General features: G+C 47.4%; 47 protein-coding genes and 4 tRNA genes. 26 read left to right on the plus strand and 25 right to left on the minus strand.

Annotation, left to right across the window (positions count from 1 at the left end; translation table 11 throughout):
• Positions 1-755 precede the first annotated feature (755 nt).
• Both TW77_RS07285 and TW77_RS07290 read left to right on the plus strand, forming a co-directional pair.
• A complete protein-coding gene (locus TW77_RS07285; RefSeq protein ID WP_046004319.1) occupies positions 756-1,151 on the plus strand; it encodes a cupin domain-containing protein in 396 nt (131 codons plus the stop codon).
• 541 nt (positions 1,152-1,692) lie between these two features.
• Positions 1,693-1,938, plus strand: a complete 246-nt coding sequence (locus TW77_RS07290) for a hypothetical protein (protein ID WP_046004320.1) — start codon at positions 1,693-1,695, stop codon at positions 1,936-1,938.
• Between the two features lie 212 nt (positions 1,939-2,150).
• Here TW77_RS07290 and TW77_RS07295 read toward each other — a convergent pair whose 3' ends face one another.
• Positions 2,151-3,122, minus strand: coding sequence for a hypothetical protein (locus TW77_RS07295; RefSeq protein WP_046004563.1), 972 nt, complete (start codon positions 3,120-3,122; stop codon positions 2,151-2,153).
• Between the two features lie 203 nt (positions 3,123-3,325).
• Between TW77_RS07295 and TW77_RS07300 the strand changes: the two genes are divergently transcribed.
• Positions 3,326-3,835 carry a DUF6622 family protein gene (locus tag TW77_RS07300; RefSeq protein WP_046004321.1) on the plus strand — a complete coding sequence of 170 codons (510 nt, stop codon included), beginning with the start codon at positions 3,326-3,328 and terminating at the stop codon, positions 3,833-3,835.
• Between the two features lie 401 nt (positions 3,836-4,236).
• Here the strand turns inward: TW77_RS07300 and TW77_RS07305 are convergent, their stop codons facing one another.
• Positions 4,237-4,416, minus strand: a complete 180-nt coding sequence (locus TW77_RS07305; protein WP_046004322.1) for a hypothetical protein — start codon at positions 4,414-4,416, stop codon at positions 4,237-4,239.
• 505 nt (positions 4,417-4,921) lie between these two features.
• On the opposite strand from TW77_RS07305, the gene TW77_RS07310 reads away from it, so the two are divergent.
• The 3 genes from TW77_RS07310 (at position 4,922) to TW77_RS07320 (ending at position 6,317) form a co-directional block, all read left to right on the plus strand.
• Entirely contained in the window at positions 4,922-5,329 is a 408-nt protein-coding gene (locus tag TW77_RS07310; RefSeq protein WP_046004323.1) for a hypothetical protein, read from the plus strand.
• Positions 5,330-5,428: 99 nt separating this feature from the next.
• Positions 5,429-5,767 carry a hypothetical protein gene (locus TW77_RS07315; RefSeq protein WP_046004324.1) on the plus strand — a complete coding sequence of 113 codons (339 nt, stop codon included), beginning with the start codon at positions 5,429-5,431 and terminating at the stop codon, positions 5,765-5,767.
• 106 nt (positions 5,768-5,873) lie between these two features.
• Positions 5,874-6,317 carry a GNAT family N-acetyltransferase gene (locus TW77_RS07320; RefSeq protein WP_046004325.1) on the plus strand — a complete coding sequence of 148 codons (444 nt, stop codon included), beginning with the start codon at positions 5,874-5,876 and terminating at the stop codon, positions 6,315-6,317.
• Between the two features lie 42 nt (positions 6,318-6,359).
• Here TW77_RS07320 and TW77_RS07325 read toward each other — a convergent pair whose 3' ends face one another.
• Both TW77_RS07325 and TW77_RS07330 read right to left on the minus strand, forming a co-directional pair.
• Positions 6,360-10,502, minus strand: coding sequence for a hybrid sensor histidine kinase/response regulator (locus tag TW77_RS07325; RefSeq protein WP_082078868.1), 4,143 nt, complete (start codon positions 10,500-10,502; stop codon positions 6,360-6,362).
• Between the two features lie 236 nt (positions 10,503-10,738).
• The gene (locus TW77_RS07330; RefSeq protein WP_046004326.1) at positions 10,739-12,442 is read right to left on the minus strand and encodes an AMP-binding protein; all 1,704 of its coding nucleotides are present in this window, start codon (positions 12,440-12,442) and stop codon (positions 10,739-10,741) included.
• A 210-nt stretch (positions 12,443-12,652) separates the two neighbouring features.
• Here TW77_RS07330 and TW77_RS07335 point away from each other — a divergent pair, with 210 nt between their 5' ends.
• Positions 12,653-12,868 (plus strand): hypothetical protein, encoded by a 216-nt coding sequence (locus tag TW77_RS07335; protein ID WP_046004327.1) that lies wholly within the window; start codon positions 12,653-12,655, stop codon positions 12,866-12,868.
• Between the two features lie 70 nt (positions 12,869-12,938).
• Here TW77_RS07335 and TW77_RS07340 read toward each other — a convergent pair whose 3' ends face one another.
• Together TW77_RS07340 and TW77_RS07345 are read right to left on the minus strand one after the other, a co-directional pair.
• Positions 12,939-16,112: an efflux RND transporter permease subunit gene (locus TW77_RS07340; protein WP_046004328.1), complete on the minus strand. Its 3,174-nt coding sequence runs from the start codon at positions 16,110-16,112 to the stop codon at positions 12,939-12,941.
• A 4-nt stretch (positions 16,113-16,116) separates the two neighbouring features.
• The gene (locus TW77_RS07345) at positions 16,117-17,292 is read right to left on the minus strand and encodes an efflux RND transporter periplasmic adaptor subunit (RefSeq protein WP_046004329.1); all 1,176 of its coding nucleotides are present in this window, start codon (positions 17,290-17,292) and stop codon (positions 16,117-16,119) included.
• Between the two features lie 460 nt (positions 17,293-17,752).
• Between TW77_RS07345 and TW77_RS07350 the strand changes: the two genes are divergently transcribed.
• Entirely contained in the window at positions 17,753-18,355 is a 603-nt protein-coding gene (locus TW77_RS07350) for a TetR/AcrR family transcriptional regulator (protein WP_046004330.1), read from the plus strand.
• Between the two features lie 458 nt (positions 18,356-18,813).
• Here the strand turns inward: TW77_RS07350 and TW77_RS07355 are convergent, their stop codons facing one another.
• From TW77_RS07355 to TW77_RS07365, 3 genes are all read right to left on the minus strand, one after another.
• Entirely contained in the window at positions 18,814-20,658 is a 1,845-nt protein-coding gene (locus tag TW77_RS07355) for an ABC transporter ATP-binding protein (protein WP_046004331.1), read from the minus strand.
• 211 nt (positions 20,659-20,869) lie between these two features.
• A complete protein-coding gene (locus TW77_RS07360) occupies positions 20,870-21,331 on the minus strand; it encodes a DUF3010 family protein (RefSeq protein ID WP_046004332.1) in 462 nt (153 codons plus the stop codon).
• Positions 21,332-21,406: 75 nt separating this feature from the next.
• Complete coding sequence (locus TW77_RS07365) at positions 21,407-22,411, minus strand: endonuclease/exonuclease/phosphatase family protein (RefSeq protein ID WP_046004333.1); 1,005 nt, start codon at positions 22,409-22,411, stop codon at positions 21,407-21,409.
• 235 nt (positions 22,412-22,646) lie between these two features.
• Here TW77_RS07365 and thrS point away from each other — a divergent pair, with 235 nt between their 5' ends.
• The 4 genes from thrS to rplT all read left to right on the plus strand — a co-directional run bounded on the left by thrS (position 22,647) and on the right by rplT (position 25,971).
• The gene (gene thrS / locus TW77_RS07370; protein WP_046004334.1) at positions 22,647-24,557 is read left to right on the plus strand and encodes a threonine--tRNA ligase; all 1,911 of its coding nucleotides are present in this window, start codon (positions 22,647-22,649) and stop codon (positions 24,555-24,557) included.
• 70 nt (positions 24,558-24,627) lie between these two features.
• The gene (gene infC / locus TW77_RS07375) at positions 24,628-25,191 is read left to right on the plus strand and encodes a translation initiation factor IF-3 (RefSeq protein WP_082078869.1); all 564 of its coding nucleotides are present in this window, start codon (positions 24,628-24,630) and stop codon (positions 25,189-25,191) included.
• Positions 25,192-25,395: 204 nt separating this feature from the next.
• Positions 25,396-25,596 carry a 50S ribosomal protein L35 gene (gene rpmI / locus TW77_RS07380; protein ID WP_010387195.1) on the plus strand — a complete coding sequence of 67 codons (201 nt, stop codon included), beginning with the start codon at positions 25,396-25,398 and terminating at the stop codon, positions 25,594-25,596.
• Between the two features lie 15 nt (positions 25,597-25,611).
• Positions 25,612-25,971, plus strand: a complete 360-nt coding sequence (gene rplT / locus TW77_RS07385) for a 50S ribosomal protein L20 (RefSeq protein ID WP_010387194.1) — start codon at positions 25,612-25,614, stop codon at positions 25,969-25,971.
• Positions 25,972-26,214: 243 nt separating this feature from the next.
• Here the strand turns inward: rplT and TW77_RS07390 are convergent, their stop codons facing one another.
• Positions 26,215-27,045, minus strand: a complete 831-nt coding sequence (locus TW77_RS07390) for an SDR family oxidoreductase (protein ID WP_046004335.1) — start codon at positions 27,043-27,045, stop codon at positions 26,215-26,217.
• Between the two features lie 141 nt (positions 27,046-27,186).
• Between TW77_RS07390 and TW77_RS07395 the strand changes: the two genes are divergently transcribed.
• The 4 genes from TW77_RS07395 (at position 27,187) to TW77_RS07410 (ending at position 31,801) form a co-directional block, all read left to right on the plus strand.
• A complete protein-coding gene (locus TW77_RS07395; protein WP_046004336.1) occupies positions 27,187-28,977 on the plus strand; it encodes a M14 family metallopeptidase in 1,791 nt (596 codons plus the stop codon).
• Positions 28,978-29,619 (plus strand): MBL fold metallo-hydrolase, encoded by a 642-nt coding sequence (locus tag TW77_RS07400; RefSeq protein ID WP_046004337.1) that lies wholly within the window; start codon positions 28,978-28,980, stop codon positions 29,617-29,619.
• Positions 29,620-29,673: 54 nt separating this feature from the next.
• Positions 29,674-30,132: an Lrp/AsnC family transcriptional regulator gene (locus TW77_RS07405; protein WP_046004338.1), complete on the plus strand. Its 459-nt coding sequence runs from the start codon at positions 29,674-29,676 to the stop codon at positions 30,130-30,132.
• Between the two features lie 112 nt (positions 30,133-30,244).
• Positions 30,245-31,801: a SulP family inorganic anion transporter gene (locus TW77_RS07410; protein WP_046004339.1), complete on the plus strand. Its 1,557-nt coding sequence runs from the start codon at positions 30,245-30,247 to the stop codon at positions 31,799-31,801.
• Between the two features lie 104 nt (positions 31,802-31,905).
• Here the strand turns inward: TW77_RS07410 and TW77_RS07415 are convergent, their stop codons facing one another.
• From TW77_RS07415 to TW77_RS07455, 9 genes are all read right to left on the minus strand, one after another.
• On the minus strand, positions 31,906-32,460 hold the full coding sequence (locus TW77_RS07415) for a GNAT family N-acetyltransferase (RefSeq protein ID WP_046004340.1): 555 nt from the start codon (positions 32,458-32,460) through the stop codon (positions 31,906-31,908).
• Positions 32,461-32,582: 122 nt separating this feature from the next.
• Complete coding sequence (locus TW77_RS07420) at positions 32,583-34,799, minus strand: ATP-binding protein (protein ID WP_046004341.1); 2,217 nt, start codon at positions 34,797-34,799, stop codon at positions 32,583-32,585.
• Positions 34,771-35,973, minus strand: a complete 1,203-nt coding sequence (locus tag TW77_RS07425) for a sugar ABC transporter substrate-binding protein (RefSeq protein ID WP_046004342.1) — start codon at positions 35,971-35,973, stop codon at positions 34,771-34,773. The genes TW77_RS07420 and TW77_RS07425 overlap by 29 nt, the downstream gene beginning before the upstream one ends.
• A gap of 351 nt (positions 35,974-36,324) precedes the next feature.
• A tRNA-OTHER gene (locus TW77_RS07430) sits at positions 36,325-36,410 on the minus strand.
• Between the two features lie 33 nt (positions 36,411-36,443).
• Positions 36,444-36,520 (minus strand) — tRNA-Val (locus TW77_RS07435).
• Between the two features lie 33 nt (positions 36,521-36,553).
• Positions 36,554-36,630: transfer RNA gene (locus tag TW77_RS07440), tRNA-Val, on the minus strand.
• A 33-nt stretch (positions 36,631-36,663) separates the two neighbouring features.
• Positions 36,664-36,740, minus strand: a tRNA-Val gene (locus TW77_RS07445).
• A 126-nt stretch (positions 36,741-36,866) separates the two neighbouring features.
• On the minus strand, positions 36,867-37,853 hold the full coding sequence (locus TW77_RS07450) for a DUF3080 family protein (protein WP_046004343.1): 987 nt from the start codon (positions 37,851-37,853) through the stop codon (positions 36,867-36,869).
• Positions 37,825-39,180 (minus strand): MATE family efflux transporter, encoded by a 1,356-nt coding sequence (locus TW77_RS07455; protein WP_046004344.1) that lies wholly within the window; start codon positions 39,178-39,180, stop codon positions 37,825-37,827. Before TW77_RS07455 ends, TW77_RS07450 begins: the two co-directional genes overlap by 29 nt.
• Before the next feature lie 138 nt (positions 39,181-39,318).
• On the opposite strand from TW77_RS07455, the gene TW77_RS07460 reads away from it, so the two are divergent.
• Positions 39,319-39,960 (plus strand): riboflavin synthase, encoded by a 642-nt coding sequence (locus TW77_RS07460; protein ID WP_046004566.1) that lies wholly within the window; start codon positions 39,319-39,321, stop codon positions 39,958-39,960.
• 21 nt (positions 39,961-39,981) lie between these two features.
• Here TW77_RS07460 and TW77_RS07465 read toward each other — a convergent pair whose 3' ends face one another.
• Positions 39,982-40,185 carry a CPXCG motif-containing cysteine-rich protein gene (locus TW77_RS07465; RefSeq protein WP_046004345.1) on the minus strand — a complete coding sequence of 68 codons (204 nt, stop codon included), beginning with the start codon at positions 40,183-40,185 and terminating at the stop codon, positions 39,982-39,984.
• 78 nt (positions 40,186-40,263) lie between these two features.
• Positions 40,264-41,118 (minus strand): fructosamine kinase family protein, encoded by an 855-nt coding sequence (locus tag TW77_RS07470; protein WP_046004346.1) that lies wholly within the window; start codon positions 41,116-41,118, stop codon positions 40,264-40,266.
• A gap of 134 nt (positions 41,119-41,252) precedes the next feature.
• Between TW77_RS07470 and TW77_RS07475 the strand changes: the two genes are divergently transcribed.
• On the plus strand, positions 41,253-41,945 hold the full coding sequence (locus TW77_RS07475; protein ID WP_046004347.1) for a hypothetical protein: 693 nt from the start codon (positions 41,253-41,255) through the stop codon (positions 41,943-41,945).
• A 76-nt stretch (positions 41,946-42,021) separates the two neighbouring features.
• Here the strand turns inward: TW77_RS07475 and TW77_RS07480 are convergent, their stop codons facing one another.
• Positions 42,022-42,381: a DUF3718 domain-containing protein gene (locus TW77_RS07480; RefSeq protein WP_046004348.1), complete on the minus strand. Its 360-nt coding sequence runs from the start codon at positions 42,379-42,381 to the stop codon at positions 42,022-42,024.
• 591 nt (positions 42,382-42,972) lie between these two features.
• Here TW77_RS07480 and TW77_RS07485 point away from each other — a divergent pair.
• From TW77_RS07485 to TW77_RS07500, 4 genes are all read left to right on the plus strand, one after another.
• Positions 42,973-44,355 (plus strand): amidohydrolase, encoded by a 1,383-nt coding sequence (locus TW77_RS07485; protein WP_046004349.1) that lies wholly within the window; start codon positions 42,973-42,975, stop codon positions 44,353-44,355.
• A gap of 10 nt (positions 44,356-44,365) precedes the next feature.
• Positions 44,366-45,610, plus strand: coding sequence for an amidohydrolase family protein (locus tag TW77_RS07490; RefSeq protein ID WP_046004350.1), 1,245 nt, complete (start codon positions 44,366-44,368; stop codon positions 45,608-45,610).
• Between the two features lie 163 nt (positions 45,611-45,773).
• Positions 45,774-46,844, plus strand: coding sequence for a sensor histidine kinase (locus TW77_RS07495; RefSeq protein ID WP_046004351.1), 1,071 nt, complete (start codon positions 45,774-45,776; stop codon positions 46,842-46,844).
• Positions 46,845-46,848: 4 nt separating this feature from the next.
• Entirely contained in the window at positions 46,849-47,673 is an 825-nt protein-coding gene (locus tag TW77_RS07500; RefSeq protein ID WP_046004352.1) for a LytR/AlgR family response regulator transcription factor, read from the plus strand.
• Positions 47,674-47,742: 69 nt separating this feature from the next.
• Here the strand turns inward: TW77_RS07500 and pyk are convergent, their stop codons facing one another.
• Positions 47,743-49,176: a pyruvate kinase gene (gene pyk, locus TW77_RS07505; protein ID WP_046004353.1), complete on the minus strand. Its 1,434-nt coding sequence runs from the start codon at positions 49,174-49,176 to the stop codon at positions 47,743-47,745.
• Positions 49,177-49,493: 317 nt separating this feature from the next.
• On the opposite strand from pyk, the gene gndA reads away from it, so the two are divergent.
• Positions 49,494-50,867, plus strand: a complete 1,374-nt coding sequence (gene gndA / locus TW77_RS07515; RefSeq protein ID WP_046004355.1) for an NADP-dependent phosphogluconate dehydrogenase — start codon at positions 49,494-49,496, stop codon at positions 50,865-50,867.
• A gap of 63 nt (positions 50,868-50,930) precedes the next feature.
• Here gndA and ansA read toward each other — a convergent pair whose 3' ends face one another.
• Both ansA and sppA read right to left on the minus strand, forming a co-directional pair.
• Positions 50,931-51,941, minus strand: coding sequence for an asparaginase (gene ansA / locus TW77_RS07520; RefSeq protein WP_046004356.1), 1,011 nt, complete (start codon positions 51,939-51,941; stop codon positions 50,931-50,933).
• An 85-nt stretch (positions 51,942-52,026) separates the two neighbouring features.
• Positions 52,027-53,898 (minus strand): signal peptide peptidase SppA, encoded by a 1,872-nt coding sequence (gene sppA, locus TW77_RS07525; protein ID WP_046004567.1) that lies wholly within the window; start codon positions 53,896-53,898, stop codon positions 52,027-52,029.
• 241 nt (positions 53,899-54,139) lie between these two features.
• Between sppA and TW77_RS07530 the strand changes: the two genes are divergently transcribed.
• The 3 genes from TW77_RS07530 (at position 54,140) to TW77_RS07540 (ending at position 57,576) form a co-directional block, all read left to right on the plus strand.
• Positions 54,140-56,101 carry an FAD-dependent oxidoreductase gene (locus TW77_RS07530; protein ID WP_046004357.1) on the plus strand — a complete coding sequence of 654 codons (1,962 nt, stop codon included), beginning with the start codon at positions 54,140-54,142 and terminating at the stop codon, positions 56,099-56,101.
• A 142-nt stretch (positions 56,102-56,243) separates the two neighbouring features.
• A complete protein-coding gene (locus TW77_RS07535) occupies positions 56,244-56,945 on the plus strand; it encodes an HvfX family Cu-binding RiPP maturation protein (protein WP_046004358.1) in 702 nt (233 codons plus the stop codon).
• Positions 56,946-57,027: 82 nt separating this feature from the next.
• The gene (locus TW77_RS07540; protein WP_046004359.1) at positions 57,028-57,576 is read left to right on the plus strand and encodes an NAD(P)H nitroreductase; all 549 of its coding nucleotides are present in this window, start codon (positions 57,028-57,030) and stop codon (positions 57,574-57,576) included.
• Positions 57,577-57,671: the final 95 nt, after the last annotated feature.

Below are 57,671 nucleotides of genomic sequence, written 5' to 3' on the forward strand. Positions count from 1 at the left end.
CAGATTTGACAATAGCTCTGAATATATCCAGTGCAGCCACTCTCACGCTCCAGCTAGTTTCTACAAATTGAGCTATTTGCTACCGTCAACGGTGCATTACCAGGTAAAAGCTCAGTATACATCAACACGCTCCCCATCAAAGGGGTAGCAAATATTCCAGCAATTGAAACGCCCACCGCAAGCATTATCAAGCCACCTAGGGGAAACATGGACACCCAACGTAACCTGATCCTGTACTGGGTCTGTGAAAACAAGCGCTTCTGCTAATAATTAAGCAAAAAGTTTCATCGCAATCAACACAGACACCCAATCAAAAGCTGTCCTACATTTGGGGTCTGATTTTGGGTGAAAATAGCACGGACACCCAATCGAAAATAGCACGGACACCCAATCAAAAACTGCCCTTAGTAGTCAAGTCATATTCGCCATTTCAGCGTCAAGGTTTAAGGGCGCACGGCCAGTACTATTTTCCCAACTATTGGTTTGTATCGGTGTTTCATTTGGCTGGTGTTCAACTTACTCAAGTACAAAACCCAAACTAAGGTGTTTTCAGGCTTTCTTTAATCAGTTAAAGTACTTACATAAAAACAAATTGGGTACATGTCGGTTGTTAATAAAAGCTGTTTAAGCTTTGGCAGCTAACAAACCAATAACGGTAAGGACGCAAAAAGCATGGCTGCACTCGTACCTCGCTAATTATAGCCATGCATTTTGCGCCCATATCGGAGCGTTATGTACCTAAAGGGAGCCAGTAAGTGTCGAAATCTGTTGCGATTACCATTGAAAGCGAATTCACCAGGGTAGAGTTCTTGAAAAATAGAACACCTGAAACTACAGATGAAGAAGCCAAAAATGTATTTGCACTGCTATCTGAATATAGAGATGGCGGAATATACGTGGCTCACTATTCTGGTTATAGTGAATGGGAAAGGCATGTAGATGGTGACGAATTCGTTCAGGTTTTGGGCGGTGAAACGACATTGATTCTTTTGAGTGGAGAAAAAGAGCAGCGCAACGAATTATCATCTGGTCAAATGCTGGTTATCCCTAAAGGTGTATGGCATCGGTTTGAATCACCTATTGGTGTGAAAGTAATGACAATTACGCCTCAACCAACGGAGCACAGCATAGATAAACCAAACAGTACATAACAAGCCGTTGCAGGCAGGGACTTTTAACAGTTGGCTTCCCTCACTGCGTTCGTTATTTTAGCCAACTATTAAAAGCCCCTGAACAGGGCGTTGTGTTTCAGCCAGAGATCGTAGATAGATTTGAGAATTGATAGATTTGTATGGGTTCTAGCTTGCAGCTTATGTGCTGTTACTACGGCCTCTCTGTTTATTCCTACTTTGGCTAATTTATATTTTTCATACGGCCGTTACTTTATCTATGCAGCTTTCTTTGTTGGCTTGGTGGCCATACTGTTAACTTGGTATCGCTCAATTAGGCTAAAAGGTTGGCGTCACCATGTAATGGCAGCAATTAAAACTATTGTTCTTGCGGGCGTGTTTTCTGCGTCTTTTGTAATATTGATTGTAAGCCATAGTGGTATCTAGCAATGAAACATAACAAGTTGCTCAATTACGTTCCGGCCGCCAATAGCGCGGCCTCCACGGGACGGGCCTCCACGGGACAGCCTGTGCGTTGCTTCGGCTGCCCATTAGCAAGGCGATATAAATCGCGGAAGGACTAATGAAATATTTGATATTTATAATATTGTTTGTATTTCAACTGAAAGTCTACGCTTATCCGATTACTTCCACAAATGGCGAACACTGGGAAAAAGTTTGCTTAAACACTCATCCTGACTTTGACGAGAAATCAGCTACAGGAAGTTGTATGATGATGTTGCTCGGATTCCAATATGGTTCAAAAGCTCAGGCTGAAAATGATAAAGCGACCAGAGGCTATTGTTTTGAGAAGAACATTTATCATTAAATAGCACAGACATCCAACCTTACCTGTTCTCGTTACGGGTCTGTGGACAATGAGTACAAGCGCAACTGCAAGTAAATAAGTGAAAACTTTCAGAAATCAGGCTTTACGGATGAGCACTTTCAGTTGCAACAGTAGTTATTTGGTATTTTGGGGCACAGATAAGCGCTGCCAGAGTAAGACAGTCACCACTTGAATTTAGGATAATGACAACTCTATCCTAATAAGCGTTCACAATTTGCCAGGTTAGGGCGCCGCTTTTTTTGCAGGTGCTCACAAAATTCAGTCAAGGCTTGCTGGCTGCCGACTGCGCCGTGGAATACTTTGGTGAATCGTGTAGTGAGTTTGAGCCAGTTTTCAGGCTCTATTTGCAATCTGGTGAGGATAGGATGGGCATCGCAGATGTGGCCTCGCTTGTCTGCACGAATGCACCGGCCTGTTAGCTCAACCAGTTCAATGTAGTATTCAAGCTCAAAGGGCAAACCTTTGGGCATGTTTTGCCTGGGGTTGCCAGCAAAGCGCAGAAGGCTTTTGGGTTGTTTGCCATGCTGTGCGTGTTCAATGCGCTTTTTGATACTGGTGAACTCGGAGGTTTCTGGTGTGGTGGCCATTTTAGCCCGGATAGGGTTCAGGTCAACGTAGGCCATGCAGGCGGCAAGGGCTGCTTCATCGAGTAATGCCTGAGACTTAAACCTACCTTCCCAGAACCGACCTGTACAGCCATCTTCTTTATTCGCACGGCGGGCTATATCTTCGTTCAGTACGCGCATAAACCAGCTTATACTGGCCAGTCTTTCGCGATATTGGTTGATAATGTCGTCGAGTAGAATGCGTTCGGACGGAGTGAGCTCGTTACCTTCCACGAATTTGTGTGTCAGCCAGTTTCCCTTAAACAGTTTATGCCAGCGTATGACGACAGCTTTGTCAGCCAATCGGTTGGCTTTTTTATCGTCCACATACATAACGATGTGAGTATGATTGCTCATCACAGCGTAAGCGCAAATATCAATGCAGAAAATACTTGCCAGCAGAAGTAATTTTTCTTCAACCCATTCACGACGATGTTCATAAGATTGGCCTGTTAACGGGTCTTCACCACATAAAAAGGCGCGTCTTACGCAGCGAGAGATGCAATGGTAGTATTTTGTGTCAACTAAGCTGACCTGGCTTTTCCGTGCCATTGGCATTTGGTTCATCCTTATCCTTGGAGTAGGTTAAAAGCATAGAAGTTGAAAGTATGGCCGACCAGTTTTGGAATGGGTACTTGTTATTTCTCTGTTATTTCGTTTACTTATGGCACAATGGTTTGGCTGAGGTGTTAGAGTTATTCACACCTTAAATTAAGCGTTAATCGTTAGATTTCAGTAATTTTTAAAAGGAAATTAATGTAATGATATTTGAAATACTGAAGCATACTCCTAGGTGGCTGTTCGGTTTATTTCTTTTTTTAATTGTGCTGGGGTTTCAGCAGTTAAAAGATAGAACAGTTAATAAAATTCTTATATTTCCGCTCCCTGTTGGTATGATTTTTATGTCGTATGCTGGAGTTCGGTCAAGCTTCGGATTCTCATTGGGGCCTGTTGGGTTGTGGTTTTTTGGTGTGGCATCTACAACAGCTTTCCTGGCTAGTATGTTTCCTGTCAAAGGTCTCAAGTATCATGCAGATGTGGGTAAATTACTCATTCCAGGTAGTTGCTTCCCCCTCGTGTTTATGATGGCAATTTTTTTCACAAAGTACATTGTAGGTGTCATGAATGTACTGGCGCCAACATGGGTTAGCAACATATATGTAATATATCTATGTAGTTTTGTATATGGCGCTTTTAGTGGTGTTTTTTTTGCGCGTGCCGTCAGTATGTGGCTTGCTTGTAATCCAATGCGCAAAGAACTAAGTGTTTAACAAGTCATAAATACCCAATCAAAAACAGTCTTACGTTTGGGTTTGTTGGATTGCTTGGGCATCAGCCAGTTCGTGCTAGCGTATTTGATGTCAGTGTTGCTGGTAAGAATACAAGGGACGTGGAGATCGCTGGCGGGAAAAAGGAATACGTAGGCACCCAGTGTTATATGTTCCTTTTATGGGGGTTTAGTAAATGAAGGTGAGTGCTTTGTTGCGTAAAGTGGGGAAAAAACACGGAAAAAACACAGACACCCAGCCTTATCTGTTTTGGTAAGGGAGACAGGTTCAACTCGATTAGCAACGCACATGCAAAACTGCACCTTTAAGAGCAATTAAAGCTTACCTTCAAAGGCGCAGGTGATTGGGCTTAAAACCTAAGCGTTAATGATAATCTGTGATGATTATTTAGTAACACAACCGTGCCAGGTACCATCTGTCCAGCAAATAACGGGGTTTGTTGGTCTGCATTGTGGGTAGATAGAGATTTCTGCACCACCTGCAACTTGCGGCGTTGCTTGGTTTGCAAGTTGATTGCTTTTGTTCAGTGTTTTTAGGTTTTTCTTTTTTAGTTGTACTTTCATTTTATATTTCCTTATTCCGGATACATTATTGGTAATCTACAAATAGAGCCCTGATCGTAGCGCACATGATTAACATGTGCTCAATAAAAGATCAGCACTTGGTTTACCCTACTCAATTTGTACGATAATTTAAAGCCGTATTTTTTAGCAATTGGGAGCACTCGGTGTAAGTGCTGTGGTAAAAGTATTATGAGCCAAGCTGTTTCACTTTTGTCCAGTTACTTGTTCAAAGGGCATTGCATTAACAGACTTGAAATCCGAATGGACACACGTAACACAGTATCAGAGTGAGTTGCTATCAAGTGCGGCTTTGAAAAAGAAGGTGTTTCTCGTGGTGCTAACTACGTACATGGTCAGCATGTTGATATGAATATATATTCTTTGCTACGAAGTGAGTGGCAAAGTCTGGTTTAAGAAGTAAAGGCAGAGAAAACACACAAAGTGTCCATCACATTGACTGTAAATATGAATATCTGGGGGCCTCACACGGCGGCGTTATTTACCTATGAAACTTAAGCGTGTAATTTACGAATTGTATGAAGTTGACTTCGGGTTGCTTAAAGGAGAATCGGAGTCAGATTCACACGAAATAGATCGTGAAATATATTTGGAATTTGAATCTGGTGAAAAGGTTTATTTCTCTTGGTGCTATGAGCCTGTTCAATATTGTATTGGCTTTCAATCTATCAGGTTTAACGCTCACGAACCTGATCATATTGTTGAAGCGACTGACTGGAATGTTTGGCGTGATTTAATTGGCCAAGAATTGAGCTTTGTGTTTACTGATGAGTCGCACCAAATTTTAGAGCTAAAAGGGCAAACTTCATCCGTTTACTTATCTAGTCAGGAACAAGGCTCGTGGGTGGCAGATGTATTACATGTATCAAAAGGTTTGCCAGTAATCGACAGCTAGAAAGTCACTCAAAAAGGCGCAAAACGCTTGGCTTGTGCTCTTTTTTCATTAGTTTGAGCCAAGCATTTATACGCCCATTTGTATGTCGTAAGGTAAACAATGAAACTATCAAAATTGCTGATACTGCCAATCTTTGTTTTGTTTTTTACTTCTTGTAAAAGCACAGATGTGAATAGCCAATCTTTAAACGTTGGCCATGCTTGTTTTGAAGAACCAAGCGATGCAATGTCGGGTAGTGAAAAATATTACCTATGTGTATTTGAATTAAATCGCTCTAGCCCATTTTATGATGATGCGCCTAGGTCTAAAAAAGTGAACACATTTATGAGCACTCTAAAAGGCAGCTGTAAAACTATAAGAACTTGGGAAATGATTGACGCCATAGATCATGTGGAGCACTCAATGTTTTTAATAAATTACAGAGTGCGGTGTACCTAAAGAACACTAAGAATGCGCAAAGCGTTTGGCTTGTGCACCTTCGACGCCAATTCTAGCCAAGCATGCATTCGTCCATCGAACTGGGCGTTATTCGTCAGAGGTAAAAATGCACATAAGGAAATACGCAGAGGGCGATTTTCAGTCCATTGAAGAAATATACAACCTGTCTAAATTAGATGAGCTGGCACAGGAAAACGCAACATTTACTTTATTGCCTTTGTCAGAAGATAAAGTCCGCAATGAACTGTTATTTGAATCTCAAATATTTGTTTATGAACTTGATTCTGTGGTTGCTTTTTGCGCTATTTTTGGAGCTGAAATCAGGGCATTATTTGTGCATCCTGATCATCGAGGTCAAGGCATTGGCAAAGACTTACTTGAACACTTAGTTGCCTTGTCTTCGCGAGAAGTGAGTTTGTATGTTGCCGCTTCAAATTCTTCTGCGATTGAAATGTATAGCAAGTTTGGCTTTGTGATCACTGAAACATTCGAAACCACCTACAATTCAATGGCTGTAACGGCAAATAAAATGCAAAGAACTGGCGCATAACACAGGGCTATCACGCATTCATATAATCAATGATCACGACACTTACGTTATCGTGACTTTGGTCGCCCAGTAAGCAAGTTTTTCTGTGACTTTGGCGGGCTCAATGGGTTTTGTGATGTAGTCATCCATTCCGGCATCCAGACACTTTTGCTTGTCTCCCTGCATGGCGTTTGCGGTCATGGCAATGATGGGAATATCGGCCTGAAGGCTGCCGGCTTGTGAGGTGCGAATACGTCGGGTGGCTTCATAGCCATCCATTTTGGGCATTTGGCAATCCATCAGCACAAGGGTGTATGGCTGTGTTTCGTCAGCTTCGCGCAGTTTCTCCAGCGCTTCCAGGCCATTTTCTGCAATGTCAGTTGTAACACCCAGGTGCTCTAAAATCCTCACAGCAACCAGCTGATTCACTTTGTTGTCCTCAACCAGCAGTACACGGGTGTGTTTGGCCCACGCATAAGTAGTATGGTCGTCATTGTCACCGAGGCTGTCAGTGCTTTGTTCTTCTGCGTTGTGGCCGCTCTGGGCTCTGACTGTAGACAGTGCCTTTAGTAAATCCTGTTGTGTGGCAGGTTTTGTAAAATAGCCATCGAGGGGGACCGAGCTCGATTCTATTGCGTCGAACTGTTCATCCAGTAAGGTCATCATGATTAACTTAATATGACTCAGCTTAGGGTTTTGTTTGATTTGCTGAGTCAGGGCCTCGTAGTTCAATGTGGGTAGTGCTCTGTTGAAGAATACAATATCAACAGATTGGTCGCTCAGCACTTGCAGTGCCTGTTCTGCGTTGGAGGCTTCACTGACTTTAATTTGCCACAGCTCAAGTTGTTTTTTGATGACTGCGTTGCTCGAGGTTTGCGGGTCAACTATCAGCGCGTGTAAATTGTCGGGCTCAAATGAGGGGGGATCTTGCTCCGGAAGTGCACCTTTAGTAACCATACAGGTAAACTCGAAGCAACTGCCTTCACCTACCTTACTTGTTACATACACATCGCCTCCCAGCAGCTGACAGAGCCGTTTAGTGATGCTCAGCCCCAGGCCCGTCCCACCATATTTTCTGGTGGTTGATGCGTCAACCTGAGTGAACGAGTCAAACAGGCTTGAGAGCATCTCCTCGGGAATACCTATCCCGGTATCCTGAATTCGGCAGGTCATCACTGCCTGATGGTTATCTTTGGGGCAGGCCAGTGATGCACTGAGAATAATCTCACCTTGCTCGGTAAATTTAATTGCATTACTTAGAATATTAGCCGCGATTTGGCGGATCCTGCCTGGGTCTGAATTAACCATGGCTGTTTCAATACCCGTTAAATCGAGTACTAAGTCGACGCCCTTGGATTGTGCCGCAAGGGCCATGGACTCGGTTAGTTGCTCGAACAGCTGCCGGATATCGAAATCGATGAAATCCAGCTCCAGTTTGTCGGCTTCAATCTTTGAAAAGTCCAGGATATCGTTGATCAGGCTGAGCAGAGAGTGAGCGCTGTTACTGGCAATGCCCACCGAATGTTCCTGCTCCGGTGTCAGTTCGCTGTGTTTAAGCAGCTCCAGCATACCCAGCACACCGTTCATCGGTGTTCTTATTTCATGGCTCATATTGGCCAGAAACTCAGATTTTAGCCGGGTTGCCTGTTCTGCTTTTTTTAGTGCGGATTCAAGCTCTTTGGCTTGTGATTGCAAAGACGCGGTTTTTTCCGAAACTTGCTCTTCCAGCTGCAACACAAACTGCTTTTGCCGGTCTAACTCAGCTTTTTGCATACGGGTACGCAGGTAAATCACGGTAAAAATCACCAGAGCACACGCCAGGGCATATAAGGTGTAGGCCCACCAGGTTTTCCAGGGGGGCGGGGCAACATGCAGGTTAACCGATAAAAGTTGCTCGCTCCACTCGCCGCGACTGTTGGTTGCCTTGACCTGGAATGTATAAGAACCGCCATCCAGGTTGGTAAACGTGGCCGTATTGCGGTTGCCGATTTCAATCCAGTTGTCGTCGTAACCTTCGAGTTTATAGGCATATTGGTTTTTATTAGGGGATACAAAATCGAGCACGGCAAATTCCAAGGAGAAGATGTAATCTTCGTAGGACAGGTCAATATCGGTAACGTAAGAGTAGGGCTTCTCAAGGTTGACGGGCTGGCCCATTTTATTAAAGCCAGTCAAAATGAGTATCGGGTCTTTCAGGGTGGACTGCAAAGGCCGCGTACTAAAATACTCGATGCCGCGCTGGCTGCTGGTAAACAATAAATCTCGCTTTGCTTTAACCAGGCTGTCGGGGTAGTAATTTAGCCCGAGTAAGCCATTGTGGCTGTCAAAGTTACTGACTTTGCCACTTGATGGCGAAAATTTAGTGACACCCCGGTTCGTGGTTAACCACAAATTGCCTCGCTGATCGTCCGAGATAGCACGGATCAGATCGCTGGGCAGGCCGTTTTGGGTGCTAAAGTGCACGAAGTTGTTGGTTTTAGCCTGATAGAGATTAAGACCCTGCTGGGTCGCAATCCAGAGCTTGCCATCCTGCGATTGATAGATGTCCTGCACTATACTGCCAAGCAGGCTGTCTTCGCGATAGGGGTTATTCACAAAGGGCTGAAATATTTGCTCTTTCTCCAGCCACAAATTGACACCATTGCCCGTACCAACCCACATGTTGTGGGTGTTGTCTTTGTATATCGTCAAAACTTCAGGGTGCGACAAGCCGTAAGAGGCGTCGAGGTGCCGGAATGTGTTTGAATCGGGGCTGTAAATATAGACCCCGTTTTTATAGGTGCCTACCCACAGGTTGCCTTGTTTATCAACGGCCAGCGCTCTGATCTCTCTGAATTGTCGATGGTTTGGGTCGTCTTGTGGATAGCGGATCAGCTCAACAGCGCGGGTATCCAGGTTAAACTTTGCCAGGCCTTCATCCTGCGCTATCCATAAAGTTGTCTCACCGTCTAGGTGAAGTACCGGCCGCTCCAGCAATCGGTTCTCGCTAAACCCATTCGAAGCGTTAAAGAGTGGCGCCGAGAGCGGGTGCAGGGTTTGTGATGCGACATCCCACCTCAGCAAGTGCGAGGTCGAATTCACTATGAGTATGTCGCCGTTTCTATCTGCGGTAATACCGTTGGGCGCTTTGAGCATTGAGCTGTTGATGGATTTAAACTTACGATGCGGCACCAACTTAAATATGCCGTGCACTTCGTTGGTGATCCATAAGGTTCTGGCATTGTCCTCAAAAATAATCCGCATGCCGCTGTTGTGTTCAAGGTCCAGCTGAACTAATTCCGCATTTGACGGGTGTTTTCTGAATACTCCTTTACCGGTAACAAACCAAATATAGCCGTCTTTGTCTTCAATCATGGAGTTAACTTGCCCCAAATGGGCACCGCTACTTGGGCCAATTTTGCTAAATACACCACTGTCCGGGTCAAAGAGAAAGGGGCCTTGCTGGGTTCCAACATACAGTTTGTTGTGCGACGTCTTTAAAATATGTCTGATCTCATTAGTGCCGGTTGGGGTGGTATTGGTTGGATCGGGGAAAAAGTATTGGACGTTTTTTGATTTCTTATCATAGCGGTTCAGACCATAACTGGTCGCAACCCAAAGGTGGTCCATGCCATCGTTCCCGATATCCCATATTCGATTGTGAGATAGGCCTATGACCGGCTCTGAGGTTTTTTTGATGTGCTCAAAGCGATTTTCTCCAAGATAACGGTTGAGGCCGCCATCATAAGAGCCTAACCAGATTGAACCGTCCAGATCATGATATAAAGATTGGATCCGGTTGGCAGAAATAGAGTCGATGCGTTTAGGGTCGTGAAGAAAGTTCTCGAATTGCCCCGTTTTGGGGTTATAGCGATTCGCGCCACCGCCCCAGGTGCCGATCCAAATGTCGCCATTTCGGTCTAACATCAGGTTGCCGGCATCATTGTGCGACAACCCCGTGTTACTCTGGCCATCGAATTCAAACAGGGTGACCTTACGGCCATCGTAGCGCATTACGCCATTTTCGGCGGTGCCAAACCACAGCAGGCCTTGTTTGTCCTGGATGATGGAGTATATCTCGGAGGAGACAAAGCCGTCCTCTGCGGTTAGTTTCTTTACTGAGTACTGATTGGCGAGTATGGGAATATCGCCAAAACACAGCGCAGGCAGCACAGCCATCATGGCGACAACCAGACGGATGAAAAAAAACCGTTTACCCACATGCATGATTGGCAACCATGGAAAATGCTTAAAAATGCAACTCGTTTTCTTAGGCTAGTTGAATTTGCGCTTAATTTCTACGCATTTGATTGTTTGTACGGTAAAAAGATCATTGCGTCATCGCGCCTGCGTTATCCGCAGCGCTCGCGATTTGGGCCCTGGCCAGGCCCTTTCTTGTTTTAAAATAGCTTTGCTTTTAACTTGCCTGCAGATTTGGACAAAGGGCGACATGTCGCCCAGATTTAAGCCATTTCGCTGAGGGATTGCTCCATCGCTTCACGCATTTTAAATTTTTGTAGTTTACCGGTGACCGTCATAGGGTAGGACTCAACAATACGTAAATGTTTGGGGACCTTAAAGTAGGAAAGTTTGTCTTTAAGGTAGTCCCGCACTGTTTCTTCAGCTATGTAATGCCCGGGTTTTAGTTGTAGCCAGGCACAGACCTCTTCACCATATTTTTCATCGGCTATGCCAAATACAGCGGCGTCTTGTATATCCGGGTGATGATATAAAACTTCCTCAATCTCTCTGGGGTAGATGTTCTCGCCGCCGCGGATGATCATGTCTTTGATGCGACCTACGATGGTCACGTAACCCTCGTCGTCCATCACACCGAGATCGCCAGAGTGAAGCCAGCCTTCAGTATCTATGGTTGCCTGGGTTTTGGCATCGTCCTGCCAGTAACCTTGCATCACACCATAACCGCGGGCACACACTTCACCGGGTACACCCCTTGGGGCCAGCTCACCGCTTTCGTCTATGATCTTTACCTCGGTATGGGCGATGGCCCGGCCAACCGTCGTCACCCGTTTAATCAGTGGGGCAGAAACCTCGGTAATATGGTTAATGGGGCTGCATTCAGTCTGGCCATAGCCAATTAAGATGTCCGTCATGTGCATTTTGCTTTGAACATCTCGCATGACCTTTTCCGGACACGTGGCACCGGCCATAACCCCGGTTCTGAGTGAACTCAGGTCAAACTGATTAAATTGCTCATGCTCCAGTTGCGCGATAAACATGGTGGGCACGCCATGCAGCGCAGTACATTGTTCGGCCTCGACGGTTTGTAATGTCAACAGCGGGTCGAATGCGTCATTGGGGAACACCGCACAGGCCCCCTGACTGAGGCACACCAGGTTGCCAAGTACCATGCCAAAGCAGTGATACAGAGGCACCGGAATACAGAGTTTATCCTGTTCGGTCAGTTGCATGGCTTGGGCAACCAGATAAGCGTTGTTGAGAATATTGCGATGGGTTAACGTTGCGCCTTTGGGGTTGCCCGTGGTCCCCGAGGTAAACTGGATATTAATGGCGTCGTCAGGGCTTAATTGGATGGCAATGGTTTTTAGCGTGTCATAGTCTTGCGCGCTCGCCAGTGACAGTAATTGACTGAAATCACACAGGCCTGCAGGAGTTGGTTCATCGGGATTAGGAATAACGACAACATGTGTGAGATTTGGCAAGCGCGAAGCTTCCAGCTCCCCAAATGCACAGCTTTGCAGTGTGGGAGCCAGCTCTTTGAGCATATCAACATAGTGGCTGTGCTTAAACTGGGTGGCCATAATGATCATTTTGCAGCCTGCATTATTGAGCGCAAATTCCAGCTCGGCAGGACGATAAGCCGGGTTGAGGCACACCATAATGGCACCGATCCGCGCGGTGGCAAATTGCACCAGCGACCATTCAAGGTTATTGGGTGACCAGAGTCCAACTCTATCGCCTGGCTGGATCCCACAATGCAGCAGGGCTGCGGCCAGCTCATCAATGCGCGTCAGATAGTCGCGGTAGTTTAATCTTTGTTGCTGATGGCGAACCACAATGGCGTCGCGTTCGCCATATTGCTCAACAATATGCTGCAGGTAATCGCCAATGGTGTAGTCAAGCAGAGGCGGGTTAGACACGCCACGGTGATAGCTAAGCGCCGGGTTATTTACTGATGTTGTCATTATCTATTCCTTGTTGTCAGTGTGCTCGCTACCAGGCACACCCGCTAAATCCACCAGCGTGCCTGAAAAAGTAATAAGCTATAACATTAAGAAATAATAAAGTGGTGCCTAATGCAAGCAAGAGCCGATGAAATGACATGAAATTAGACTAAAGGCTAATCGCATGCAGTGTGTTGCTAAAAATGCGCAGTTGCATCTTAACTAGAGGTTGTGGCCAGCTTTGAAGCCGGTAACGATGACATCTTATCTCGTTATGAGCTGGCACGTAAGGATGACCAGTATTGGGTTCGCAAAGCGGGCATTGAAGGTGACTGGTTCAAATTGTCCCAAAGCGACTTTGCGGCGCTGGAATCGTTAAGTGACCCTGAGCAACTGTTGGTTGCTGATACTCCTCAGCAAAACGCTTCAGAGCAAACGTCTGACTAATCTTTTTGTCTTCATAAACAAAAGCGCCGGTGCTCTTTGAGTCACCGGCGCTTTTATACGTTCTGGCTGCTTATGCCAAATCTTCTTTCGTATCTACGTGCTCAGCTTTGTGCTGCTGGGCAATTTCTTCGCAAAGCTCGTGCTTGGTGCGTTTCTCTGCCACACGCCTTGCCGTCAACCAATAGAAAAATAGCGGCAGGAAGAACACGGCCAGGAATGTGGCTGCGAGCATACCGCCCATCACCCCGGTGCCAACACTATGACGTGCACCCGCACCTGCACCTGAGCTCAGTACCAGTGGCACTACGCCCAGAATAAAGGCCAGTGAAGTCATAATAATGGGGCGGAATCTCAGTCTTGCCGCTTCCAGTGCAGCCGCAGCCGGGCTCCAGCCTTGCTGTGTCTTCATCAGCGCATACTCAACGATCAGAATGGCATTCTTACTGGCCAGGCCAAGCAAAGTAACCAGACCAATCTGGAAGTAAACGTCGTTGGTCAAACCTGCAACCCAGATTGAGATAAGCGCACCAAAGGTACCAAAGGGCAGTGCCAGCAACACCGAAATAGGCAATGACCAGCGTTCATACAGCGCCGCCAGGATCAAAAATACCATCACAACGGCCAGCCCCAGTGCCAGACCAGTTGTGCCTGAACTGCGCTTTTCCTGGTAGGCGGATGCCGTCCATTCAAAGGTCATATCCGGTGGCAGAACCTGTTTAGCGATACGCTCAAATTCAGCAATGGCCTGGCCAGAGCTGTAACCGGGTGCGGCATTACCCATCAGCTTAACGGCCGACAAGTTATTGTACCTTTGCAGAGTTTCCGGACCCCGACTGTACTCAATGTCAGTGAACGCCGAAATAGGGACCATTTCACCCCGGTTGTTTTTCACATAAATGCGGCCAACGTCTTCGGGTGACATACGGAACTCAGCCTCGGCTGACAACAGCACCTGCCAGGCACGACCAAACTTATTAAAGTCGTTGACGTAGTAATTACCCAGGTTGGCAGCCAGAGCGTTGAACGCCGAGTTGATGTTTACGCCCATCGCACGCGCCTGCTCTCTGTCCATATGGACTTTCAGCTGTGGTGCATCTGGTCGCCAAAGCGTCTGAATACCGGCCAGGATGGGGCTCTTTTGAGCTTCGCCCATCAGCATCTGCATGCCTTGTTTGAGGCGCTCAGGATCGGTTCCTGCTTTGTTTTGCAGGTATACCTCAAAGCCGCCGGTGGTACCCAGGCCAAAAATGGCAGGGGGGTTGAAGGCCAGTACCAGCGCTTCGTTGATCCCAGCGGTCTTCATAAACAGCTCACCAACCAGAGATTTAGTATCAATTTCGCGCTCATCCCAGTGTTTCTGAGTGATGAATAGGGTCGCTGCACTGTTTTTGTAACCGCCACCGATAAAGTCAAAACCGGTAAAGGCCACCACGTTTTCATTGGCCGGGTTAGACTGCGCAGCTGCAACCACTTCTTCCACGACTGCAGCGGTGCGCTCCAGTGATGAACCATCAGGCAGGAAAACGGCAGCAATGTAAAAGCCCTGATCTTCATCCGGAACCAAAGATCCCGGTGTTTTTTGCCAGATAAACACGGTTGCGCCAACCATGGAAGCCATAAGTACCAGGCCAAGCAGGCCGCGGCGGATCATAAAGCTCACGGAGCCGACATAACGGCCGGTGACGCGCTGGAACCAGTTATTGAACCACAGGAAAAACCCTGCAGTCTGCTTGTGCTCATGCTTGAGGATCATCACGCACAGCGCCGGAGTCATGGTCAGTGCGACTACACCCGACAGGCTCACCGAAATCGAGATCGTAATGGCGAATTGTCTGAATAGCTCACCGGTTAATCCACCCAGAAATGCGATGGGGACGAACACTGAACACAACACCAGTACAATTGCGACCACCGGTCCGCTGACTTCCTGCATCGCTTTGATGGCGGCTTCGCGGGCATTCAGGTGTTGTTCGTGCATGATCCGTTCAACGTTTTCCAGAACAACGATGGCATCGTCGACTACGATACCAATAGACAACACCATGCCAAAGAGTGTCAGGGTATTGATGGAGTAACCCAACATATACAGGCCGGCAAAAGTACCAAGCAGAGAAACCGGGACTGCCAGAGTCGGAATTAAAGTTGCGCGCCAGTTTTGCAAGAACAGGTATACCACCAAAAATACCAACACCATGGCTTCAACCAGCGTGATCAGTACTTCACGGATCGACACCTCAACAAAACGGGTTGTATCGTATGGAATACCGTGGTCAAGCCCGACCGGAAACTGCTGACGCAATTCAGCAATTACTGATTCTACTTCATTTGCTACATCCAGTGCATTGGCGCCCGGTTGCAGGAATACACCCAGCAATACTGCTTCTTTACCATTGAAAGTACCGGCAAAGTTGTAATCCTTGGAACCCAGCTCAACACGTGCTACGTCTTTAAGGCGCAGGGTTGAGCCGTCCGGGTTGGCGCGGATGATAATCGCCTCAAACTCTTCAGGCGTAGACAAACGGCCCTTGGCTGTCACACTGTACACCAGCTCCTGTGGCTGGCTGCTGGTAGGTGTGGCACCGATAGTACCCGCTGCATACTGTGAGTTTTGTTCACGGATGGCTGCGGTGATCTCCTCGACGGTAACGCCTAGCTGGCTCATTAAATCAGGGCGGATCCACACACGCATGGCGTAATCTTTGGCACCAAAGATTTGTACACTGGTGGTGCCGGGAATACGCTTAATGCGGTCAAGAATATTCATGGTGACATAGTTCGACGTCCACAGGCTGGAACGCGTACCGTCAGGCGAATAAAACGCATGAACCTGCAAGAAGCTGGAGGAGCCTTTCGCCACCACAACGCCCTGACGGCGGGTTTCTTCCGGCAAACGCGCTTCAACCTGCTTGACCCGGTTGTTGACGTCGACCGCGGCCTGGTCAATGTCGGTACCGATTTCAAAGGTGACTGTAATAGTGGTTGTGCCGGAGCTGGTACTGGTTGACTCCATATACATCATGCCTTCAACCCCGGTGATGGCATTTTCTATCGGGGCTGCAACCGTTTGTTCCAACACATCAGCAGATGCACCAGGGTAAAAGGCGGTTACCTGAACCTGAGGCGGCGCAATTTCCGGATACTGTGCAATGGGCAGGGTGCGCATTGCTGCCAGACCTGCCAGTACTATGACAATGGAGATCACAAAGGCAAATATCGGGCGATCGATAAAATACTTAGAGAACATACAATTATTCTCCTTCACCGCTCACGGCGACAGGCATGCCAGGGAAGAAGATCCTTGCCATACCTTCAACGATCACGGGTTGGCCGGGCGTCAGGCCTTGTCGTATCACCCACATATTTTTACCATCTAAATTCACCCATTCACCCACTTCAACAGGGGCGGGTAAAGCAACCGTCATGCCTTGCTCGTTCTCAGTTGCAATATAGACAAACTTGCCTGTGCCGTTATCCAACACCGCACGCTGTGGCAACACGATAGCATTGTTGCGTATCGCGCCTGACAGGCGAACGCGAACAAACTGACCTGGACGCAGTTCACCGTCTGGGTTATTGATGCGGGCTTGGAGTTCACTGGTACCGGTGAAGCGATTGACTCGCACATCCGAGAAATCGACTTTGCCTGAATGAGCATAGACAGAGCCGTCCTGCAGCACTATGGTGGCGTTGAACTCGTTGTTTTTGGGCAAGCTGAGCGTACCATTTTCGACATCCTGGCGCATAGCCAGCTGCTCTCGCTCGGAAAAGCCAAAGCGGGCGCGCATCATGCTGGTGTCAGTCAACTCACTCAGTAGTACGGTGGGGCCGGAGACATAGCTCCCTTGCGAGACAAACTCCCGACCCATGATACCTGAAACAGGCGCTTTAACCTGAGCATATTCCAGGTCAAGCTGCGCTTCACTGAGTGCTACTTTGGCGGAGTCGAGGTTTGCGATGGCCACTTCGTACGCAGATACGGCATTATCGAAATCGCGCTTCGATACTGAACGCTCGTCTTTCAGGCGTTCCAGGCGGTCTTTCTCGCGCTTAGCCTGTGCCACATTGGCCTTGGCGGCGTTGAGTTCTGCTTCGGCTTTTTCAAGCTCCAGCTGAAGTGGGCGAAGCTCAATGGTAAACAGAGAACGCCCGGCCTTAACATACTGACCTTCTTCAAAGTTTCGGGACTCAACCAGTCCCGACACGCGCGCCCTGATCTCCACTTCTTTATCGCCTGCCAGGGTTGCTGGCAGCTCGATATTAAATGGCACACTCTGGGTTGTGACCTTGTTAATACTTACCTGCGCGGGTGGCATAGACGGGCCACCTTGGCCTTGCGGTGCCTCGGAGCAGGCGGAAATTACGAGTGCAGACAATACCGCTGTTGCCAGGTGTACTACACGACTGCTTTTATGGGCTGGATACATGTATACTCCAAATCCTGATTAAAATTTTTTATTCCTGAAAAGAGACGAATTGGCCTCTCATTTATTGGGTTTACTTTTGCATTTATTCGCTGACGTGTTCACAAACCAATCGAATAAGTGTAGCACTGCTTTTATATTTACGTGTGCCGATTTAGTAACTCTCGATCTAGTCCTGAAATCAGTGAATAGGTTGTCGTGCGGTGGGCTGTCTACACCATAACAGGCCAAACCGCGTCACTGTTAAAGCACCAACAGCTGCTTATCTAATGTGGTTTATGTCAGCGATATAGTGCGGAGATGAATCGACAATATTGCAAGTATACGCAAGTGTATACCTAATTTTTCATCAGGTAAACGGTATCGTGTACTTTTTTGATAAGGCGATATACGGAAGCGTCTACTTTCACATTAGCCCTTTTTAAGTTAAACTACTGTTAATTTTAAACAGATGTCCGAGTCGATGACCGAGCTTACTGAAAAACAACAAGCAATACTAAGCGCAGCGGTAGAGGAGTTTGCACAGCGAGGGCTGCAGGCTACCACCATGGAAGCGATCTGTGCCGCCGCAATGGTATCCAAACGCACTTTATATAAGCATTACGCGACCAAAGAAGCCCTGTTTGATGCTGTGGTTGTTTCTCTAATCGAAAGAATACAGCCCATTACGACCATTCAGTTTATTCCCAACTACGACTTTGAAATTCAGCTGCGCCATTTGGCCGAAAGTGCCGTTTCTCTGCTGGCGGATGAAGACTACATCAAGTTGTCGCGCATTGTAATGATTGAATCTATGCGCTGCCAGGCGCAGGCTAACAGGCTTAATTGTAAATTCAGCCAATGTGAGGCATCAATGAGCCTGTGGTTTGAAGAGGCATCCCGTGCCGGGTGTCTGGGCACTTTTTCAGCGCCGTTTGCAGCGGCTTTTTTCTGGGGCGCGCTAAAGCGGCTGACATTTTGGGATCAGGCTATCCGCTGGCAGGCACCACTTCAGACGGACGTGCTTGACGAATTTGTCGATCAGGCTTGTAAGCTATTTTGCCATGGTGTTGCTACTGGGTGTTAGTATGTACCTTTAATGTTTTATTTTTATGCCTTATTGGTTACTATACTTTTGCATTGCGTAAGGAAGCCGTGTAGAAAATGCAAATCTAATCTTGTCTTTGTCGGCTTCTTTTATGCTGTCATCACAGTTGTTTCACCTTATGCTCAGGCAGTTACGAAATGGTTGTGTGTTTTGTGTGCAGCTCTCACTCTCAAAAACAGCGAGCTCAATGATATTTGAACAATACGCGATTGCGTTGAGTAGTTGCCACGAGCTTTATCTGCTCAGGCGAATTTAAAAAAGGACTATTAATATGGCAATAGGTGGACTGGGAATTTTTGGTACTTTAGTCACTTTACTAATCACAGTGCTTTTGATGGCACTCCCATTTTATATCATATATCGCATCGTCAAGTTTGCGGTACGAAAAGGCATTCAAGAAGCAGAGCGCACTAAATAACGCGCCTGCTTCAGCTGTATTATTCAACACCAATAAACCCGCCGGTCTGATGCGCCCATAATTTTGCGTAGATACCATTTTGTGACAACAGGGCATCGTGTGTGCCTTGCTCAACAATCTGGCCCTGATCCATCACGATCAGGCGGTCCATTTGTGCAATGGTCGACAAGCGGTGCGCAATCGCAATCACGGTTTTACCCGTCATCAGACTGTCTAAACTATCCTGAATAGCGGCTTCCACTTCAGAATCCAGTGCCGCGGTTGCCTCATCCAAAATCAGAATAGGGGCATTTTTTAGCAGTACCCGTGCAATGGCGATACGCTGGCGTTGTCCCCCTGAGAGCTTAACACCGCGTTCACCCACCTGGGCATCGAGCCCGGTATTACCCAGACTGTCTTCAAGCCCTTCGATAAACTGACTAGCCTGCGCTTTATCAATTGCGTCCAACAGCTCGGCTTCACTGGCATCGGGCCTGCCATACAGCACGTTATCACGGACACTGCGATGCAACAGGGCGGTGTCTTGTGTGACCATGGCAATGTGTGCGCGCAAGCTTTCCTGGTTGACCTTTGCAATATTTTGCCCGTCAATTTCAATACTGCCTTGCTGAACATCGTAAAAACGCAGCAGCAGATTAACCAGGGTTGATTTACCTGCGCCCGAGCGACCAACGATACCTATTTTTTCTCCTGGCGAGATAGTCAGGTTGAGTCCCTGAATAACCGCATGCTGCTCGGCATGTTTTTGCCGTTTGTAAGCAAAATGCAGTTCGGTAAACTTTATCTCGCCCTGAGTGACTTGTAGTGCGGGTGCATTGGGCTGGTCCTGCACATCTAATGGTCTGGCTAAGGTATTTTTACCGTCAATGGCCGTGCCGATGTTTTCAAACAGGCTGGACACTTCCCACATTATCCACTGCGACATGCCATTAAGGCGCAACGCAAGGGCAATTGTGATTGCAATTGCACCGCTGGTGATGGCGCTGAGTGACCACAGATAAAGAGAACCGGCGGCGACACTGAACACCAAAAGAAAGTTGAGCGTCTGGATACTGACGTTTAACTGGGTTGCCAGTCGCATCTGGGCATAGACAGGTTGAATGAACAGGTCCATGCTTTCCCGGGCATAGACCTCTTCTCGCTTATTATATGAGAACAGCTTCACTGTGGTGATATTCGTGTAGCTGTCGACCACGCGACCTGTCATCTGGGAGCGGGCATCGGCTTGTTTACTGGCAACCTGTTTGAGCCGGGGGACAAAATAAAACTGCATGCCTATGTACAAGGCCAGCCAAATTAGCAGTGGGATCATCAATCTCATGTCATTGTCGCTCACCAGCGCAAGCATAGCGCCAAAGTACACAATAACGTAAACCAGCACATCCAGCAGCTTCATCACCGCTTCTCGGATGGCCAGGGCCGTTTGCATGACTTTGGTTGCGATGCGTCCGGCAAATTCATCCTGATAAAAAGAAATACTTTGTTTTAGCAAATAGCGATGGGCCAGCCAGCGAATGGCCATAGGGTAGTTACCCAGCAGGCTTTGGTGCAGTATCGCACTGTGGAAAAATACCAGGGCGGGCAGACCGACCAAAGTGATCACGGCCATAACGGTGAGCTCCTGGCGCTTGACTTCGAACAACTCCGCGGGCGTGTAAGCCTGCATCCAGTCAACCAGCGTGCCCATAAAGCCAAACAACATCACTTCGAGTGTAGCCAGGATGGCAGCTGCCAGCGACATCAACAACAGAGGCCATTCCATGCCTTTGGTATAAAACCGGCAAAATGCTAGTAAACCTTGTGGTGGCTGGGTTGCCGGTCGCGCTGGGAATGGGTCGGTAAATCGTTCGAAAAACTTTAGCATATTGCCTCCTGCATGATAACAGTGCCGGTTCGACCCTGCGCGTTAATGTGGTGTTCGTAGGTTTGTTCAGAAAAAGCGCATGCGCCTTGCGTACTTATAACGCAGAATACGACTGAAAACCAAGTGACAATTTGGAAAAAGCGAAATAAGAGAAAGTGTTAGCGATGTGTAGTGGGGTTAAAAAGCCCGGCCTATGTGCCGGGCGAGAGGGTTATTCCGCCTGTTCGGCTTCTTCATGACCATAGGTTTTACGCATTATGTATACGTAGGCGTTATGAAACGCTTGTTCCTGGTACTTTTTTAACCCTGTATCGGCGAAATCGACAGGCACCGGATTACGCTTAAGTTGCTCTTTAACTTCAGTAGAAGACAATAACTTGACGTCTGAGCCTTCGATAAGCTGCATCGCTGTTTCCATTTTAAAACCGGCCGCGCTGCCCGCGAACTTGCCTTTGTGAGCACGTTGACGGATGGCAATAGAGTCAATTTTGTAATCTTCTACCAGCTTGGCAAAGTCGAAGTGGAATTTGCGCATCGCTTCTGTGTCCTGGCCAATATTGCCAAGGGTAAAGCGTGTCTGGCGAATATCACGAATATCAAAAACGTCTTCTTCTTTGCTCAGCAGGCACAGCAGGGCCTCGCTGCCGGTAATCTCTACACCGAGTGTTCTCATTGTTGGTTTCCCATTAACTGGTCAAATAAATCGTTACAGGTAAAGATCATATCACAGCTCGCGATGAGCGAGAACTCATTGCAGTATCATTTCGATGGCAATGGCGGCGTGATCTGAATAGCGAATATCTTCCTCATCGCGGTTGGGGTCTAAGTGCGATGCATAATTATGATAGGTCAGGCGCCTTACTTTACTCTGCTCAAGGTTGGGGTTGAACTTTTTAGAAGCCAAAATGTAATCGAGCGTATTACCTGTACCCTGATAATAATGTGTTGGCGGCTTCTGACCAAAACTAAGTTGATTGTCCGCCAGGCAAAAGCTGTCGAACAGCCCGACGCTGTTAACATCCTGATGCATGGCACTGGTTGGGAACTGCTGAGTCATAAAAGACAGAGCCGGACTGGCAATATGGTCGTTGAAATCACCCATCACGAGTGTTGCGGCGCCTTTCTCGCGCTGTGTTTTGAGGGCATCGTAGTAAACAATAGAGGCCTCCAGTGAACGGGAGATCTGCGACTGCATGGTGCCCACGGTCTGATGTAACAACGTGAGCAGAGGATCTTCAACGGAAGCATTGCCCAGCATATGGGCCATAGAATGGACGCGCTGCGATTTAAAATGCACTGCATAGACGGTTGTCAGACCAAAGCCGGGTAACTCAAAGCTGCACTTTATAGGCGTGCGGTTAAACTTAAACTGGTGCTGGTTATTAAGGTATTCCAGGAGTTCAGGGCATGGCTCCAGCGGGGTAAAGCTCTTAAACGGGAATTTACTGGCAATGGCAACAATGGGGTTAAACAGCACATTAGGATAAACCAGGTCGGGTTTGGGCGTGTCGACGGTTGCAAAATAGGGCAGTCCCAGATCTTCGCATAAGGTGGCCAGTGTTTCCGGGCTAAAGACTTCCTGAAACACAATGACGCTTGGGTCCATATGCTGGATAAGACCCGTGATAAACTGAGTCTTAGTCAGCCATTGGGTGTCATTGTAGGATTCATCGAGCTGATAAAAAGAATAAGGGGGCGCAGCAAAGTTCAGCAAATTGAAGGATGCAAACTTGTATGTGTGTTTCTGTGCCATGGTTTTCCTCGTCATTTTACCCAAATCCCTGCTTAATCTTAGTCTTTTCCTTGCAACTCGCCACGTGAGCGTTCACAATGGGCGCTGCGTTTGAAAGTCCCCAGACTCTGTCAGTATATCACTGTTCAATCAATGCTTATTCGTAAAAGCGTTGATGGGCGTCAAATTTAAAAGAATTAACTTAACTAATACATGTGATGCGTTGTAGGTGTCACCACTGTAAATAGGAATTATCATGCCAGTAATTACTCTCCCTGACGGCAGTCAGCGTATTTTTGAAAACCCGGTTACCACTTTAGAAGTTGCTCAGGACATCGGCCCTGGCCTTGCGAAGGCGACCATTGCCGGTCGTGTGAACGGTGTGCGTGTGGATGCATGCGACCTGATTGAACAGGACGCGCAGCTTGAGATCATCACCGCAAAAGATGAAGATGGCTTAGAGATCATCCGTCACTCGTGTGCGCACCTGATTGGCCACGCGGTTAAGCAGCTTTTCCCTGAAGCCAAAATGGCAATCGGTCCGACCATTGACAATGGTTTCTACTACGACATCGACATGGAGCACTCGCTGACTCAGGAAGACCTCGATGCCATCGAAAAGCGCATGCTTGAACTTGCTAAAACTAACTATGACGTTGTTAAGAAGAAAGTAAGCTGGCAAGAGGCACGCGACGCATTTGAAGCGCGTGGCGAAACTTACAAAATGGAAATCCTGGATGAAAACATCGACAAAGATGACCGTCCAGGCCTATACCATCATGAAGAATATGTGGACATGTGTCGTGGTCCGCACGTGCCAAACATGAAATTCTGCCAACACTTCAAAATTATGAAAGTGGCTGGCGCATACTGGCGTGGTAATGCAGAAAATAAAATGCTGCAGCGTATCTATGGTACTGCGTGGGCAGATAAGAAGCAGCTTAAGGCTTATCTGAAGCGTCTGGAAGAAGCTGAGAAACGCGATCACCGTAAAATTGGTAAAGCGCTTGATCTGTGGCACTGGCAGGAAGAAGCGCCGGGCATGGTTTTCTGGCATAACGACGGCTGGAGCATCTACCGTGAGCTTGAAGACTTCGTGCGTGAGAAGCTACGTGAGTACTCTTACGAAGAAGTTAAAGGTCCGCTGATGATGGACCGTGGTCTGTGGGAAAAATCAGGCCACTGGGACAAGTACGCTGATGCGATGTTCACCACAGAGTCTGAAAAGCGTGAATATGCCATTAAGCCGATGAACTGTCCGGGTCACGTGCAAATCTTCAACCAGGGCCTGAAGTCGTACCGCGACTTGCCACTGCGTATGGCTGAGTTTGGTTGCTGTCACCGTAACGAGCCTTCGGGCGCACTACACGGTCTGATGCGTGTTCGTGGCTTTACCCAGGATGATGCACATATCTTCTGTACAGAAGAGCAGATCATGGATGAAGTATCAGCTTGTATTAATATGATCTATGATACATATTCGACGTTCGGCTTTGAAAAGATTGTTGTAAAACTGTCTACACGCCCTGAAAAGCGTATCGGCGACGACGAAATGTGGGACAAAGCAGAAGAAGCGCTGGCGGATGCACTTAAAGCAAACGACATCGAGTTCGACTACCTGCCGGGCGAGGGCGCGTTTTATGGTCCTAAGATCGAGTTTACTTTGTACGACTGTCTTGAGCGTGCTTGGCAATGTGGCACAGTACAGCTAGACTTTGCTTTACCGGGCCGTTTAGGCGCGACATATGTAGCAGAAAACAATGAACGTAAAACGCCAGTGATGATCCACCGTGCTGTACTGGGGTCACTGGAGCGCTTCATTGGTATTCTGACTGAAGAGTATGCAGGTTTATTCCCGACCTGGCTTGCACCTAAGCAAGTGGTGATCATGAATATCACCGACAAACAGGCCGACTATGTGCAAGAAGTTGTACAAAAACTGAATAAACTTGGAATTAGAGCTGGTGCTGACTTGAGAAATGAAAAGATTGGCTTTAAAATCCGCGAGCATACTTTAAAACGTATCCCGTATCTCCTTGTTGTTGGAGACAAAGAAGTTGAACAACAAGAAGTAGCGGTAAGAACACGCAAAGGTGAAGACCTGGGCAAGTTCTCTGTTGATGAGTTCATCGCTAAGATCAGCGAAGAAATCAAAGACAGACGTTAAATTAACAAACCTGTGCGAAAGGCTTATTAACTAACATAAAACGCTTTTCGCACAATATATTTTTGACTTTTTGGAGGATCGTACCATTAGAGGCGGCAAAAAAGGGCAAACTACTGCTCAGAAAAATCGTATCAATGAAGAAATCACAGCGAAAGAAGTTCGCTTAATTGACGCTGAAGGCGAACAGGCAGGCGTAGTTTCAATTAGAGAAGCAAGAACGCTTGCAGAAGAAGCCGGCCTGGACCTGGTTGAGATCAGTCCGAATGCAGAGCCACCAGTCTGTAAAGTTATGGACTATGGTAAGTTCCTTTTTGAAAAAGCAAAAATACAAAAAGAACAAAAGAAAAAGCAAAAACAGATCCAGGTTAAAGAAATCAAATTCCGTCCTGGCACGGACGAAGGCGATTATCAGGTCAAGCTGCGTAACCTTCGCAAATTCCTTGAAGCGGGCGACAAAGCGAAAATCACCATTCGTTTCCGCGGCCGTGAAATGGCCCACCAGGAAATTGCCATTGAAATGCTAAATCGTTTGAAAGCTGATTTGGAAGAGGTGGCTCAGGTTGAGTCATTCCCGAACCGGGTTGAAGGCCGTCAAATGATTATGATGATGGCACCTATTGCGAAAAAGTCTTAATCAAGGCATAATACGCGCCGATTTAACGATCGACAGAATTTAACTCAGGTTTCAAGTGCGTAAGCCACCTGAGTTAACCGGTACCTAAGTAAAGGTCACGTGTGGCTTTTCACCGGAGTTAGGGTGCATACCAGGCCAATAAAGTGATGTTTATCATCCGCCTGCTTGCATAATGTTAACGCAATATCATTTGGAGTTATTGCAATGTCTTACAAACTAAAGACACACAGAGGTGCTGCTAAGCGCTTCAAAAAGACTGCTTCTGGCGGTTTCAAGCGTAAACAGTCGCATCTTCGTCACATTCTGACTAAGAAATCTTCTAAGCGTAAGCTTCACCTACGTAATAAGACTATGGTTCATAAGAATGACCTGGGTCTTATCAATCGTATGTTACCATTCGCTTAATAGAGGATATCAGAAATGGCAAGAGTTAAACGCGGTGTTATCGCACGTGCACGTCACAAAAAAGTATTAAAGCAAGCTAAAGGTTACTACGGAGCACGTTCACGTGTTTATCGCGTAGCTTTCCAGGCAGTAACTAAAGCAGGTCAATACGCTTACCGTGACCGTCGCGCTAAGAAACGTACTTTCCGTCAACTATGGATTGCACGTATCAACGCTGCAGCACGTCAAAACGGCCTTTCTTACAGCCGTTTCATCAATGGCCTTAAAAAGTCATCTGTTGAAATCGATCGTAAGATCCTAGCTGATATCGCAGTATACGACCAAGTAGCTTTCGCAGCACTAGTTGCTAAAGCAAAAGAAGGTCTTGCAGCTTAATTCTTTTAAGCTAAGCGATTGAAAAGAAAAGGAGCCAATGGCTCCTTTTTTTGATCCTGAGTGTTTAAAACAAAGCGTTATACCAATTTGCTTAATTAAGTGTTCCATTTTGAGGCGAGAAAATATCGTCGATAACAAGGCAAAAATTTTGCTATTTAGTTGTTCTAAATGAGAAATTTTTAACACAGTTAGCGTCATATTTGCTCCGTCAAATTGAACAGGTATTAAGTGAAATTGGTATTACTACCTATTTTTTAGCAAAACCTTGTCCAGCCAGGCTGAGCTGAGCAGGCGTTTAAGGTAACCCATCAGATAAGTTGGGAAGGTCACATAATATCTCGGTTTAGCACGTTTTGCTGTGAGCGCATGCAGCAATTTTTCATAGACAGCCTCTGGCCCCAGCGTAAATTTTTGTGGTGTAGATTGAGCGTTCAGGCGAGTTAGTTGTGCCTCGTATTCGGTTTTGTGCGCGCTGTTTGCAATCTCAATGTGCTGCTCAAAGGCGAGGCGTGCATTGCGGCGAAATTCGGATACGATAGGACCTGGCTCTATCAGGCTTATCTGAACATTGGAGCCATTTAGTTCCATCCGCAGCGTATCTGTCAGTCCTTCAAGAGCAAATTTACTGGCATTGTAGGCGCCGCGATAGGGTAAAGCGACGAGCCCCAGCACAGATGAATTTTGAATAATGCGGCTGTCACCGCCGTGGGCCCTCATATGGGCAACCGCAAGACACGTCAGGGTATGCCAGCCAAATAAGTTTGTTTCAAATTGCGCGCGCAACACGTCCGTGGGCAAGTCTTCGACTGCGCCAGGCTGACCATAGGCACCGTTGTTAAATAGGGCGTCCAGTTTACCGTCGCACAGTGCAACGGCCTCATCAAAGCCCTGTTTAATTGAGGCATCATCGGCCAGGTCCAAAATGATGCAAGGGATCCCTATTTCTTCAAAGCGTGCCAAGTGTTGAGGATTGCGCACTGAAGCCACAACGCGAAAGCCACCATCATGGAGTGCTTTTGCACAGTAATAGCCAATGCCGGTGGAGCATCCGGTGATTAAAATCGATTTTGTCATGTGTTTATCCATGTTTTTTCGCACTGTAAAAAGTCAGCTCGCGATTAACTGTGAATTTTTGTAGAATCACCGCACATTGTAAGTTGTTAATTTAAATATTGATATAATCATCATATCGATAGATAAAAATAAAGATTGTTTATGAATTTAGGCATTGTTTTGCTAAGTGCAACAGTAAATCTGAATGGTCATTTACCACCGTTACAAGACTGGCAAGGAAAAAGTGTTGGCCTGATGCAGGAGCAGGGACCACTCACCACAGATTTTGAACTGAGCAAGGGCCTGGAAAGTCCTGACTATGCAAAAACGATGGCATTTATCGACCGTTTGGTTGCCGCAAACCCGACTCAGTTTAAGGCCCTTACTATAGGGCGCAGTGACGCAGGGCGCGATATTAAAATGCTGGTCGCCTCAGAAGCCAATCAGTTCAGTCCGGCGATGATAAAAAATAACAATAAACCGACGTTACTGATCCAGGCTGGGATCCATGCGGGTGAAATTGATGGCAAAGATGCCATGTTTATGCTTTTGCGCGACATTGCAACTGGTAAACGGCGTGATATTCTGAACAAAGTAAACCTTTTGTTTATCCCCGTCTTGAATGTCGATGGCCATGAAAGGCGCAGTGCCTACAACCGCATTAATCAGCGCGGCCCTGCGCTCATGGGTTATCGTACTAATGGGCTGAACCTGAACCTGAATCGTGACTACACCAAACTCGATACCCCTGGCGTTCGGGCCATCATGCAAGTGGTTAATCAGTATCAACCCGCTATGTATCTTGATTTGCATGTAACCGATGGCGCTGATTATCAATATGATATCACTTATGGTTTTAACCCTAGTTTCGCCAGTGAATCACCAGCGGTTGCAAAAGTGCTTGAGCAGCACTTTACCCCAATGATAGACGAGAAGTTGCGTGAGCAGGGCCATGAGCCTGGTCCATTGGTATTTGTGATGGATAAGCGGGACTTCAAGAAAGGCCTTGCTGGCTGGGTTGCCAGTCCTCGTTTTTCAAATGGCTGGGCCGACATCAAGGCGTTGCCCAGCATCTTGCTGGAAAATCATTCACTGAAACCTTATAAGCAGCGTGTGCTGGGCACCTATGTTTTTGTCGATGGCGTCATAGACGCACTGGCTGAACATCAGCAAGCGCTGGCCAAAGCGGTTGAAACAGAGCAACACTTTGTCCCAGGTGAGCTGGTTGTTGAGCGTAGCTACGCAGAAAAGCCAGACCCAATTGCATTCAAGGGTATTGCCTACAAGCGCTTTGAGAGTGCGCTGTCAGGGCAGATGGAGGCTAAGTATCTGGGAGAGCCTAAACTGTATGAGCAGCTGCCCGTATACTGGCAAAAAGTAGAAAAGCGCAAAGTAAAAGTACCCAATGCGTTTTATATTCCGCCAGCGTACACACATACAGTCGATAAATTAAAGCTACATGGCATCACTGTAGAGCAACTCAATACTGACGTGCTGGCTGATGACCTTGTTCAGCTTGCTATTAAATCCTATAAATTCGCTGATACACCTTTTGAAGGCCGTTTTCGTGTCAGCGCTGAGTTTGAGCAGCAAGCCGTGCCACCGACTCTAAATTTGTCAGGCTGGTATCGGGTGTCTACGCAGCAGGCAGGCGGAGAGCTTGCCACGCATTTGCTTCATCCGAGTGCTCCAGATTCGCTGTTTGCCTGGGGCGACTTCCCGGGTGTATTCCAGCGCACAGAGTACGTTGAAAATTATGCGCTTGAACCTTTTGCCCGGAAAATGTTAAAAGACAACCCGGCAATGGCTCTGGCGTTTGACAAGAAGATCAGCGAGGATAAAGCCTTTGCAAACGATCCTAAAGCGCGGATGGAGTGGCTCTATCAGCGCACGCCTTATTATGATCAGGCTTATTTGAAGTATCCGATCCTCATGTCCTTTAAGGAAAAATAAATGCAGGTAATTACCATACCCGTTACGCCATTTATGCAAAATTGCAGGATAATTTGCTGCCCAGTCACGGGTCGGTGTGCAGTGGTTGACCCGGGAGGCGATGTTGATAAACTATTGTCTGTCATAAAGGAACGCGCACTCGATGTTGAAATGATTTTGCTCACTCATGGCCATTTGGATCATGTAGGTGCCAGTGAAACCTTATCTAACGCGTTAGGGGTTGATATTGTCGGCCCGCAGCGCGAAGATAAGTTCTGGTTTGATGCACTGCCAATGCAAGCTCAGATGTTTGGCTTTGCACCACACGCAGCGTTTTTTCCGAACCGCTGGCTAGAAGACGGTGACTGTGTTGAGCTGGGTGAATTAAAATTAGAGGTGCGTCATTGTCCTGGCCACACGCCGGGCCATGTGGTTTTTTATGAACCACAAAGCGCCACTGTGCTGGTGGGGGATGTGTTGTTCAAAGGGTCGGTAGGCAGAACGGATTTTCCGAAAGGGGATGCGGCACTGTTAAAGCGCTCTATTGAAACTCAGTTATTCACGTTGCCAGAGGCAACGCGGGTAATGAGTGGCCACGGGGAAGATACCTCGATTGGTTATGAACAGCGCCATAATCCTTTTATGAGCGGGCGGTTTGGCTGATAACTGAGTCTATCGGCACTTTATTCATTTAACTAATTAAAAATTAAGAAAAATATGTCATTAAATCAGGTTGATCGTCAAATACTCGCGCTGTTACAGCAAGATGCAAGTCTGTCTACGGCTGAAATAGCCGATAAAGTGGGGCTGTCACAGTCACCGTGCTGGCGCCGCATTGCGAAACTCGAGCAAGATGGGTATATCAAGGGCAAAGTTGCTTTGTTAGATGAAAAGCAGCTTGGTTTCGATATGCTGGTTTATGCCCACGTAAAACTATCAAACCATGGCCGTAATAACCTTTCTGAATTCGAAAAGTTGATTATGAGCTATGATGAAGTCACTGAGTGCTATACCATGGCAGGCACAATGGACTTTATGTTGCGCATTATTTCGCGTGGTATAGAAGGCTATGAGCAATTTGTCAGAGACAACCTGCTTAATCTGGAATATGTTCAGGAAGTACACTCAAACGTCACCATGACGTGTGTTAAGCGGACTACAGCCCTGCCAATCTGATTGTCATACATCAGACCCGAAACTCAACTATAATGTATCACATTTGTTAAAAGCGCTGGATTTTGCTAGGATCCAGCGCTTTTCTGTCGTAGTAATAATCTTGGGGATTTAAATGTTTAATCTAATAGGCAAAGCGCCCAGCTCTGCTAAGAGCGACATACTGTCAGGATTGACCGTCGCTCTGGCGTTGGTACCTGAAGCTGTCGCATTTGCGTTTGTCGCGCATGTCGATCCATTAGTCGGCTTATATGCCGCGTTCATCGTGGGCTTAATCACCTCAATTTTTGGTGGTCGTCCGGGTATGATTTCTGGCGCAACCGGCGCGCTGGCGGTTGTGATGGTCAGCCTGGTGATTGAACATGGTGTAGAATACCTGTTTGCGACTGTGCTGCTTATGGGGGTACTGCAGATCCTCGCTGGCGTGTTTAAACTGGGTAAGTTTATTCGCATGGTACCGCATCCGGTGATGCTGGGCTTTGTGAATGGTCTGGCGATAGTCATCTTTTTGGCTCAGCTTGGCCAGTTTAAAGTAATGGATGAGTCTGGCACATTACAATGGATGCAGGGGCAGCAGCTCTACATCATGGCTGGTCTGGTCGCCCTGACTATGGCAATCATTCATTTTCTGCCAAAGCTGACGACGGCTGTACCTTCCAGTCTGGCCGCCATTCTGGTGGTTACAGGCTTGGTGATTGGGCTTGACCTTGACACACGCAACGTACTGGATTACCTCAAAGACATGAGTGGTAATTTGGATGCGACCATTGCTGGTGGTTTCCCTGAATTCCACATTCCTCAGGTTCCCTGGACCTGGGAGACCTTTACCATTATTTTCCCGTATGCCCTTATTCTGGCCGCCATTGGTTTGATTGAATCACTGCTGACATTGACCCTGATTGACGAGATCACAGAAACTCGAGGTCATTCGAACAGAGAGTGTATTGGCCAGGGTGCCGCGAATATGACTTGTGGCGTTTTCGGCGCGATGGGTGGTTGTGCGATGATAGGTCAATCGATGATCAACATTAATTCTGGTGGTCGTAGTCGCCTGTCTGGTATCACAGCAGCAGTCCTGTTACTTGCATTTATCCTCTTTGCTGCCAGCCTGATTGAAATGATCCCGCTAGCGGCTCTGGTCGGTGTGATGTTTATGGTGGTACTGGGTACTTTTGAGTGGTCAAGCTTCCGCCTGATGAAGCGTATCCCTAAAAGTGATGCCTTTGTCATTGTGTTAGTGTCTGGCGTGACTGTGGTGACCGACTTGGCTATCGCTGTGTGTGTCGGTGTGATTGTGTCTGCACTTGTCTTTGCCTGGGAGCATGCCAAGCATATTTACACCAGCAATTACATTGATGAGCAGGGCTCAAAAGTGTATGAGCTACACGGTCCGCTGTTCTTTGGCTCTGTAAAGAACTTTGCTGAGCTATTTGATGTTGCTAACGATCCGGCTGATGTGATCATTGAATTTAAGCACAGTCGTGTTGCTGACCACAGTGCGATTGAAGCCATTGATGCATTGGCCGAAAAGTACACTAAGGCTGGCAAGAAACTACACTTACGTCACTTAAGCCAGGATTGTCAGCAGTTACTGGCAAAAGCGGCTGACCTGGTAGAAGTGAATGTGATAGAAGATCCAAAATATAAAGTTGCGTCAGACAAATTGGCGTAATCTGATTTAAACAAGCCCCTTTTGAGGGGCTTTTTCTTTTCTCAGTTGAGCTTTGCTCCGGTAAAAAACCAGCTTATTACATATTGCTACTGATGACCTACATGTTATCGGATAGACTCCGTTATCAAAAACTCCTCTCGTAACAGTGCATATCTGTACTCATCTACCCAGCTGCCTTTGAAATAGAGGCTTTTTATATAATGGGCTTCACGTCGAAAATGCAGTGCTTCCAACAACTTTTGAGCAGGTAAGTTGCGGGGATCAGTGAGTGCGCTCACGCGGTGAATGTCGTATTTCGAAAACAAATGGGGCAGCAGTATTCGAAGTGCATGTCTGGCTACGCCTCTGTGCTGTGATTCAGGTGCCAGTGTAAAACCAATTTCAACCTGCTGTTGTGGTAAAAAGTGCAGTGCCAGGTCACCAAGTAGCTCACCAGAGACGCGCCTGACGATTGCAATCTGAAACCACAGTCCGGGCTCTGTGAAACGGCTATAGTCCATCGCCTGGAAAAGAGTTGTGGCATCTCTCAGCGTATAGTTTTCATCCCAGCTCTGAAATCGAGCCACCTCTGGGTTAGCTCTGTACCGGGCAAATTCTTTGAGATCTGACTCTTCAAACGGTCGAAGCAGTAGTGTGTTATCAGCGCATAGCATATCCATATACGTCCCCTGGTTGCTTTTATTTTGAAATTTATAACCTATTTTGTGACATCATCAATAATATGGTGGCTCTGAAAACACGGCGAGAGCTCAGCACCAAAGGGCGTTATCGCACTACAGAGTCATTTGTTGTCTAGTGTTGAGGTATCTGACTTTGTCGTGCTTGACTGTGCCTGTACCTGCTTGTCCATTACTCGGGTAATGGTATCGAACAGCGCCTGCATATCAATTGGCTTGGCAACGAAATCATCGAATCCAAGTGACAAATAGCGGCTGACATCTTCAGGGAGCACATTGGCTGTGATGGCTATGAGCGGTTTACGGTAGTCGGTATTTCTCACTTGCTGGCAAACTTCTATACCATCCATCACCGGCATCTGAATATCGACAAAGAAAAGGTCGGGCTGCGCCTCAAAAAAGCAATCCATGGCCAGCTTGCCGTTATTGGCCAGGGTCAGGTTGGCGTGAGTCTTTTTCATCATGGCGGCAAATATCTGTTGATTGATCAGGTTATCCTCAGCCAGCAGCACATTGACACCGTTTAAGTCAGGTACTTGCGGCTGAGCTTGATTAGGTGAGTGCGGTGCTGTCGGCTTGGTACATAGCAGTGGCAAGCTAATTGTAAACTGGCTACCTTCACCCGTGATACTACTGACGGTGACCTCACCGTGCATCAGCTCCACTAGTTGTTTAACAATCGCCAGTCCAAGCCCCGAGCCACCATATTTACGCGTGGTTGAACTGTCAGCCTGCTGAAAATGCTTAAATAAGCTGGCGACCTGCGTAGCAGTCATACCAATCCCGCTATCACTGACAGCGATAACAAGCTGGGTTTTGTCTCCCTGCACGCTCAATGTAACCTGGCCCTGCTCAGTAAATTTAATGGCATTAGACAGCAGGTTGCGCAGTATTTGTTTAAGCCGCAAGGGGTCGGCAAGTCTGACTGATAACTGTGGCTTTAAGTCAGTGACCAATTTTAATTCGACTTGTTTGTCGCGGGCCAGGTGCTGGTATTCCTGAATTACTTCTTGGCATAACTGTAAGATGTCGACCGCGAGCACTTCGAGCGTGAGCTTACCAGCCTCCATTTTCGAAAAGTCGAGTATATCATTCACCAAAGCAAGCAGGGTTTGAGAGGAGGTATAGCCTTGCTCAACCAGCGAGCTGTCTTCCTGGTCTTGGTTATGTCGTCTAAGTAACTGGAACACTCCCAGAATGGCATTCATGGGCGTACGGATCTCATGGCTCATGGTCGCAAGAAACTGCGCTTTAGCCAGTTCAGACTGCTCAGCACGTACCTTTTCTTGCTTCAGTTGTGTCACCTGGGTATTAACGGTACTCACTAGTTTATTCAGCGTTTTTTGTAAGGTTTTTAGCTCTTCATACTCCAGGTTGGCATTATTTTGTTGATAGTTACCCGACGTCAGCGACATACAGTATTTTTCAAGCTGCTTCATGGGGCTTGTTACCTTGCGGCTCACATAGGCCAGATACCAAAAGAGAATGATTAATACGCCCAGTGCCAGCAGGCCGCTTCTGATAATGGCATACAAGATCTCTCGCGTATAAGCGCTGTGCTGGTGAGAAAGCGAGAGAGACAAGCTCAAGCCTTCATCCCCGCGTTCGTAAATCGGGTAGGTTGCATTGAGACCTTCCTCAAATGCGTTTCCCTCATCAAACCACAGTTGTTGATCTGAAAAGATGCGCAAAGATTCATAATCAGCCAGCTCAATGGCGAGCTGGCTGATATCCAGCTCGAAAAATAGCACGCTGGTGTAGCGAAAAGGGTCGATAAGAGAAGGCAGCGTTTGGCGCAGTGGCACGGCAATGAATAATGTCCCGCCATTTGTGTCGGTAATTCCCAGCTCCTGGTTGCTGATCAGCAACTTGCGCACCATTAGCTCACGTGCATTGGCATTGATCACAGCATTTGCATGCCCGATGATGGAGGGCGTGGCCCAGTGCAGGGTATAAAGCGGGTAGCCTTCGACAATATACGGCGAACCGTCGCTGATCATCACACTTTTTACCAAAGGAGATGTGTAGACCAGGTCGCGCATTTCTTTGAGCGCATATTGCGTATACAAAAGGTTGAGGGGGAGTTCTGCCAGGATCCGGTGGTCACTGTAATGAGCGACCTGAAAAGTAAACTCGGCGAGCCTGTTTTTGATATCTAACGACAAACTGGTAGCGCGTTGTGCAACCGTGTCTGCGGCAATTTTATTGGCTTGTGTCCAGGCACTGTAAGCAAAGTGAGCGAGGGCAATGGTCAGCAGGGCCAGAACCATTGCACCGACTTTAAGCTGTAATTCACTGACCAGGCTTTTTTTCTTGCTCATAACTTATCGACTTTTCAACAATGTGTTGCATAAAATGGGCGGCCTGATGTTCGTCCAGAACACCTGCAAGATGACGTGTAAGGCCCTTTAACATGGCCTCCCAGACAAAGGCCATTTGTGCTTCGTTGGGCATGGGCTGAGCGTGTTCAAGGGTAGAAATGAGGGCCTCTACTTGCCTAATCCCTTGTATTTTTAGCATATCTAGCGCACGTTTATCGACTGGAAGCGCATTGATGGAGGACCATAAATTGCTTTGCACTGGCAGCGATTGCAAAAACTCAGACAGTGTTCTGAGTTCGGCACTTTTGCTACCAGATAAGGCGTTGTCGGGAAACGCCATAACGTGAGACGAAAAGTAAGAGCGCATAGGCTCACCACGCAAACTGGGTAGCTGCGCGACACCCAGTTTATCGCCAAAATGTTCAGAGAAGCGCTGAAACATCCAGGAGCCATTAATGGTATAGGCAACTTCATCGGATAAAAATTGATTTACGGTGCAGTCGTAGTCGCACGCCACATCCAGCCAGATCTCGTCTTTAAGCGACTTATACCAGCGCAGGCCGTTTACCATCGCTGGTGTATCTAAGTTAGCGTTACCATCTATAATCAATGAGGTGCCGAAAGTACCCAAAAATGCTCTGTACCAGTACATCTCGTAATAGTTCCAGCTAATGTTAACACCCTGCTTTTGTTGTTGCGTACGAAGCTGCTGCCAGCTGTGAGCAGGCTCACTGACGAGTGCGCGGTTATAGTAGAGCATCAAATGGTTGCCAAATACGATAGGCACCCCCAGTGTTGTGCCATTGGCTTTGATATTCTGGCGCACTTGCTCTATCAAATGCGTTGAGAGCCAGTTATCGGGTACTTCTGATAAATCAAGTGCCGTCAGCCCCATATAATCAGCTGGCACAATGATGCCATCGGGCAGGGCGTTATTGCTGGCCCTTAACAGGAGTTCGGATTTGAGCGAGTTGTTTTCGAATTCAACGACTTTGACCTTGATGCCCGTTTTTCTGGTGAACTGTGCAAACAGAGGTTTGAAATCATAGTTTTCAAGGCCAATGGCAATGGTCAGCGATTTTTGATCTGGCTGCCTGGCATACCCCAGGCTGCTATAAAAGAATAAGCCTGTTATCAACAAAAACAATAAAGTGGTGCATAACCTGCCGGGCATGACCTTCCTTAGAATGTGATTAGCTACCTAATTTATAGCAAAATATCAGGTCAGAGCAAACGGGTGATACGAAATCGTGCTTTAGCGCGTACTTTTGCGCAAGGTGAAATAAGCAAGTTTGGTGGTGTGAAATCGTGCATTAACGCGACTTTTACGCAAGGTGAAGTGAGCAAGTTTGGTGGTGTGAAATCGTGCTTTAGCGCGACTTTTACGCAAGGTGAAATGAGCAAGTTTATAGGCTGAAGAATTGAAAATAGCGAGCGAAAGTTAATAATGATTAGAGAGCGGTGGTGCTCTGACCAGCTGAGCTAGGGTCTTACAGAAACATGAGATTGAACTTGCGGAATAAGTTGGTACGACCGAGTGGATTCGAACCACCGACCATTGGACCGGGTCATAGAGAGCGGTGGTGCTCTAACCAACTGAGCTACGATAGTGAATAGATGTGCATTGTGACATATAAAATGATTTGGTACGACCGAGTGGATTCGAACCACCGACCCCCACCATGTCAAGGTGGTGCTCTAACCAACTGAGCTACGGTCGTACTGAGATATGCATTTTGACTTATTAAATAAGTTGGTACGACCGAGTGGATTCGAACCACCGACCCCCACCATGTCAAGGTGGTGCTCTAACCAACTGAGCTACGGTCGTACTGAGATTTGAGTTTTAACTTATTAAATAAGTTGGTACGACCGAGTGGATTCGAACCACCGACCCCCACCATGTCAAGGTGGTGCTCTAACCAACTGAGCTACGGTCGTACAATGTTGAGCTGATATGACTGTTTTGTTGCATTAAGTCACTTGCCAACGGCCGCTAATATATAGCGAGCGTTCTGTGGGATCAAGTAAATTTGCTAAATTAATGTTTGTTTGCACTTTTTTCGTTCATACCGGTGCAACTTTACACACTTTGTAAAAGCGCTGCCACCACTGTGCATGCTGTCGGCTCGATGTTTTCAGTTCATCCATCAGCGCTTCAGCATGATTTGGGTAGGGAGGATAGGGTACAGCCGCCGAAATTTTTGCCATAGAGTCACTTAAATCCTGCAGCTGATTACTGAGTTGCGCCTGGTAGGGTTGCAATATTGATATCGAAAACTTATTGAATATATTGTGCAATATCTCGGCTTTGCGCTTGTTTTTCCCCTCAGGACATACGGCTGTTTGTAACTCGACTTGCGATAGCCATGCTGTTAACGCTTGGTTCCAGTCAATTTGCTTGCGAGCACTGGTCAGCAAAGTCTGAACATAGTGGTTGTTATTCAGTTTCTCGAGGGCGGGCGTGACGCGCTCCGGGTCAATTTTTTCTGGTGTTTGCAGGGTGCTAGCGATGGATGCCAAAGTGGCCAGGCCTTCGTTGGCTTTAATTTCATTATCGGTGCCGCGCTTATCGATTTCGTCAAATGTCAGTCTGGTAAATTGAGTCAGCTCAGCCTCTGCCGACAGCATAAAAGCGAAATACTGACTCAAAGCCGAGCGTTTGTGTGCCGCGGCTTGCGCTAATACCTGTTTGACTTCAGGGTCGCTGGTTCTGCTGTCTTCTACGCATTGATCTGCCAGCTGAATAAAGCGCAGCTGATATTTAAAGACCTCGCTGGGCACGGCCAGCTTGCCAAGCTGGTTATTATGCATGGCAACGTCCTGTGCCAGTGCGCAGTGCCCAAGATTAGCAAGCTGTAAAACAGAGAGTTTAAAAGACGCTTGAGGTCTGGAGGCTTTATATGGCGCCAGGGGATCCGGCTTTTCAACTTTTAATGGTGACAAGCCCAGCACATGGGCCAGTCTGTCCGCATATTCCTGGTTGGTATCACTGGCCACCGGAGTGCAGGCGGCCATAACGAGACTAAACAGGATCAGGACGTAACGTATCAAGGCGTTTCCTCACAAAATACAGCAGCAATATCGCAGCGCAGGTTAAGCCGACGATAATACCAACCCAAAAGCCTCTCGCGCCCATGGCCGGCACCAGTAAATCTGTTTTTGCCAGCACAAAGCCAAGACTGAAGCCAATTAACCAGTAAGACACAAACGTGACTATGGTGATAGGGCTGGTGTACTTTAACCCTCGCAATACGCCATTGGCGGCAACCTGCAAAGCGTCTGGCAATTGATAAATACAAGCTAGGACGATTATCCCCGAAGCGAGTACTGCAACCTCGGCGTTTTGAGTATATACCCAGGCAATTTCGTTGCGGATCACAAAAGTAAAAGTGGCGACTATAACTGAGACCACGACAGCACACACAAAGCTGGTGTAGACCGAATTCACCAGTCGCGAGTAGTGCCCTTCACCGGATAAGGTGCCAATACGAATCGCGATTGCCATGGACAGGCTCAGCGGTAGCATAAACAGGATAGTCGTGACACTGGCGGCTATCTGGTGACCGGACACCGCGATTGCCCCCAAGTCTGCAATAAACAGAGGAATACAGGCGAACAAGGTCACTTCAAAGAAAGTCGCAAGACAAATGGGCAGACCCAGTTTAACTATCTGGAACTGAGTAGCAGCATGAGGGCGTGCAAACCCCTTAATTAACCAACGACCGTCCAGATATTTGTTGTAAAAACTATAGATGAGCTGGGCGATGGCCATGACCCAAAACACCAGCGTCGTTGCCAGGCCACATCCCGCACTACCTAAGGCCGGCATGCCAAATTTGCCATAAATAAAGAGATAGTTGGCAAAGACATTGACTGCCAGGCCGAGCAAACTAATGTACAAAGCGGCTTTGGTATTGCCAACGCCCTCAGTCACATTACGATAGACTGAAAACAACAAAAAGGCAGGCAGACCCCATTTTACAAAGTCAATATATTGCTGTGCCAGTTCTGTGATGGCACTGGCGGCACCGATCTGTGCAAATACCAAAGGCGTGAATGCACTGGCGATAAAGCCCAAAGAAGAGAGCAGCAGAGCCAGGTAAATACCTTGCTGGAAATAGGTCTTGATACCGTCACGTTGTTTGGCGCCGTCGCAATAAGCAACCATACTGGTGATCGCAAGTAAAACCCCCTGCAATGAGAAAATCATCGGGTTCCAGGTACCGGTTGCAATTGACAGCGCAGCGAGGTCTTCGGCACTAACTTGTCCTGCCATCATAGTGTCGACAACCGACATAAGCACTAAGGTGATTTGGGCAAAAAAAACGGGGGTAGCAAGGCGTACCAGGCGCTTAGCTTCCCATAAAGCGAATTTCATACTGAGTCTGGATTTCCTAAAACGTTAATCTTAAATAACTTCCTAAAAACTTACCACTTTTATCCGATGAAAGGGCTGTTTAATCTGATGACTGTTTGCGATACACTGCGCGCCACTATTTTCGAAAATCTGAGCGTTATGTTTACCGGAATTGTACAGACTCAAGCAACGGTGGTCAGTGCCGTTTTACGTGAAGGGATCATGAAACTGGTACTGTCGGTCGACAGCCACTATTTGGAAAAGCTAACTCATGGTGCCAGCATCGCAATCAATGGTTGTTGTCTGACCGTGACTGACTTTGAGGTCAGAGGGGCAGATGTCGTAGGTCAGGTGTCTTTTGACGTGATTGACGAAACACTTAAGTTGACCAATTTGAGTGCGTTACAGCAAGGTGATCGGGTCAACTTTGAGCGCTCTGTTACCTTTGGCACAGAGCTGGGCGGGCACATTGTATCCGGGCATATACATTGCCAGGCTACGATCTTGGCCTTTATTCGCGAAGCCGACAATTGCCGAATTAAGCTTGCAATACCAGAACAATGGAAAAAGTACATCCTGTACAAAGGCTTTATCAGTGTCAACGGTGCGAGTCTAACGGTAGGCAAACTTGAAGAAGATGGCTTCTGGTTGCATCTCATCCCGGAAACGCTGGCCCTGACCAATATTGGTTTAGCCCATGTTGGAGAGGTATTTAACATTGAGGTTGACCAGCAAACCTACACGACAGTGAACACCGTAGAGCACTATCTGCGTAAAAACCGAGGCAATTTCTCGTTGTAAGACAGGCACACTCAGTGCCTGTTAAAACACTTGCTCGTCGTCTGAATCTACCCTCAATTCAAGTTTATTAATTGCGTAGTCAATGTGCATATTCAAGTGGATTGGATTGCAACAGGCTGCGCAATCTTCGTAATAATCCTGATCGCCCTCGCTGGCGTCCAGACTAACAAAGATATGGTGGCCGCAATGCGGACAACTAATACGTTGGTCATACAGCTGCTTCATGAGTTTACTCCAACGAGTTTTCCATTTTTCGCATTAATAACTATAGCAGCATTGCGGATTATTACAGTAAAGTTGCACTTATTTGTACAGGGTTTCAATGTGGCTGGCAGCTTGTTTCAGGTAATCTCCTGCAAACATATTGGCATGGCACAGCAGCGGGTATAATTGGTAGATACGGCGGCGCGCTTCGTACCCATCAAGGCGTGGATAAATGCTGTCGTAGCCTTCATAAAACGCGTGGGGCAAGGGGGCAAAGAGCTCACTGGATGCCAGGTCGACCTCTCTGTCACCATAGTAGCAAGAAGGGCAAAACAAACAGGGCTTGCCCTGTGCAAAGGCGATATTGCCGCGCCAGAAGTGACCATGCAGTAAAGAGGGGGCCACCTGATGCGGCAACATGGGCTTAATGTGTTCAACAAATTGGTCAATATCGACCAGCTTAATGCCTTTTTCGGCTAACAGCTGGAGTTGCCAGGCGATGCGTTCCTCTGCGAAGAATACCTCCCACTTTTTGTGCCACTGGTTGGGTTGTGCCAAATCAAAAAAGTAGTTGTCTTCTTCCAGGCCATACATTTGTTGTTCATGGCGTGCGTGTAACTTGGCCAAGGTGGTGCCGCAGCTAAACCAGTCTTCAAGCTCTCCTGATGTTTCCAGCCACTCTAGTACTAAAAAGCAAAATTCAATACTTGAGCCTATTGTGATGGTGTCAGCGACCAGAAAGTCACTGTCGCGGATCAGGGTGTCGTGGTTACGGGCTTCGCATTCAAAGCGCTCGAGTGCCTGGACATGATCGACTTTAACCAGATAACTGTGATGATCATTCTCGATTTTAAATAAACGCGCATGCGCGTTGCAGGGCAATTGCGTTTTTCGGGTGTACTCGAAGTGTTCATGGATTGCATCACTGATATACTGGTTTACAAGATTCCACATAGTAGCGCCATGGTTAAGTACCACACATATCCTAAACTATGATCGATTTTTGCTATAACACAAATACTTGTAGAGAGATTTAAATTCACTACAATATGCGGCCGAACAAAATACTCAGATCACAAGAGGCACTGATGAGTAAAAGTTTAGCGACGAATATCCTGGCCGCTGTAGTTGTACTGCTGGGCTGGCTGTTAGATCTTGACGTGTTGTTGACTATGGGCTTATTTGCCTTGTCCGGGGCCGTGACCAATTGGCTCGCAATTCATATGTTGTTCGAAAAAGTTCCGGGCCTGTATGGTTCGGGTGTGATCACCATCAAATTCAAAGAGTTCAAGTCGGCCATTCGCAAGTTGATACTCGAAGAATTCTTTAACGATGACAAACTACGCAGCTTTGCCAGGAAAAACGAAATCCAGCTGGACCTCAAACCTGTGATCACACAGACGGACTTATCGCCTGCGTTCAATAAGCTGGTGCAGGTGATTGAGGCTTCTCAGTTCGGCGCCATGTTGGCCATGGTAGGCGGAAAAGAAGCGATTGAACCGATGAAAGACAGCTTTACCGATAAGATGAAAGAAGCGCTGTTTGAGATCAGTGAAGGTCCGGAGTTTCAGCAACAACTATCGGGATTACTGAGCAGTGGTCAGTCGGTTGATGCGGTGAAAGTGGCCATTGAACACGCCGTAGAAGAGCGCCTGGAAGAGTTAACGCCGGCGATGGTCAAGAGCATCATTCAGGACATGATCCATACTCATCTTGGTTGGCTGGTCGTCTGGGGTGGTGTCTTTGGTGGTTTGTTTGGCCTGATCGCGGCTTTGATATAACCTAGTTGCGCTACAATTGGCGCATCGTGACGGGCGTTAGAAGTCAGTCACAATGCGCTGTATGTATTTCGCACACTTATCTTGAACCCGAAACAACGACTGCCTGTTTACTGTCAGTCATTGCAATATCTCGGATAGAAGTGTCTGTGGTAAAGTCGATTTTCAGCAAGCGCGCCGTTTTATGCAGCGCAAACTTTTTGGCAAACTGAGGCACAGTCATATCGTTACAGACGAGTTTGTCGGCAACAATGGCTCTGCTGATGCGATGGTCTTGTAGCTCTTTAATTAGTGTGAGGCGGTGGTTGGTCCCCACTGCGACACACAGTTGGGTCGCAACACTGTTATCTGCTGCTACAAATTCAACATTTCCGGCAGTGGCAGACAAGCTGGTGGCCAGAAGTAGTGGGGAAAGCAATAAAGTCGCGGCAATTTTCATGATTCTCTCCAGATTTATACAAAGCTCACAACAAGTATTAATGCGAACGGTGCAAAATGCTGTAACCATGAAATAACCGAATGTAAGTAACTATGTCTGCTGTAAAAACCTCAAGTAACAAGCTGATTTTAATGATATAGTTGTGTCTGACGTAAGCTCAAGCTGGGCTTTTCCTGGGCAATTATTTTTCGATTAACTATTTTTCTTTGTTTTATTATAGCGATGTTTTCGTTTGATTGAGCTCAGATTAATACCTGTGTCAAAAGTATGTCTATGCTTCTGTAAGTGTGTCTGGTTGTGGTATGCACCACAGCCGCCTGCCAAACTCTGATGGTAACTGATTCAGCATCTGGTTGTATGTCGCTGAGCAACAACGCTCAACTACGAGCTGTGTTTAGGTTTAGCACGTATGGGGTTGGTAGAGTCACTGGTCAGAAAAGCCAGAAGCGTCGCTCTTGCCTGAAGAAAACTCGAAATGTGCAGATGACCGAGCTATATTGTGAACTGTCGAAACTCAGTTGCAATTTTACGTCAATTGTTAGCCAATAGTCTGCGGGATGATCACTCACGCAGAACAATAAGAGAAAAATGATGCAAAAATTCAAGCCAACGGCGATTGTACTTGCATTAAGTACAGTTCTTTTAGGGTGCCAGGACAAAGGCCCTCAGAAAGAAAAAGTCACCATTGAAAAAAATCCATATCCAAGTACCTATCAGCCTCACAGCAAAGGCTCTACTCTAATCACTAATGCGACTGTACTGACAGGTACAGGTGAATTACTTGAAGACACAGACGTACTGCTAAAAGAAGGTAAAATCAGCCAGGTTGGTAAAGATCTGTCTGTACAAGCTGATGTCACCATTGATGCGCAAGGCAAATGGGTAACTCCTGGGATCATTGACGTACACTCACATCTTGGCGCCTACCCAAGTCCGTCAGTCGAGTCTCATGCCGATGGTAATGAAATTACTAAGCCCAATACGGCGCAGGTTTGGGTAGAGCACTCAGTATGGCCGCAAGACCCGGGCTTTAACCGAGCGCGTGAAGGCGGGATCACTACATTACAGATTTTGCCAGGCTCTGCTAATTTGTTTGGCGGTCGTAGCGTCACGCTGAAAAACGTGCCGTCGCCAACTATGCAGGGCATGAAGTTTCCGGATGCGCCTTATGGTCTGAAAATGGCTTGTGGTGAAAACCCGAAACGTGTCTATGGTGGTAAAGGGGTCGCGCCATACACCCGCATGGGTAATATGGCGGGATATCGTGCTGCCTGGGCAGAAGCAACTGAATACAAGCAGGCCTGGGAGCAATACGAGGCGGCCTATGCTGCGGGGTTGAATCCGGATGCGCCCAAGCGTGATATTCGTATGGATACGCTTCGCGGTGTACTTGACGGCGAAATTTTAATCCACAACCACTGCTATAAAGCCGAAGAAATGGCGATGATGATTGACCTTTCTAAAGAGTTTAATTATCACGCGGGTACCTTCCACCATGGTATTGAAGCGTACAAAGTCGCTGATTTACTTGCTGAAAATGGCAACTGTGCGGCATTGTGGCCGGATTGGTGGGGCTTCAAAATGGAAGCGTACGACATGGTGCCAGAAAATGTGGCAATCGTAGATGCAGTTAAGAATTCCTGTGCTGTTGTTCACTCCGATTCAGACACCACGATTCAGCGTCTGAACCATGAAGCAGCTAAAATCATGAATACCGCAAACCAGGCTGGTTTCTCACTGAAAGAGCAAGATGCTATTAAGTGGATCACATACAATGCCGCTAAATCTCTTGGTATTGAAGACAAAACCGGTTCGGTAAAACAAGGCAAGCAAGCGGATATTGTTATCTGGGATCGCAATCCATTTAGCGTTTATTCCAAAGCTGAAACCGTGTACATAGACGGAGCCAAGGTATATGACCGCTTTGATGAGAAATATCAGGCGGTGAGTGATTTTATGCTGGGTCAGCGCTAAGGAGTAAATGATGAATAAGTTTAAGGTTTCTTTATTGACCAGCGCATTGTTGGCTTCTTCTGCCGCTTTTGCTCAGGTAACAGCAATCACCAATGCCAAGGTTCACACATTGACTGACGCGGGTACCCTGGAAGGGGCAACTGTGGTTATTGAAGATGGCACCATCAGTGCAATCAACCCAGCGAACGTGAGCGCAGATATTACGATTGATGCACAGGGCAGAGTGTTGACACCAGGCTTTATTGGCTCAATGAACCAGCTGGGACTGGTTGAAGTGAGCGCTGTCGCTGGTTCCAGAGATGCTGGTGATGATAAGGCAGACGTTGACTTTGATGCCAGCCCGGCATTCAATCCACGCTCTTCGCTTATTCCTTATGGCCGCAAAGGTGGTATTACGCAGAATGTGGTCGTGCCTCATGGTGGCAAAAGCATTTTTGAAGGTCTGGCATTTGTTGTCGACTTATCGGGTGAATTTAACAGTGTTCTGAAAACGCACACTGCTTTAGTGGTAGATATGGATGCAAGCGGCAGTGGCTCGCGGGCAATGAAATATAAAACCCTGACTGAAAAGCTGGAAGGTCAGCAGCAAAAGCTGTCTGAAAAAGCCAAAAAAGACGCCAAAGAGGCGGCCAAAAAACCAAGCCAGGAAGAGCAAGTTCTGACGGCAGTCTTAAAAGGCGAAATGCCAATGGTTGTTGAAGTTGAGCGCGCATCAGACATCCTCGAGGTTCTAAAGGTAAAAGAGCAGTTTGGCCTTAACCTGGTCCTGTGGGGCGTGAACGATGCCGTGCTGGTTAAAGAGCAAATTGCCAAAGCCAATGTCCCGGTTGTGATCAGTGCCGTTTCTAATTTGCCAACCAGTTTCAGCTCATTACACGCGGATCTGACCAACGCCGGTGAACTAGAACGCGCAGGCGTTAAAGTCCTGTTGTCTGGTTTTGCTTTTGAAGGTGCGCATAACCTGTATCAATTACGCTTTGATGCTGGTATTGCTGTTGCCCATGGCATGAGTTATGACGGCGCACTAAAGGCCGTCAGCAGCAATATCGCGGACGTGTTTGGTTTAGATGGCGGTAAAATCGCCGCAGGCCAGCGTGCCGATTTGGTACTGTGGAGCGCTGATCCGTTTGAGTATAGCACCACCTTAGATAAGCTCTGGATCAACGGTGAAGAGGTGAGTACTGAGTCGCGTCACGATAAACTCAGAGAACGCTATACCACCGATTCTGATATGCCGCGTGCATATACCAAATAATCATGGTATTCAAAAGGCCCGCAAGGGCCTTTTTTGTTAACAAAGAAACGCGTTTTGACCTCGCCCATTTGCGTTTAACCGTTAGAAAAGTAAGACCGCTGGTGCTGTTGAATAGCCTTGCCATAGGATATAATTTGGCTAAGTCTTAAGAGGTTATAAACGTTTGAAGTGGCAAGCTCTGGTCGATAATCGACAGCGATTTTTTTGGGTTTTACAAATTGCAGGCTGGATTGGCTATGCATTAGTAAACTACATAGGGTCAAAAGTATTCGAAATGCGCGATATTTACGTTTTCGTGATCGTGCTCAACGCCTATGCCGGTTGTCTGATGACAGTCCCTCTGCGTTACCTTTATCGAAAAGTTTGGAATGCCAAGCCTCTATTACTTATTTTTGTGGTCTTTAGTGCCTCTTACCTGACCGGCACGTTATGGTCGGTTGTGCAAAAATTCAATATGTGGGAGATCTACCGCCATGGCTACCGGCCAGAGGAGTGGTATTATTACCTGCAGCAAGGTCTGGACTCTGTGTACATCATTTTGTGCTGGAGTGGGCTGTATTTCGGCATTAAGTACTACCAGTTGCTGCAAAGTGAGCGGCAAAAGGCCCTGAAAGCCAATACCATGGCACACGAAGCGCAATTAAAGATGCTGCGTTATCAACTTAACCCCCATTTTCTTTTCAATACGCTCAATGCGATCTCGACCTTAATCCTGGTTGAAGAAAACAAAGATGCCAACCAGATGGTCTCCAGGTTGAGTGACTTCTTACGCTACACACTGAACACAGATCCAATCAAAAAAGTACCGCTTGAGCAGGAGTTACATGCGCTCAAGCTGTATCTGAATATCGAAAAGGTCCGTTTTGATGAACGCCTGGAAGTGGTGTTCGATATCACAGAGGAAGCGCAACAGGCATTGGTGCCCAGTTTGATCTTGCAACCTTTAATCGAAAACTCAATCAAGTATGCTATTGCACACATGGCCAGCGGTGGCAAAATTGAGATAAGAGCCCAGGTTTTTGCCAATGAGCTATTGTTAGAAGTGGGCGATAACGGGCCGGGTGCAACGATAGAAAATGGCCAGTTAAGTGACGTGCAGGGCGTTGGGATTGCCAACACTCAGGACAGACTGAAAACGCTATACGAAAACAACTATTCATTTGTGCTTGCGCACAATACACCTTCTGGATTGAAGGTGAACATACGAGTTCCTTTTGAAAAGGCTGAGAAGTAAAGTAATGAGCAAAATCAGAACGCTAATAGTAGATGATGAGTCCCTAGCCAGAAAAGGCCTGGCGGTGCGCTTAAAGCAAATAGAAGACATAGACGTTATCGAGTTGTGTAGCTCTGGAGAGCAGGCACTTGAGCTGTGCACCAATCAGCAAATAGATTTGGTATTTTTAGATATTCAAATGCCAACCATGAATGGCTTTGAAGTGGCCAGAGCACTCAGTGAAAGTGTTAAGCCGCTGCCAGCCATCGTGTTTGTCACTGCTTTTGATCATTATGCAGTAAAAGCCTTTGAAATTCATGCTTTAGATTACATCCTAAAGCCCGTAGATGACAACAGACTAAAACAGGCGGTTGAAAAAGTGCATAGCTATTTGAAAACACAACAAGACAATGCTCATAAGAAAAAGCTCGCCAGCTTCGTTGCCGGTATCACAGGCAATAACTGCGAAGAAATTCTGCGTAAACTGGCCACCGGCGATACCATTGAAGATAAAAAGTATCCTGAATCAATCGCGGTAAAAGAGCAGGGCGAAATCATTCGCGTTTCAGCTGCCTCAATCCAGTGGATCGACGCTGCCGGAGACTATATGTGTTTGCACTGTTCTGATGGGCAAACGCATATTCTGCGCAAGACAATGAAAGAACTAGAGCAGGAACTGGACCCTAAACTGTTTGTCCGTGTCCATCGCTCGGCCATAGTGAATACCAAGCAGATCAGCAAGCTGGTGACGCAAAGCAGTGGTGAGTATCTGCTGGTGCTTGAAAATGGCCAGGAGCTGAAAGTAAGCCGAAGTTATCGCGACAAAGTGAAAGCGGCATTGGCAAGTTAAGCCAATTCATTGACGATACGTTAATGAGGAAGGATGTTCCGGGCAGCGACGCCACCCGGACTTGTGCTATTAAACGGTGACAATTTTCATTGTATTGGTAGCACCAATGGTTTCCATTGCGTCACCGTGAGTCAGGATCACCGTATCGCCTTGTTCCAGCGCACCTGTTTCGACCAGAGTATTTAGCGCATCGCGAACGGTGGATTCTGCACTACATTCAGTTGAGTCAAAATAAACCGGATAAACGCCCCGATAAAGAGCCGTCTGGCCCAATGTTCTGGCATGTCGTGAAAGTGAGTAGATAGGCAAGCCAGAGCTAATTCTCGACATCAGCTTAGCTGTGCTCCCCGACTCCGTCAGTGCCACGATGGCTTTGACTGAAGTAAGGTGGTTGGCAGCATACATAGCCGACAATGCCAGCGTCTCTGATGTGTCGGTAAACATGCTGTCCAGGCGATGTTTTGAGATATGGGTTTGTGGCTGAGACTCAGCGCCCAGACAAACACGCGCCATGGTGGCGACCGTTTCTTCCGGATAATCCCCTGCAGCCGTCTCTGCTGATAGCATAACCGCATCTGTGCCATCCAGTACGGCGTTGGCTACGTCCATCACTTCAGCGCGGGTTGGCATTGGGTTATCTATCATTGATTCCATCATTTGCGTCGCAGTGATCACAGTTCGGTTCAGAGAGCGCGCGCGGCTGATGATTTGTTTTTGCTTACCGACTAATGCGGCATCGCCAATTTCAACACCCAGGTCGCCACGGGCTACCATAACCGCATCAGAGGCCAGTACGATGTCGTCAATCGCTTCGATTGACTCTACGGCTTCTGCACGTTCAATTTTAGCCAGTAACTGTGCGTCTGAGCCCGCTTGTTCGGCAAGCCCTCGCACGTAGCGCATATCTTCTCCACTGCGCGGGAAAGAGACTGCAATGTAATCAACGCCAATTTCTGTTGCTGTCAGTAAATCTTCTTTGTCTTTGTCGGTAAATGCCGGGGCAGTCAGACCGCCACCTAGTCGGTTGATCCCTTTATTGTTCGACAGAATACCACCTACAGTCACAGTACAGTGCACTTTATTACCTGCAACGCTATCTACTGTCAGCTGGATCAAACCGTCGTTCAGTAGTAATAAATCGCCTGGCTTAACGTCGTTTGGTAATTCTTTATAATCAATACCAACAGATTCAATGGTGCCCTGACCCTTATCGAGATCGGCATCCAGTGTAAATTTGGCGCCGACAGCCAGGTCGACTTTGCCATCTTTGAAAGTTGAAACGCGAATTTTAGGGCCCTGTAAATCAGCCAGAATTGCGACATGTTTATTTAATTTTTTAGCGATCTCTCTCACAGCCTCTGCGCGATCTTTGTGATCCTGCGCTACACCATGGGAAAAGTTCAAACGGACAACGTTTGCACCTGCGCGAATGATTTTTTCTAAGTTATTATCTCTATCTGTAGCTGGCCCTAACGTTGCTACGATTTTTGTGCGTCTAAGCATCAGGTTCTCCTGTTGACTTGTCTCGGTGACTTGATCCAGATAACTTGCTGGGTTTTAAGAAAGAAATATCTTATAGCCCTTTTTAACATGCAAATTAAATTATATCATCTATATGAACTGATTATGACACCGGTGTCAGGTGTCGTCAATCACGACTTTTTGTCAGTGAGATGCCACACTTATCTAAAATTGTTTGATTTACAACCAGATAAGCGGGATCAGCCAGGTAAGCTGAGCGCTTTATATCCCACACAGCTGGGGTATAATGACGGGCGTTACCGATAGATTATAGAATTTGTTACCGAGGAGGAAACTTAATGCAAGTTGCATTAGTTGGTTTGGGTGTGATGGGGAAAAACCTCGCGCTAAATTTGATAGAACAGGGCATGACATTAGTTGCCTATGATAAAAACCCGGATGCGGGCGCAGAGCTGTTGAGTTGTGCGCAGTCATTGGGCATTGCCGAGCGCCTTCACATAGTTTCCGATCTTGCTGACATGGTGAAAAGATTAGATACGCCAAGATCTGTGTTACTTTTGGTTCCGGCTGGTGAGCTGGTAGATAAGGTGTGTCAGGACTTAATCGAAGCCGGCGTAGAAAAGGGCGATATCATTGTTGATTGTGGTAACAGTAACTACAAAGACGGAATTGCACGCAAACTGAAGTACCAGAACAAATTCGAATTCGCCACAATGGGTATATCAGGCGGAGCGGAAGGCGCCAGACATGGGCCTGCTATGATGGCCAGTGGCTCAGAAGGTGGCTGGGAGCGCTTAATCCCTTGGTTTGAAAAAGTTGCCGCAACGCATAATGGCGAGTCTTGTTTCGCGCGCGTTGGCCAGTCTGCCAGCGGACATTTTGTTAAGATGGTGCATAACGGGATTGAATATGCGCTAATGCAACTTATCGCAGAAATGTATCAGTTGTTGCGTATTGGCACAGGGCGCACACCTGCACAGGTTGCTGAGGTATTCAAAAGCTGGTCAGAAGGGCCGCTTAACAGCTATCTGTTGGCGATATCCAGCCATATCCTCAGCCTGGAAAGTGACAGCAGCGAAGCTGTGGTTGATCTTATTGATAACAAGGTTGGCGCTAAAGGAACCGGTCTGTGGACGGCGCAAAATGCCCTTGAGCTCGGTATTGCCGTACCGTCTTTGGTGGCTGCCGTGCAAGCCAGACACCTGACCAACACCATAGACACGCCTGCTGCGAAAGAGATGACCTATGCGCAGCGTGCTACCAACAGTGTCGACTTAGACCTGGATGAGCTGAAAGATGCGTTCTATTTTGCCAGCCTGCTTTGCTATCGTCAGGGCCTGGCGCTGATAAAAGGGGCATCCAGGTCGCATCAATGGAAAGTTGACCTTGATAAAACGCTTCAGACATGGCGCGCAGGATGTATCATCAGAGCCGATTACCTGGATGATATTGCCAAGGGCGTTGAGTTTTTAGATACCCTGGAAGGCCCGGCGAACGCATTGCGCAAAATTGCAGGCCAGGCCATCCAAAGCGGACTGGCATTCCCTGTACTCACGTCAACACAAACCTACATCGCAACGCTGAGTACGCCGAGCAATGGCCATTTAGTACAGGCGCAGCGCGACTATTTTGGCGAACATGGTATCAAAACACACAGTGGCGAGTCGTGCCACCTGACTGACCTTACGCACATTGATGCGAAAGTCAGATAATCTCTGAGTTACAACAAAAAAGCCCGGTGCATAAGCCCGGGCTTTTTTTGACAAAGAGAAAGACTAACGTGTTAGTTCGCCACGTAGATTATCCTGCATCAGATGGCGCACAGTTTCTAATTCCAGGCCTTGACTGAATAGGTAGTGTAACTTAGTTAAACAGGCTTCCAGCGTCATATCGTAGCCGCTGATCACGCCGCAGTTCAGTAAGGCGTTTCCGGTTGCATAGCCACCCATATTCACCTGGCCCTGAATACACTGGGTTAAGTTGACAATCACCACGCCTCTATCTGAGGCAGCCTTAAGCGCGCTTAGTATATCCTCCTGTTGCGGGGCATTACCGACACCAAAGCTGAGCAGAATAAGCGCTTTGATATCGCTTTGTAACACATTTGCCACCATAGCGCTGCTGATCCCCGGGTACAGGTGAAGCACAGCGATAGGCTGTGAGGCGATTGGTGTAACGCGCAACGCCTGATCAACATATGGACTTAGCTGGCCCTCAAGCAATTGAATATTAATGCCTGCCTGGGCCAAAGGGGCCATGTTAGGCGAGGCAAAGGCGTCAAACCCGTCGGCGTGTGCTTTGATGGCCCGGTTACCTCGGAACAACTTGTTATTGAAAAACAGGCTGACCTCAGCAATGGGGTAATTTGCAGCAAGATACATCGCATTAAGCAAATTTACCTGGCCGTCTGAGCGCAGCTGAGACAAAGGGATTTGTGAGCCGGTAATGATCACGGGTTTGGTCAGGTTCTCGAACATAAAAGAAAGTGCCGATGCCGTGTAGGCCATGGTATCCGTGCCATGAAGTACAACAAATCCATCGTATTCTTCGTATTTGCTTTTTATATCATCGGCTATTAGCTGCCAGTGCTGTGGCGACATATCAGACGAATCAATCAGTGGGCAGTATTCATGAATGTCGAACAGCGGCATTTCTTCGCGGGTAAATTCAGCGTTACTTTTGACCGTTTCTGTCAAATAACCCGCGACGGGCACATACCCCCGGCTGGATTGTTTCATACCAATTGTGCCGCCTGTGTAGGCGATATAGATTTTTTTTCTTTTCATTCTGCTACCTAAAAAAAAGCCCGGATCCTGGTCCGGGCTAATTATATCAACTGCAGCATCACAATGCAGTCAAATCAGTGAGACATTATTCACCCACAACGCAGGTGGTACACAGCGTATAGATGTTGTTGGGGTCGTTAAACTGGGTGATCATCGCAGCGCTCTGTTGCACCTGCTGGAAAAGCTGGTTGAGTCCCGCATGAGCAACCGAGTTCAGTGGCTCTTTTGGTTCATCAGCAACTGCCAGCAATGATTGCATGGTCGCTGAGCCGAAGATATCTTGGATCAGTTGCTCTTTTTCCGACAGCGTTTGTTCAACAGTGTAGACTTCGTAATGCTCAAGGTTTGCCATTTTAGCGGCGGCTTCAATCGCCTGCTGCTTGGTACCTAGCTCATCGATGAGGCCGAATTCATGTGCCTGAGTGGCAAGCCATACACGCCCTTGTGCAACATTATCGACGTCGGACGGTGCCAGATTACGGGAATCCGCAATCACAGATATAAACTTCTGATAGGCATCTTCAACACCCATTTGCAATACATGAGCAAATTTAGGGTCCAGACCGCGAGACAAAGAGGAGGACTTCAGCTCAGTGGTTGCGACACCATCTGAATATACCCCCAGTTCTTTGAGTGAGTTTTCAAATGTCAAAATGGTACCAAATACACCGATTGAGCCGGTAATCGTGCTGGGCGATGCCCAAATCTCATTGGCTGATGCAGCAATCCAATAACCACCGGAAGCCGCCACAGAGCCCATAGACGCAATCACAGGTTTACCTGCGGCTTTAATGGCCAACACTTCGTTACGAATGACCTCAGAAGCAAACATACTGCCACCACCGGAATCAATTCGTAACACTACGGCCTTAACCTTGTCGTCAAGCCGGGCTTTACGTAACAGGGCCGCGGTAGAGTCACCACCTATCATGCCCGCCTTGCGCTTGCCATCTACTATGGTGCCTTTGGCAACCACAACGGCTACTTTTTCGACAAAGGGGTTAGGGCCAAAATCGAGCGCGTTAATTGTGGCATAATAATCTTCAAAGGCGATTTGCTTATAGCGCTTTCCTTCATCCTGAGTGCCAACAAGATCAATCATTTTTTGGTTGAACTCTTGATCGGTTGCAAGCGTGTCGACCCAGCCATATTTAATAGCAAACTGCCCGGAATCGCCCGTGACTGAGGCCATTTTTTCCACATACTGCGTTAGCGTTTCGTCAAAGTTTGTTAGCTCAAAACCGCGCTTACTCGCGACATCTTGTTTGTACTGCGTCCATAGCGCGTCTAGCCATAGTTGGTTTGCTTCTTTAGCGGCAGGGGACATGTCATTGCGGATAAACGGCTCGACTGCTGATTTGTAGGTGCCAACACGGAAAATGTGCTGAGTGACCTTGAGCTTTTCCAGGGCGTCTTTAAAGTACATAGGGTAAGAGCCGTAACCACTGATATTGATGCCGCCATAAGGATGCATTGAGATTTCATCGGCGTGGGCTGCCAGGTAGTACTGAGACTGGCTGAAGTAAGGGCTGTGGGCGAAGACCTTTTTATCTGCCTCTTTAAAAGATTCAATCGCACCTGCTACGTCCCGCAGCTTATCCAGGTGGGCATAGTGCATATGCCGTAAATCTAAATACAGGGCCTTAATGCGGGGATCCCGTGCTGCGGTATTGATGGTATTGACGACATCGTCAACCAGCATTTCTTTGGGTAAGTCTTGCTTGCCAAACACATCACCCATTGCTGCATCAATCGGGTCAACATAGGTAAGTTGCTCAACCAATTTGCCTGACAGGTTCAATCGCAATATGCTGTCCTGTGCGACCTGGGGCTGCTCTTCCGCTGAAAAAATACCGATCGCTGCTGCGATAATCAAAAAGAAGAACAAAATGTTCAGCACCAGGCGACGAGAAAAGTTTAACGCGTGCCAGATACCAACAAAAAATTTACCGATCAATTTCAAAGCCGTACCTCTGAATGTCTTAGTGGAATGTACTCATTCTTAATCATAACTTAGTTGCCTCTGCGCCGTTAGAACAAAAACGTAACTAAGTATTTTTATGGCGACGATGGGGTAAAAATCAATCACTTTTCTATCATTGATGGGGCTTTTACAGAAATTAGTCGCGGTTTTTGCTTGCGAAAAAATATAAAATCGTTAATGTTCACAGGTAAGACCAGTTACATTGGGGCACGCAATGTTAGAACAAAAATTACAATTGAAGAATACAGATTTGCGAAATCGCTTGGTCATGGGCTCGATGCACACGGGCCTGGAAGAGGGATGGCATAACAGGAAGCGGCTCAAGGCCTTTTATGAGGAGCGCGCAAAGGGCGGTGTCGGGTTGATCATCACCGGAGGTTATAGCCCGAATTTGCGGGGTAAGCTGACGCCTATTTCCTCCTCATTCAACAGCCGCTATGACATCATCAAGCACCGCGCCTACACGGATGCGGTTCACGCACACGGTGGTAAAATCTGTCTTCAGTTACTTCATGCCGGGCGTTATGCCTATCATCCGTTTAATGTCGCTCCCAGCGAGATTAAGGCTCCGATCAACCCATACACGCCAAAATCTATGTCGTTGAGCATGATCCGCAATACCGTCAAAGATTTTGCCAAGTCTGCCAGAATGGCAGAAAAAGCAGGGTACGATGGGGTTGAAATCATGGGCTCCGAGGGCTATTTGATCAACGAGTTTATGGCTGAGCATACGAATAAACGTCAGGACTTATACGGTGGCACGCTGGAAAATCGAATGCGTTTGGCTGTCGAGATAGTCCGCGCGGTGCGGGAAAAAGTTTCGGCTAAATTCATCATTGTATTTCGTTTGTCTGTAATGGATTTGATCCCCAATGGGTCAACTGCCGAAGAAGTCACAGCGCAGGCCAAAGCACTGGAAGAAGCCGGCGTCGACATTCTTAATACTGGCATAGGCTGGCATGAGGCACGTGTGCCAACGATTGCCAGCATGGTACCTGCCGGCGCGTTTCGTGAGGCATCAAAACGCCTGAAGGACGTCGTAGATATCCCGGTTGTTGCAGTTAACCGCATCAACACGCCTGATCTTGCCAATGATATTCTCAATCAGGGTGAGGCTGACCTTATTTCCATGGCGCGTCCTTTACTCGCCGATCCTGAGTTTTTCAACAAGTATGCACAAAACCAGAGCGAGCAAATTAATATTTGTATCGGGTGTAACCAGGGCTGTCTGGACCATGTGTTTAAAGGCAAGCGAGCAACTTGTCTGGTAAACCCTCAGGCAGGTTTCGAGCTGGATTATCCGCTGGCGCGCACCAACAGTCCTAAGCAGGTGCTGGTTGTGGGCGCCGGGCCTGCTGGTCTGTCTGCCAGCTGCTATCTGGCAAAGAAAGGGCACAAAGTTACACTGATTGACAAGAACGAACATGCTGGTGGTCAGTTCAACCTGGCAATGCGCATACCTGGTAAAGAAGACTTTAAATACACCCTAAATTACTTCCTGAAGGAAGTAACACGTCTGGGCGTGACCATGAAGCTTGGTTGCGAGTATGAGCCGTCTATGGCTCAGTCTTATGATGATATTGTCTTCGCGACGGGTGTGAGCCCCAGACAGTCCAGAATTACTTGCAGCGATGGCAAACGTGTTTTTGCTTACGATGAAGTGATCCGCAAAGAAGTTGAGCTGGGAGACAAAATCGCGATTCTGGGTGCCGGTGGTATTGGTTTCGACATGGTTGCTTTTCTCGCCGAGCAGGCTGATCAGAGTATCGATGAGTTTAAGGCGCAGTGGGGGATTGAATGCCAGCCATCAGACACCGCAACGGGGAAAAAACTTTACATGCTTAAACGCAGTGAAGGGCGCTTTGGCAGCAACCTGGGTAAGACAACAGGCTGGATCCACCGTGCAGTTGCAAAGCATCATAACGTAGAGCAGATAGCTGAGTGTGAGTATATTTCATTCGACAACAAAGGCTTGCTGATTAAGCAAGGGGAGAAAGAACGTGTTCTGGATGTCGACACAGTGGTTGCCTGCATTGGACAAACCTCTAACGATGCCTTGTTCAGTAAAGGCGCTATGCCTGCCAATCAACACGTCATCGGCGGCGCTAAACTAGCGGCAGCCATTGACGCTAAGCGTGCTATTTATGAAGCGCTACAGGTTGCCAGAAAAATCTAGTTAATCCACTTCAAACAAGACACGGGTATTTCATATCGGTACAATACTCGTGTCTTGTATCAGCTTAATCAACAACCTTTGCAATAAAAAACGGTGATTTAAGGTCTACACTCTATAACAATCGTTATAACAGACTTTATTTATGCTTAAATCACTCTATTCCCTTTATCGCTCCATACTGGACAAATTCTCCTTGCTTGATGGGCTGGCCCCTTTGATGTTGAGGCTGATCCTGGCACCTGTGATGATCATCGCCGGATACAGCAAACTAAACCTGGCCAACAGCGAACTCGATTGGTGGCAGCGTCTGCTGGCCGATGAAAACGTGGTTGCCTGGTTTGGTAACGCACAGTGGGGACTGGGCTTACCGGCTCCAGATCTGCTGGCGTTCCTGGCCGGCTGGACCGAGTTCTTAGGGGGCTGGTTGTTGTTAATTGGCCTGGCTACGCGCCTGGTGTCTGTGCCACTTGCTGTGACTATGTTTGTCGCAGCCACTCAGGTGCACTGGCATAACGGCTGGTTTTCGGTCGCACCAAGCAATCCGGATACCAGCGCGGCGCAGGTATTTGCCTGGCTGGGCAGTGATGCTGCCGAGCAGAGTCTGCAAGCCAGTACAGAGGTGGCAGAGCGGCTGTCCCGTATCAAAGAAATAGTAGAAGCCAATGGCCTGCCGGAGTACCTTTATGAATACGGTAACCCCGTGATCCTGAACAATGGCATTGAGTTCGCCGCCATTTACTTCGCGATGCTGATAAGCCTGTTTTTTACCGGTGGCGGGCGCTTTTTTAGTGTAGATCACTGGGTTCGAAAACAACTTGAACCCGATCCGCGTTATCTGCCCTAAGCGATTTTTAGAGACAGGTACTAAACTTTTAGGACTGTGTCGCGTTAGAATAGTGAGCGAACAGAATTTTTAGGAATTACAAATGGATGCCATAGAACTATTATTGACGCGACAATCCGACAGCAACTTGTCTTTCCCGGGACCCGATGCCAGACAGCTGGAAGTAATACAAAAAGCCGCCCTTAAGGTGCCGGATCATGGTGGGCTTAAGCCATGGCGCTTTTTTGTGGTAGAGGAGCAGGGCAGAGAGAGGCTGGGCGAGATCTTCCATCAGGCTGCCGTTGAGGAGCAACAAGAGCAGCGTATCATCGACCGTGCCAAATCATTGCCAGAGCGTGCGCCTATGTTGATCATTGCCGTTTCGCCCTACATGGAGCACCCTAAAGTGCCCAGAATTGAGCAAATAGAAAGTGCGGCTTGTAGCGTTTTTGCGATGCAGCAGGCAGCCTTTGCGCAGGGCCTTTCGGGTGTTTGGAGAACAGGCTACTTCGCACAAAGCCGCTCAGTTAAACGCCAGCTTGGGCTAAATGAGCAGGATGAAATCGTTGGTTATCTGTATCTGGGCACACCAACGGTGCAGTGCACTAAACCTGTCAGGCATCAGCCTGAAGACTTCTTCACGAAGTTATAATACGAAGGTGTGTTTGAGGTAGAAAAGAAAATGCCGCCAGATGGCGGCATTGGGCTCAGATAGGAACTGTTTGTCTTTTGCTATTAGCGTGTAAG

The organism is Pseudoalteromonas rubra, from assembly GCF_000967655.1.
GTDB lineage: Bacteria > Pseudomonadota > Gammaproteobacteria > Enterobacterales > Alteromonadaceae > Pseudoalteromonas > Pseudoalteromonas rubra_A.

Coding starts and splice junctions, on each gene's coding strand:
- TW77_RS07460 (WP_046004566.1), top strand. CDS start 39,319: ATGTTTACCGGAATTGTACAGACTCAAGCAACGGTGGTCAGTGCCGTT.
- TW77_RS07395 (WP_046004336.1), top strand. CDS start 27,187: ATGAATTTAGGCATTGTTTTGCTAAGTGCAACAGTAAATCTGAATGGT.
- TW77_RS07360 (WP_046004332.1), bottom strand. CDS start 21,331: ATGAGAACACTCGGTGTAGAGATTACCGGCAGCGAGGCCCTGCTGTGC.
- TW77_RS07390 (WP_046004335.1), bottom strand. CDS start 27,045: ATGACAAAATCGATTTTAATCACCGGATGCTCCACCGGCATTGGCTAT.
- rplT (WP_010387194.1), top strand. CDS start 25,612: ATGGCAAGAGTTAAACGCGGTGTTATCGCACGTGCACGTCACAAAAAA.
- TW77_RS07340 (WP_046004328.1), bottom strand. CDS start 16,112: ATGTTCTCTAAGTATTTTATCGATCGCCCGATATTTGCCTTTGTGATC.
- gndA (WP_046004355.1), top strand. CDS start 49,494: ATGCAAGTTGCATTAGTTGGTTTGGGTGTGATGGGGAAAAACCTCGCG.
- TW77_RS07475 (WP_046004347.1), top strand. CDS start 41,253: ATGAGTAAAAGTTTAGCGACGAATATCCTGGCCGCTGTAGTTGTACTG.
- TW77_RS07295 (WP_046004563.1), bottom strand. CDS start 3,122: ATGCCAATGGCACGGAAAAGCCAGGTCAGCTTAGTTGACACAAAATAC.
- TW77_RS07410 (WP_046004339.1), top strand. CDS start 30,245: ATGTTTAATCTAATAGGCAAAGCGCCCAGCTCTGCTAAGAGCGACATA.
- TW77_RS07300 (WP_046004321.1), top strand. CDS start 3,326: ATGATATTTGAAATACTGAAGCATACTCCTAGGTGGCTGTTCGGTTTA.
- TW77_RS07485 (WP_046004349.1), top strand. CDS start 42,973: ATGCAAAAATTCAAGCCAACGGCGATTGTACTTGCATTAAGTACAGTT.
- thrS (WP_046004334.1), top strand. CDS start 22,647: ATGCCAGTAATTACTCTCCCTGACGGCAGTCAGCGTATTTTTGAAAAC.
- rpmI (WP_010387195.1), top strand. CDS start 25,396: ATGTCTTACAAACTAAAGACACACAGAGGTGCTGCTAAGCGCTTCAAA.
- TW77_RS07305 (WP_046004322.1), bottom strand. CDS start 4,416: ATGAAAGTACAACTAAAAAAGAAAAACCTAAAAACACTGAACAAAAGC.
- TW77_RS07530 (WP_046004357.1), top strand. CDS start 54,140: ATGTTAGAACAAAAATTACAATTGAAGAATACAGATTTGCGAAATCGC.
- TW77_RS07355 (WP_046004331.1), bottom strand. CDS start 20,658: ATGCTAAAGTTTTTCGAACGATTTACCGACCCATTCCCAGCGCGACCG.
- TW77_RS07330 (WP_046004326.1), bottom strand. CDS start 12,442: ATGACAACATCAGTAAATAACCCGGCGCTTAGCTATCACCGTGGCGTG.
- TW77_RS07320 (WP_046004325.1), top strand. CDS start 5,874: ATGCACATAAGGAAATACGCAGAGGGCGATTTTCAGTCCATTGAAGAA.
- pyk (WP_046004353.1), bottom strand. CDS start 49,176: ATGCTTAGACGCACAAAAATCGTAGCAACGTTAGGGCCAGCTACAGAT.
- TW77_RS07455 (WP_046004344.1), bottom strand. CDS start 39,180: ATGAAATTCGCTTTATGGGAAGCTAAGCGCCTGGTACGCCTTGCTACC.
- TW77_RS07535 (WP_046004358.1), top strand. CDS start 56,244: ATGCTTAAATCACTCTATTCCCTTTATCGCTCCATACTGGACAAATTC.
- TW77_RS07465 (WP_046004345.1), bottom strand. CDS start 40,185: ATGAAGCAGCTGTATGACCAACGTATTAGTTGTCCGCATTGCGGCCAC.
- TW77_RS07365 (WP_046004333.1), bottom strand. CDS start 22,411: ATGGCACAGAAACACACATACAAGTTTGCATCCTTCAATTTGCTGAAC.
- TW77_RS07425 (WP_046004342.1), bottom strand. CDS start 35,973: ATGCCCGGCAGGTTATGCACCACTTTATTGTTTTTGTTGATAACAGGC.
- TW77_RS07540 (WP_046004359.1), top strand. CDS start 57,028: ATGGATGCCATAGAACTATTATTGACGCGACAATCCGACAGCAACTTG.
- TW77_RS07310 (WP_046004323.1), top strand. CDS start 4,922: ATGAAACTTAAGCGTGTAATTTACGAATTGTATGAAGTTGACTTCGGG.
- TW77_RS07470 (WP_046004346.1), bottom strand. CDS start 41,118: ATGTGGAATCTTGTAAACCAGTATATCAGTGATGCAATCCATGAACAC.
- TW77_RS07415 (WP_046004340.1), bottom strand. CDS start 32,460: ATGGATATGCTATGCGCTGATAACACACTACTGCTTCGACCGTTTGAA.
- TW77_RS07490 (WP_046004350.1), top strand. CDS start 44,366: ATGAATAAGTTTAAGGTTTCTTTATTGACCAGCGCATTGTTGGCTTCT.
- TW77_RS07480 (WP_046004348.1), bottom strand. CDS start 42,381: ATGAAAATTGCCGCGACTTTATTGCTTTCCCCACTACTTCTGGCCACC.
- TW77_RS07405 (WP_046004338.1), top strand. CDS start 29,674: ATGTCATTAAATCAGGTTGATCGTCAAATACTCGCGCTGTTACAGCAA.
- TW77_RS07345 (WP_046004329.1), bottom strand. CDS start 17,292: ATGTATCCAGCCCATAAAAGCAGTCGTGTAGTACACCTGGCAACAGCG.
- TW77_RS07400 (WP_046004337.1), top strand. CDS start 28,978: ATGCAGGTAATTACCATACCCGTTACGCCATTTATGCAAAATTGCAGG.
- TW77_RS07500 (WP_046004352.1), top strand. CDS start 46,849: ATGAGCAAAATCAGAACGCTAATAGTAGATGATGAGTCCCTAGCCAGA.
- TW77_RS07420 (WP_046004341.1), bottom strand. CDS start 34,799: ATGAGCAAGAAAAAAAGCCTGGTCAGTGAATTACAGCTTAAAGTCGGT.
- TW77_RS07315 (WP_046004324.1), top strand. CDS start 5,429: ATGAAACTATCAAAATTGCTGATACTGCCAATCTTTGTTTTGTTTTTT.
- TW77_RS07350 (WP_046004330.1), top strand. CDS start 17,753: ATGACCGAGCTTACTGAAAAACAACAAGCAATACTAAGCGCAGCGGTA.
- TW77_RS07325 (WP_082078868.1), bottom strand. CDS start 10,502: ATGCATGTGGGTAAACGGTTTTTTTTCATCCGTCTGGTTGTCGCCATG.
- ansA (WP_046004356.1), bottom strand. CDS start 51,941: ATGAAAAGAAAAAAAATCTATATCGCCTACACAGGCGGCACAATTGGT.
- TW77_RS07290 (WP_046004320.1), top strand. CDS start 1,693: ATGAAATATTTGATATTTATAATATTGTTTGTATTTCAACTGAAAGTC.